The following is a 41,410-nucleotide window of genomic DNA, read 5'->3' as shown; positions in this document are numbered from 1 at the left end:
AATATTCTAAAAAAACAATCTTTTCCTCCCATGTGGCGACTTTCTTTCGGAAATCTAGGTACCATTGCTACAAAAGCGCCGGAAAGAAAAGCAGCCTTCACACAAGACATATATATATAAACCGGGAAAGAGGTTACGACCAACTCTCCCAGTGTCCTTCCGGATCAATAGACGCAAGCCGAATCCATCCGTTTTTCACTTTTTGATGAAAGGCATGATCGTGGTCCAGCATCCGTTTCACATAGCCCCTCGGTGCTTGGATGACCACCAGCAAACGCAGTGGCTCATGATATGCCTCTTCATCAGATTTCATAACAGACTGCCAGGGAAGTCCAGATAATAAGTCACTGGCGTTCCCCTGCATGACCCCGAGACCGGCTGTCACGGTTTGGGTTGTTTTATTCCCGCTGCCATAATAATGAGGGGCAACAGTAGATGCATAATATTGCAGGTTAATCCATTGAGCTACCGTTGCCGGCCCGGAAATAATGTTGGCGAGAATAGCACCGTTTTTATCTTTCTTCCAGTTATAATTGTTGAGGAAAACTCTTCCTCCCAGATTGCAGTCTTGGGTCAGCCGGCGTTCCCCAATGATAAACGCAGCGTTACGTGCCAAGCCCCATTCCGGACGGACCTCACTCCAATCTTCTGAAAGGCGCTGCGCCTCAGCCTTCGGATTCTTGAGATGGGTTCCGAGATTTGGCAATTGCGGAATCCGCTCTGCATTGGCTTCCTCACTCACCTTTGGCAACTCGGCTTGGACACGTTTAAATGCCTCCTTAGCTTCAACTGATAGTTCCGGAACATAAAGCCAACGTAATTCATCAAGTGTGGTAATATGCTCGGCGGCTGCAAAAACGGTATCTTTCGGAATGATAATTCCCTCTGTTTCGAGGCTCTTCCTTACGTTTGGAAGATTACACAAGGCTGCCAGCACCCGTGCATTGAATCCGCTTGATGCTCCTCCGCATGCACCGCAGTCGAGTGCGGAACGATATGGATTGTTCGTGCTGTGACTTCCATGTCCGCAAATAACCACTAGTGGTGCAAATTGATCGGTGAGTCCCATCATTTTTAGTGCTTGCCGTACATAGTGTACTTTTTCTTTCACAGAAAATCCAATTGGCAGATCTGTTTCCGATTTTTGCGTATAGTCAAGCGAGAGTTCCGTGGATGGTTTATGCAGCCATGTTTCGAGCAATTTACTTAATGTCCGGCCTGCACTCCGAGGCATAAAGCTGCGAGCCAGCGTTTGCAGGCTGAGCCAGGGACCGCTAATTTCCGGAAGCACCATGCTGGAAACCAAATTAAGTTTCATCGTTTTAAATGTATAACCGAGTGAACTGACTACCTGATGCCGTTGTTGAAAGGATTCAAACTCTGGTGAAAACTCTTTTACTTTGTATTGCGGTTTAAACATTACCGGCAAAGAGTTATGCGTGTGGTTACTGCCAAGCTCGCAGGTTTCAATCGGCAATCCGAAAAAGCCTGCTGTTCCAAAGGTCTCAAAATCTCCTGCTTTTTCAAGTTTGCGGCGAAAAGGCTCTGAACGCACATCAATACAAAATACAAATTGAGCGAGTGCCCGCTTTACATTTTCTGCGGCTACAGCAGGCTGTTGGGATGTAATCATCGTCTTCAATTGGTCTTCATATGTTTTTTCCCATGCTTCAAGCAAAAGCCGATTGCGTAGAATCTTATCAAAACGATACGCAAGGGCCAAACGTGCCTTTATTTCTGTAGAGGATAACTGTAACCAAGCATTGATTGGCAGGTTCCCCCATTCCGCCCAAGCTGCAATTATTGGTTCTAGATTTACTTTATCATTTCTTTTTTCAGGCAAGGGAAGACAGGGTTTAACTAAAGCCCATTCCATCGAAATTCGTACAGCTAAATAGTCAAGTAGCAGTGAAGTTTCTTCGGCTGATTGCTGTGAGCGCCAAAGCATCATTCCCCCCCAGCCCGGCAAAGCAAGGAAATGTGCTTCAAAATAGTCTTGGATTTCTGAAAAAGGAATTTCGAATTCGAGCAAAACTTCCATTAAGGCAGCGTCTGCTTCTACCGGCAGCTTACTTAGTTGTTTACGTACCTTACGGCTAAGTGCCGGGTCATGCTGGACTAGTTTCCGCCACGCATGATAGAAACCTTCTTCCCGATTAGGCATCGACCAGACAGCCTGGGACTTATCCAAAAACAATTTACACCACTTGATCATATGGCTGTTAAGTTCGTGTGCTGCATTCACCCTTCCCAGTTGTTCCAAGCGCTGACTATAGGTTTTGACCGAATGATTTTCTGTCATTTGGGATGTAAAACGGTTTAGTTTTCTTGCCATGCTTTTTAACTCAGGTGCTTCCAAAGTACTTGAATATGGTTGATTCTGTAAAAGTGCAGCCCGGCAAAACCGCTCTGCGACCTCACGCGGCAACTCCAAAGACTGTGAGTTTAGCCAATGTTGAAATCCCTTTTCTAAAAAATCCTGATGAATCTCTCCTCGATCCCGTGCAGACTGAAATACGGAATCATTGGGGTAGATATCTACATCACAAGTATCTTTGAGCCGGCGTGCCATTTTTTCAAACGGTTGTCCCTCCAAGCCTACCCAGGGGTTGCGTGCTGCAAATGTGTTAATAGGCCCGAGCGGTACAATGACGCTGCTGGCGGATTTCACCAAGTCATTAAGATCAAAATCGAGGGTATCATGCAGCTTTTCCCAATGTAATGTTTTTGCTAATGTTGTATTCATCGTAAATGACCTCCTCTAAAGAATGATTGTGTCAAATGCTTAGGATGACTTTCGACCAAATCATTTTGAGGCTCACCTAATCGTACAAGCCAAAGATAAATGAGAACATAGGCAGTTGATGAACGATGACGAGCCAGCCGTACACCTGCAGCACTTCCGGCCAATAAGGTAATCAGTAGCAAAATGGCTGCTGGTGCCGGTGGTTGAATTCCTTTCGGGATTGTATCTTGTAACACACCATAAAAAGCATCATGTACCAAACTGTATACAATTGCCGCTCCTGCAAACAAAGAAAATCCTGCTATACGCCCGATACGTCCGGATCCAAAAGCCACGAGCTGGGTCCAGGCAAATGAAACTGACCATCCTAAGGTAAGAGCGCTTATCAATTTATAACCCTCTCCAGGAGAAGACATCCAAAGACCAATTGCCACCAGGAGGCCTAAAATCCCGCCAGTAATTGTCCATAATAATGATGTTGGCTGGTTCGTCCCGGAGGTTGGCTCCTCGTGGTGATGAAGCGCAGAGCCAGCCTGTAAGAAAAGGGTTGATTTGAATAGACCATGTAAGACAGCGTGGATAATGGCTGCCAAATAAGCACCTAATGCACATTGGATTAACATGAACCCCATCTGTGCAATCGTAGACCCGACCAGCTGCCGTTTATAATCAACGTGGACCAGCATAATTCCCGTCCCTATCATGACTGAAACACTGGACAAAAGAAGCAAAACAATTTGGGCTATATCTCCGCTAAAAAGCGGTGAAAATCGAGTCAAGATAATTCCGCCTGCATTCACTAATCCCGCATGCATTACCGCGGAGACAGGCGTTGGAGCCACTACTGAATCTAACAGCCAGCGTTGGAAAGGCCATTGTGCTGCCGGAATCACGACAGCCAAGATTAGTAGCAGGTTAATACAAGTCCTTTCCCATGAATCAAGCTGTGCAAGACTGCTTTTGGTGAGGACGAGCGACAGCTGCCAATGCCCTGTGGTTTGGGTGATCCAGATGACAGCTCCCAACAGGATAAGCCAGCCTAGTGCAAACAGACGGCCGGATTGCTTAGCAGCGTTTCTAGCAACACTCCACTCTTTTTTTAATCTTATAAGCAAAGTCAGTCCTAGGAGTGTAACCCCCCAGCAAACCAGCAGCAGGCGAAGGTCATTACTTAGCCAGACAGCTGAATCAGCAGTAGTAGTAATCGTCAGTAGAGCAAAATATTTTCGATAGGAACGATCACCGAGTAAGTAACGAACAGAATAGCGCTGCACGATAAAACCGATGGTAAGGACAAACAAAGCCAGCAGCCATGATAAGGAATCAAGCCGCCAAGGGCCATAAATCATGGTCTCATTGTTCGTAACAAGGGCCAGCAGGGCAGCGATCGGGGGCAGCAATGTAACACCGACGTGAAGCCGAACAAAAGACAGCGGAACCCTTGGGTATAACAGGAATAGCGCGCTAAGCACCGATATGACAAGCAATCCAAAAAATATTTCTGGCAGAGAAATTAACATTTTACTTCCCCCCATCGATTTATGGAAGGAACCATCATTCCGAAAATATGACTTTGACCGATTTCCTTCATTACGCTACATTCCTTTCTGTTTTATTTTTAAAAACAAAAAAACCGACAATTTTTTTAAGCATAATGGTTAAATCCATTAAACTTTGAAAATTGTCGGTTTACTTTTAACGGGCCCAGCCAGGCCTTTTAATAGTCTACCTAATTATGTAATTTTCTTTCTTCCAATAAGGAAGTATAATTACAGTTGTCCTCTTTAATATATATTTACTTTTTCATATAGTCAATAGAAAGTTATTAACCTCATGCTAAAGTAATCTATTTATTTAGAGAATCAATTAAACAATTAATTTATGGTAGTAATGTTACTATTTATCAAACATTCTGTCAAGTTAAAATTTGGTCCAAACTTACTTATTGTGAATTTCAAGGAACGAGAACCTCATTTCCATTCAATGTGCCACTAACATTATGTGGAAATTTTGTACGATAAGCAGATTTTCAACCTTAAAAGCCGATTCTCTTAATATTTTAAGGAATCGACTTTTTTAATTTGTCTTGTTATACAATCACGCCCGATTCATTAAGAAGAGCGCATTTCTTGCTCTAGAAATGCTTCCGATTGCCCAAAATCAAGAATGCGATAGGACCGGAAAAATCGTTATTTTTTTAAGGACATATTTACCGCTTCACGTGCATGTATATAAGTTGTGTCAAATAGAGGAACATCGGAATCCTCCGATTTGATCAATAATCCAATTTCTGTACAGCCTAATATAATTCCTTCAGCTCCGGATTCGATTAAACCTTGGATAACTTTTTTATAATAATCCCTTGATGCCTGATGAACATTACCCAAACACAACTCATCATAAATAACCTTGTTCACAATCTCTCTCTCATTGTCATTTGGCACAAGCACGTTTATACCATTGGACTCTAAACGTGATTTGTAAAAGTCTTGTTCCATCGTGTACTTTGTGCCAAGTAATCCTATAGAACTAATTCCTTGTTCTTTAATTTGCGTTGTTGTTGCATCAGCTATATGCAAAAGGGGTATATTGATTTTTGATTGTATATCATCTATAACCTTGTGCATAGTATTGGTGCAAATGACAATAAAGTCAGCTCCCCCTTTTTCCAAGGAAAGTGCAACATCACCCAAGACTTCACCGGCTTTTTTCCAATCACCGTTTGACTGAAAACGTTCAATTTCTTCAAAATCAACACTGTATAAAAGACATTTTGCCGAGTGTAGCCCTCCTAATCTTCTTTTCACCTCTTCGTTAATAATCCGATAATATTCAACAGAAGATTCCCAGCTCATTCCACCAATAAGGCCAATGACTTTCATGTTTAATCCCCACCATTGCTTTTTTGTTATTTGTCCTTAAGATTAACTTCGACTTCTTATAAAAAATCCCTTTCTTTATTCCACAATCTGGCCCTTTAATGGAACAACACGACTAGATTTTTTTAAACAATATTATTGTCATTCAACATAAAAAGTACCTTTTCAATTTGAAAAATAACCATTATATGTTCGGAAATTCAAGGAGTTAAAATAGCTTGCCATATAACTTTTGCACTTGATCCTTTAATTGTTTGTTCTCTTCTTCCATTGCCTTTATACGCCCTTTTAAAGTCTTAACTAATGCATCCTCTGAACGCAACTTGCTCTTTTTAATTATTTCATTTTAATAGGAGTTACCACGGCAAATAAATTTTCAATTGGATCGGTTAGATTGATTTGGTATGATAAACCCTATAGATGTTAACCAAATTACAATTATAGTTTACTTTTAAAATCAAAAGGGAGTAAACAAACTGGGGGAGAATAATGTATAAGCTGCGAGGACATCATCTTTTTTGCCTTCTAGGCTATCGGGGAATGGGCTATTCCCAAGAATACGTGGAAAATATGACGCTTTTGCATCAAACCTTGAGAACCAACCCAAAAACGTTGATTCTGCTTGTAAAGGGACCAGATCAGTTGTGTGAAAAGTTCCCTAATTCAGGTGAATACCATTGCCTAGACGACCAGATAGATGAAAGAGATGCCGTTATTTTAGACAAAATGAACCTTAAAATCGGACAAATTCTTAGATGGGAGGATATTGAGTCCCGTATCCTAGAACATGTCATCCCCGCCGATATTCAAATTGTCTGTGAAACTTGTTCTTGGCGTTCTTACGGGGTTTGCGAGGAAGGTATTCGAGAGATTCATGATGGGAAGGGCTTAAGAAAAATTCAATAAACTTCATCTATTCAATGCCCACATGCCCACAGGGACGGTTCTTTTGGCCTTTTTTAATCTCTTTCCTTGTCCAAAAAAGCCAGTAGAACCGTCGTCCCCATGATCCCATGGTCCTTCATGGTCCCTGTCCTTACACTCCCCGCTTATTTCCCCAAAGAAGTGCATGCAATTGCGGTAATACTTTTACATCATTCAATTGAGGGTCAGCAACCACACAATTGACTAACCACTCATATTTCAACAGTAGTTTTTGAATCAATTCATTATTATTGAAATTCGTAATATCATCGTTCCCAACCTGGAGATAAAAAGGAATATCCGCATACCGGTTATGAACCATTTTCGCATACTCAAGATCGGCATCATCGAAGATGACTACTTTTAGACTCACTTGATGTTTAAAATCATTGTCGTTTAAATTTTGAAAAATAGAATCTAATATTTCAAAATTGGTTACCATGTTAGAGCTCGGCGGCTTTGGTGAAATGGTCAGTTCATTGACGTTTAAGAACCAGTCCTGCCATCTGCTGCCTTGTGTTTCGATGCCAATTTTGATGTCTTTTTCTTTTAATAAATCGATAAACACATCTAAGTTTTTCAACAGCGCCGGATTTCCCCCTGAGATCGTCACAAACGAGAAATTGTCCCCACCGACTCTTTTTAATTCATTCCAAATTTCTTCAGCGGTCATTTGCTGAATATCTTCTTTGGCACTGCCATCCCATGTAAAGGCAGAATCACACCAGCTGCATGAATAATCACAGCCGGCTGTCCGAACAAACATTGTCTTTTGACCAATGACCATGCCTTCTCCTTGAATGGTTGGGCCAAAAATTTCTAATACAGGAATCTTACTCATTCCTCCATCCACTCCCTTCTCGCTTCTGCGTAGCTTGTTGGAGTTTCAAACAGACGGACAAATTCCACTCTTGCACCATGATATTGGTCCCTACGATCTTCTGTTGCTAAGGCATCTTTCATTTTCTCATATATCCAGACAACCATGTTTTCAGCTGTTGTATTCATCGATGGAAGGGTTTCGTTTAGGTATTGATGATCAAGATAGATTTCGATTTCATTTTTCCAAATGTCTTTAATATCGCCAAAGTCGATCATTAAGCCGCGTTCATCAACAAAACCACTTAATTCAAAAATAACTCTGTACGTATGGCCGTGCAAATTCTTGCATTTCCCTTCATAGCAATGCAAGTGGTGTGAAGCATCAAAAGTAAACTCTTTGCTCACTAGTACACGCTTTGAATGATATTTTAATTGATGAGGTTGAATGTCCTCATTTATCTTTTGAAGTTTATCAACGATTCTGAAACCCATCGTTTAAAACCTCCCATTAAGAAAGTCATCAAGCCCTCTTTTTCTTAAGACGCAAGCTGGACACTCTCCACATCCATCCGAAATCACACCATTGTAGCAGGTTAATGTTTTTTCACGAACAAATTCAAACGCGCCTAAATCGTCTGCCATCGCCCATGTTTCTGCTTTGTTTAACCACATTAATGGCGTATGAATGACAAAATTATCGTCCATCGATAGATTTAAAGTGACATTCAGTGATTTGATAAAAATATCACGACAATCTGGGTACCCGCTGAAATCTGTTTCGCAAACACCGGTGACTAAATGCTTAGCACCGATCTGACGTGCTAAAACACCTGCGAAAGTCAGGAATAACAGGTTACGGCCTGGCACAAATGTAGACGGCAGTTCCCCTTCGCCGCCATCAGTCACCTCAATATTTGAACGTGTTAATGCATTAGGGGCTAGTTGATTTAATAAGGACATATCTAAAATATGGTGTTTCACACCAAGTTCATTGGCTATATTTTTGGCACATTCAATTTCTAAACTATGCCGTTGATTGTAATCAAACGTAACTACTTCTACTTCTTTAAATTGCTTTAATGCCCAAAATAAACAAGTGGTGCTGTCTTGTCCACCACTAAACACAACAATTGCCTTTTCATTTTTCAACATGTATATCAAATACTTCCTTTCAAATAGAAAAAAACAGCACTCCAAGATAGAAGTGCTGCTTCATCTTAGTTTTTTTAATGTGGGGGGCTAGAACCACTTTCGCAAAATGCGAACTATATAATTTTAAATGACTAAATGATTATAAACCATTTTATCAATTTTTTCACCTATTTGTCGACATTTTTCGAGTCTATTTGTTGTTCTTCTTAAATCATTACTTTTCTTTCTCCAATCTCCTTAAGGCCAGCACGGATAAGCAGGAAGACAACTACCCATGAAGCTAGCATTAGAAAAATCTGTCCAAAGGGGAACATTCCTGTTATAGGAGTGTCCCATAATGCATGCATCAAAACCACTAAGATAAAGACGCGTAAAAACCTAAAGCGGAATAGCATGTTAAGATTAAATGGATGGTCGCCTTGTACTCTACAGAATGCTGCACCAGTCAGTGCCGCCCAGGCAATATGCCCGCCGGGTGCAAAGATCCCTCTCCATAGGATCGTGTTGTAGAGAGTTGCACCATCCCCAGAAAGCAGTGCCCTTAGAGCATATCCAGCTGTTTCAAACGCGGCAAAACCGGCTCCAACTGCAGCACCAATGAGAAGGCCGTTTAGAATATATCTATATTTTCGGTATCGAACAAACGTAATGACTGTTATCGCTTTGGCAAGTTCCTCAGCAATTCCAATCGTTATCGGATTGATATTGTTTTTCAATATATCGAAAAATACGAGTGCGACTAACATGGAGAGAATCCCACCGATCATCACGACATATATCACTCGATAAAAGGCAATATTCTGCGGAGCATTCATCTCCCAGAAGAAGATTAATGTTGTAAACGGAACAGCAAAAGCACCAACAATAATGAGTCCTGGTATAAAATTCACATTTCTAAAATAGCTCACACCTAGGTAAAATCCTGCGAATGCAAGAAGCGAAATGATAAATACCCTTGCAAAAAGCCATGGTTTTGGCCAGGTGTCCTTCACTTCCGAAATTTTTGGTGTCGTAAGCGCAGTTCCTACGATAAACAGCCGGTCCGCTTCCAGTTCGCTATGATTATGGAAAACACGCGAAAATATGTTTTGAAATTTTGGTTCAATCGATCGTTGGAATCTTGGGACCATATCAACGTAATGGGCAAACTCATAAAAAAAGCTATTTTCATTCTCTTGTGTGTTATTTTTAATAAACTTTTCTCCGCAGCTTAAGCAGAATTTCACACCATCTGGATTGGTATAAACACATTGCGGGCATTTCAAAAAACTTCACCCCTCTTGGTTAGCAAAAACATCCTCAAATAGAGGATGCCCAATAATAGGTGAATTATTTGAATACACGTTCTATCCACGAAAATCCGCTGACCTGCCAAGGCAAGTCACCGGTTACCTGTGCAGTTAGAGAACATCCTTTTTCAACGAGCTTTTAATCAGCTTCATTTCACCTTTTTTAGGGATGAATTCACTGATGTTTTCATATTTTTCTTCCCTTTTTAAATGGTTTTGGTCCTGGGCCATATATTCCTTAAAGGAGCAGCAAAAGAGTTTACGGGCAACTCTTCCTTTATCACCAATGAGGTTGAACCAATTTTGCCCAACATAAAATGGATTCGTTACTTTTTTATCAATGAGATCATTAATACGATCCTTTTCTTCCCCTGGATTAAATTTTGTTTTGGAAGAAAGGGCCAAGATAAAATAGTTTTTATATTTATCAAATTCTAGTAATTGAAGATGGTACTTCTCACGCTCGATTTGATTGAAATCCCTCAGAACTATTTTGATACTTTTTTCAACATCAATTTCAAATTTACTTGCATCTTTCCAGGTCGATAAACGGGAATCAAAAATGGACAGTGTTAGTATATAATAGGCTTCAAAATTTTTGGGATCAAATACTTCATTTCCAACATGCTTTTCATCTACCGGTACAACAATATAGTTTTTATAATCAGCAAAGAAATTTTCAATCATATCGTATACCCTCTTTCATAACTTGATAGAATTGATGAATAATTCAAAATTATATATAGTATATTCCTTTATTAAAATCAAAAATCCTGCTAATTCTTCCAAAATTCCTCACCTTTCATGGTTTTTAATTATATAGTCCCATAATAGAATGAATAATTTGTCGTGTATTCGAAAATGCAGCCTCAATGATTTTGAATTTTACTTAGGATATTCGGCATAAAAAAATGGCTCAGTACAGTGAATACTAAGCCATTTTTTATTTTATTGTTTTAAAGCCTATACATTATGTATGGAGCTCTCATTCCCAGTTAGAGTAGTTACACTACATACTAGGCTAACACCTGACATATTTGCGTTTGAAACCAAGTTTCCCTCGATCTATTTCCTTTTGAATATTTTCGGAAGCAAGCAGAATACTGCTTTTTTTCTTGTCGCGCTTGATTTCTACTGGTCCTACAGCCTTTGCAGTTTCAACCGCCTTATCATGGAGCGGCAAATAGGAAATTCCGACTGTGTAGATAAAATTATTCATGGCGGATTTTGTTCGTTCAGGAGCATCGTGAATCATATTTTCCACCTGATCAAGCATACTGGCAATCTTGCTGGCGCTAAATTCACTATCCGGTCGATTACCCAAAAGCCAGCAGTAACAGCTCCAGCCTGCCGACATTCTAAGTTCTTCACCACTTGCGATCCATTTATCGGCAACATCTTGCGCAATATCAGTTTCAGCCAACGTTACAGCAACCACATAATCGGAAAGCATATAAAAATACGCCCCATCCATCCAACGCTCAAAATCAGCCTCAGTCATTACCATTGGGTCCGCAATGATGCCGGCAAAATACATGGCATCATAGTTCCCAGTGGCGTAAAGCTGATCGGCTAAAGGCTGATTTTTCTTAATTTTCTTTGCAAGCGGCTTCATTGAACCTGTAGCCACCCCAAAAACCGGCTCGTGTGCTCCATTGCTTATGTATATTTTTTTCATTCGTTCCTTGCCAAGCGCTTCCAGTTCCTGCATAACCATTTCGAAATCCATCGTTTTGCACTTCCTTCCTTTTCATCCATCAAAATGAACAATCCTACTTTTTATCCTTTTGATCATGGCATTCAACTACACCCATTTTTATAAATTTTACTATGAATTAAGCGAAGTGAATAGAGTAAGGCTACTATAATGTGTTTTTTTTAGATAAAAAAGGAAACCTGTATACTTCGCAAAAAATACCATAAAATAATTTTGGAATGAACGAAACAAAACTTGAGAGTAACAGGAGGGAATTTCTTTTGGGGATTTTCGGGAAAACAAAGAGAAACAAATTATCCGCTGCGGAGGTTTCTGCTCTTTGGCATCAGTATATGGGTGATAGTATGGCAATACTACAAAAGTGTATTTAACCATGCAACTCAAGCCGGTGCTCTTTGTTTCAAAATTTTGGTTAAATATAGATGGTTAGAAAAACAACCGGAGGCAGTTGACAGAAAATCCCTGTCGCAAGGTTAAAAAATGAGCAAAGACAGCCAGTTAGGTATACTGGCTGTCTTTGAAATAAAAATTGTGAATCATTCCAGTGTTGCCTTTTAAACAAGCAAGGCCGATTGGCCCTGCTTGTTATTTGACAATTACTTTTCCAGCCATACCTTCCTTGAAATGGTACCTACATATCAAGTCATATGTACCGGGATTTTTCGGTTTCACGGTAATGGTTTTTTCTTTTCCCGGCTGGACTTCGGTGTCAATACTGAGCTTTTCCACTGTGAAGGTGTGCTCTTTCTTACCTTGGTTTTTCAATATCAACTTTGTCGTTTTTCCATTCGGAATAGTGATGACTTTCGGATTAAAGTAATCATCGTTCAACTCGACCTCAATCGCTTTCACTGTCTCAACAGGCTGTGTTACGACGCTGGATTCAGCGAATACATCGAGTGAGCCTGGAGTTGTCATACCTACAATCATCGCAAGCATAACGACCAATCCAGTTAACCACTTTTTCACAGACATTCTCAATCCCTCCTTTCCTAAGCACTATTGTTTTCCAATTGATTCAATTTTATCACTTTAATTTGAGTTCCAACGTGCATCAAATAGTAACTCTTTTATCTGAAACAGCGACAAAGAAAAAAGAGCGACTCTAATGACGATCTTCAGGACTCCATTCTTCTTCAATTAATAGCAGGTTACTGAATACGGAAACCCCTTTATACATTAAATTACTGTGGAGTTTTTCTTTTTTACAGTTAATACATTGTTTCTATTCAATTTGATATTTAATTTTTCGGAACCCAAGAGCATTATTGCAATAAAACCAGCAATGACAAATGGGAAGATTCCTATTGTCGAGTGTGCTGCAATGAAACCAAGAAGAGGCGGCAGGAACGTACTTCCTGTATAAGCAACGGCCATTTGATACCCCATGATTGTTTGGGAATGTTCCTGCCCAAATCGTGTTGGCGTTTCATGCAACATACACGGAAATATCGGTGCCAATCCTAATCCAACCATAATAAAGCCGACAAGCGAGAAAGTGGACGGCAATGGTAGGAGTAGGAATGCAGCACCAGCTAATGCTATTATTTGCCCTACCCGAATAAGCATACGGTTACTTATTTTTAAGGTAATAAAGCCTGTAATAAATCTTCCGATTGTGATACCCGCGTAATACAAGGAAACCCACTTTGCCGCTGCATCTACGGATAATTCTTTAACATTTACCAGGAAACTACTTCCCCAAAGTCCCATCGTTGCCTCTGCACCACAATAAAACAAGAAAGATACCAAAGCTAGCTTAACTCCCCTAATTTGCAAAGGTTTTCGACTTTTAGCATCTGCTCTATATAATCCATCATCTGTATTTTCTGTCTCATTAGTTGAGATCACAATGCTGTTGCCTCTAACCTTATTCCATAAAGGCAAAGTGAAGAAAAGAATGACAACTAATACAAACTGCAGACCAGCGATGGCAAGATACCCGTTTCTCCAAGAATGTTGCCCTGAAATAAACTGAACCATAATAACGGGACCAAGCGTAGCCCCAACTCCCCAAAAACAATGAAGCCAACTCATGTGTTGTGCTTTGTAATGTGACGCTACATAATTGTTTAATCCCGAATCAACTGCACCAGCACCTAACCCAAGTGGTACAGCACAAATAAATAACCAAAAAAGCGAAGGAGCAAAATGAAATCCAAGCAGTGCTCCAGCAGTCATTAAACAACTTAAAAATGTGACAATGCCAGTTCCGAAGCGTTTAAGTAAAACTCCACTAGCAAAACTGGAAATGATCGTTCCCCCAGCGATTGTCATAAAAAGCAATCCGGCTGTCTCAAAGTTAGCTCCAAGTTCCGATTGCATCAAAGACCATGACACTCCCAACAATGAATCAGGTAAGCCTAAGCTGATAAAAGCCAAGTAGATAATTACTAAAAAGAATGTAGCCATTATAACCCCGCCTTTTAATTTTTTATAATAGGTATTGATTTGTCTTAGCTGTTTATTCCGGTGATCATGAGATCAAGACCTAGACTTTGTAATCCAAATAAATAATCTTGTTTCCAATCACTCATTATAAGTTTTGGAAGATGCTCTGCTGGAATATACTTTGCGCTTCGGTCTAAAATTTGGTCTAGGATAAATTGGTTGACTTCATCATCACAAAAAATAATTGTATAAGGATTAATGATAGCTACAAAGGAAGCTACTAACCTGCTAATGGCGTCGACCTCATAGTCCTCACATATAAATGCTTTCTTAGGCCTGTTTTCATTTTGCAAAGCCTGGCCAAAATTTTGGTCATCGTACTGTGGAACGAATGAAACCTCTCCTGAAAAATTAGTGCTACCTCGTACCACGACTCCATTTACCATAATTCCAGCACCTGGACCATTTTGACCTGAATATAAATAAACAAGAGATTTATTTTTCTTATTTCCCTTACTATCGTAATATCCAAGCACCGCCGCATTCATATCGTTCTCTATTACAACAGGTATTGAGAAACGACTTTCCAAGTATCCCTTCAAATCGAAGTTTTGAAGGTGTTCATACCCTGGTATATAAATAATTCGTCCATCCTCCACGGAACCAGGTACACCAATGGATACACAACTAATTTTTGGATATTTCTCTCTGATCTCTTCAACACAGTCGGTTAATAATCCTAAATCTACATCTACCAATAGACTTGAGGTTTTTCCAACATCCTTCACTTCACCTAAACAGTTAAAGACAATATAATTTGTCTCTGTCCTCTCTAAAAAGATTGCCAAACCTAACATATACTCTGGATTATATGTATATCTTTTTGCCCTTCTTCCACCACTCGAATCATCGAGACCGACTGGAATCAGTTCACCGTCCTTTTCCATCTGGGTTAAGAATTTACTTATGGTAGGGAAACTAATTTCTAATTTATCGCTAAGTTCAACTTTTGTTGCACTGCCAAGTTCTAAAAGAGATTTACGAATACCGCGAAGGATTTCCTTCCCCATCGATTTTGGAGTCGTGCTCATAAGGGTCACCGCCTATTAATATGGGCTTATTAAAGAACTTTAATAAGTATCAAAGAAAAAACTTATTAAATCTCTTTAATAAGTCATGTTGATAATATAGCATATCATTTTACCGGAAACAATGGAGATTATAAATGGAATAGTGCCCATAATAAGCACAAGAAGCGACTACCCTTGTTGAGCAATCGCACTCGTTAGTTAAACAAGCCAGTATCAAAAAAAAGATTCATTACAATAGCAAATATTCCAAACAATATGAGTAGTATTCCAAACAAAAATAACCCTGTTACATATTCAAATATGGTAAAGAAAAAGGCTACCTTGTTTATCTTACTTCGCTCTTCAAATATAAATTTTATACCATCTTTAACTTCATAAAAACTAAGTGAACTTAAACCAAATCCCACAATAATGCAACTAATTCCTACATATACATATAAACAAAGATAAATGGTGCACCATTCGAACGTTTTGTTGCTGATACTGTATATAACTGCTCGTTAATTGAACAAGCACCTTCTCTTCTATTCCATTTAATACTCGAAGTATTTATAACGAATAATTATTAAATGTTTAAAACAAACTATACCTAACATAAAGGGAGGAACTGTTATGCGTGATAATACCAACTTTGCTGCTTTTGTCTTTTTTTCAATTTTAAGCATTATTGCAACAACAATATTTAGCAGTATCATCATATCTCAAAATAACAACATAAAATCAAAACTTGAAAACAAAAAACAAACGTGATTCCTTTCAAGAATACCTTGATTGGAATTTTTTATATTTTATAATTTATTTCATCGAATGTGAGATTCATTTTAATGACTTTTGAGACAACCTGGTTCCTGCCTTTTGGCCCACTTTTTTTTAATTCTTGAAGATACTCTTCAAGAATTCACCGATACCCCCGGACTTTGCATCCTTATACTTTGTCTTATAGGATAGTCCAAAACCGTAACGATACTTGTCACCTGATTTTGCTTGGTATACATAGGAAGGGGCTTCATCAAAGCCTGGTACGTCCATCTTGTCGTTTGCTACGGCTTCCTGATTTGCTGGAATTGTTAGAGGCAGTTTTCCCGTCGGATTAAATTTCCCACGAATCACATCAATTAAAGCTTCCGTTTTCACTCCGAACGTTCCAATGACAGCGGCTGCATTTGGTTCAATTTCTTGAATCAGCCAAGGACTACTAAAGTTGATGGCAGTAATAATCGGTACAGTTTTCTGTATTTTGATAATCCAATTTTTTTTATGAATATGCGTATCCGGTCCTATGGAAATCAATGGTTGCTTTGAAAGAAGATCTTGTTTGGGTTTTATCCAAACAAGTGCATGTGTTGCTTCTTCCAAATGATCCGTCAAAGTGATGTCCGGATCATATTTCTGAATGGTTTTTTTTAATGCAATCGTATTTGCACTCTGTTCACCGCTGGGAACGACTCGACATAAAGTTTCATATCTTTTATTTTTTTATCATTTAGGGGCAAAAGATTCTGATCATTGCGTAATAACACGATAGACTTCCGATGGGCTAAATCTGCCTTTTCTTTTGATTCCGGATTATTTACCACTTGAAGTGCCCTTTTCGGTTCCACATAGGGGTTTTCAAATAAACCTAAATCCATCATTTCTGTGAGCAAATATGCCACGGATCGATTGATTTTCTCCTCACTTACCAAACCTTGGTCTACTGCATTTATTAATGGCTGTGTATCATTCTGTCCGGAAAAAATATTTGCTCCAGCTTCCATTGCTTTAGCAATTCTTTCTTCCTTCGACAATTGTTTAGCACCCCATGCCATATCAATTATTGCCCCCGTATCTGAGTTGACATATCCTTTAAAACCAAGTTTCTCACGCAATAAGTCGGTTATAAAAGCTTTGTTAAAAATAAAACCGACTTCTTCAAATTGCTGTTTTTCGTTATAGGGAGAAAGGCCTTGATCTGCACTTTTATTACTTGGATAAGCATAGTAAGGTAGTATTGAAGTTGTTCCAGCTTTAATGGCTGCTATAAACGGTGGCAGATGATACTTTTGCAAGCTACCTGTTGTTGGATAAATATTAAAATTTCCTTCCTCAAAATGCGGATCTTTCCCCAAATATCTTGATCCCCCACCAGGAAAGTGCTTTGTTGTCAAAGAAACGCTGGTTTTGTCAAGTTCTTCACCTTGAAAACCTTTGATTAACGTATAGTTTATATCTGAAACAAGTTTAGGACTTTCTCCAAATGTTTCTAAAATCCTTGGCCATAACGGTTGTGTTGCAACATCAGCATTGTAGCCATACATTTTACGAAGACCAGAAGATGTCCATTCTTTTCGTGAAATTTGAGCAAATTCTCTAACCAAATCAAGGTCACGGGTTGCAGCGAGTCCTAAGGAATCTGGCCATATGGTAAATTGACCAGAACCATCTTTTGCGGTTACATAGTAATCCTTTGCTTTTTTTAAATCTGTAATATCGGCGATCATAGTGAAATGGTTTCGGGGATTTGAAATAAGAACTGCCGGTATTCCTAATCTTGTTCCCTCAGTCCTTTCTTGTAGTATATTATTTGTATTGGCAATAACATCAGCACTAGGTGTCTTACGATAAACAAAATACCGTGCATGTTGATCAATCATATTATTTGGCTGTTCCATCTTTGACCCTTCAATTTCATGAAATTCAGGAATAATCATTAGGCCGGCTTTTTCCTCAAGTGTCATTTGGGATACAAGATCAGCGACTCGCTTTTCTACTGGTATCTCCCAGTTTTCATAATCATCAAGTTTTCCATTTGAATTTAAATCTTTAAATACTTTTCCATTGACAGTGAATGTTTCTTTTACTCGTGCCAAGACCTCTGGGTTAACATTTTGGGCATCCACCGAAGGTATGATAAATAGAAAGGATAAAACCATTGTAATTAAATAAGTGAGAGCCTTTCTTCGTTTCAAATTGATTAATTTCCCTCATTTCAATCTTTCATGTTGGTTGATGTTTTAGTCTCCATTTTCTACCTAATATTTTCCTTATTAGAAGAAATTATCCTCTCAACGCGAAGCAAAACGAAAGAATTGTGGAAAAATGTAGGCGAATTGCACCCTTTAGTGGAAAGAGCCCTTACCTTTTAGTGAAAACCGATCAAATCTTCTGGATATACCGAGTGTTTTTTTGTAAATAATAATATTGTTAAATAATAAAATGCGGAGGAATTCTATGCAACAGGAACAAGCTAAAGAAAATGTGGGTTCTATTATGAGACCAGAATTTGCCGGAACTGATGCACAAAAAGTAAAACAAGAAATTCAAAAAGATGTAAGCCAAGGACAAGGTGCAATGACTTCCCGAGAGGCAGGAGCAATGCGAGATTAAAAAAGCTGCCCCAATATAAAAATGGGACAGCCTTGTTTTCTATAATTAAATATCGAGTTTCCTTGTACCAATCCATTTCACCATTTCAGGATCTCTATGTGAAAAGAACAAGCTCTGTTTCGTGTCTAACGTAGAGATCTTCTCCATATCTTCTTGGCTTAACTCGAAGTCAAAGATATTGAAGTTTTCGATGATTCTTTCCTTGCGAACAGACTTTGGAATGACAACGATTCCTCTTTGTGTCAGCCAACGTAAAATCACCTGGGCAACAGATTGATTATGCTTTTCCGCAATTGAAACTAACACTTCATTCTGGAAGATATCATTTTTACCTTCAGCAAAAGGTCCCCAAGACTGTATTTGCACATGATTCTCTTTCATGAATTGTGCACTTTCTATTTGCTGGTTGAAAGGATGCGTTTCCACCTGGTTAACAGCAGGAATCACTTCATTATGAATGATTAAATCGATCAAGCGGTCTGGATGGAAGTTACTCACTCCGATAGACTTGATTTTACCTTCCCGATACAATTCCTCCATCGCACGCCAAGAACCGTATACATCACCAAATGGCTGATGTATTAAATACAAGTCTAAATAATCCAATTGCAATCTTTCCAGTGATTTTGCGACTGCTCCTTGGTTTATTATTGCCAATTTACATTTCCCACCATGATGATACAGGAATAGAGATCGATTCGACTAAAGGAACCCTTTTCACCTGCCCTTTTTTTTCAAATAATAAAGACTCCTCTTTATTTCCTTTTCTACTTTTTGAAAAAACGTCTCCAAACCCTTATTAGCTCCACCCTCTAACACCCGCTGACCTGCCAAAGCAAGGGCACCTGTTACCTGTGCTTCAGCTTTACAGTTTAGTCGGGTCGAAACTTGTTGATCATTAAAATAAAGTTCAGCTTTACCGGAAATTTCTCCGATATTACCACTTCCAATTACTTGTAATAGAATGATGGAGGATGGCTTCTTCTCATGGAGTCGAATCTCGAGGACAAAGTGATCTTGAATGGGACCCATTTTTATCTCCACTTCAGCTTTGTATATACCTCTGTCACTTCTGAAAAAGACTTACATCCAGGGAGAGAGCTCTGCAGCACCTTTTCATCCTTGATATATTTCCAAACAATGTTCCTTGGCAGCCCGAATGTGTATTCGTACTCGAGTTTCACTGTTTCCCCCTCCAATTGACCACAAAAATTACAATCAATTATATGTATTCAATTGGATTGTGAATGGTTAAAAGGAACTGAATATGCTGTTTAAGGAACAGATACCTGCTCTTTATTATCATTCCTTTTTTTATGATTGGCCGTCTAAGTGGTATGAAGGACAAATCTCGCAGCAAAAACAATAAATTTGTCTTTCACAACTATCATGATGAAGAATTCATCTCTGATTCTCCTATTTGTAGTAAAAAAAACCTACTTCCATTGGGAAATAGGGTCTTACTCTTTTCAGATATTTTATTGTGAGAGTAGCCGCTGAGCAACTATATAACCTGATCCGCCATTCACTCCATGTCCAGGCCAGGTTGCGGCACCAAGCATATACACATTTGGAATAGCCGTCTGATGACCCGGCTGCCCTGGTAATGGTCTAAGAAGATAGCTTTGCGCTAAATCGTGTGCCCCGCCGTATGGATCCCCCGGTCCCGAGTTCGGGTTAAACCTGGCAATCGTGTCCGGTGTGACGACATATTTTCCGATTACCGCACTTGGGATGTTTGGTATATGCTTGCTCACCAAATTTAGCACGCGTTCTGTGAACCGCTCGGTTAAATCATGCGTCCATGTACCATCTCCGACATCGATAAGGTTAGCCGCATCCCTACGTGGACGGATGGGCACTTCTAGCACTTGAATGCGCATGATTGCTTTTCCTTCCGGTGCTCTCGTTGGATCGAGATTGGTAGAACAATCGATCGTAAAGGTAGGGTTGGACGGAAGCAGATTGGCCGCCGCTTGGGCAATCGCTAGAGTAAATCCGTCCAGTCCATCTGTTAGATGCGGCTGCCCGACACGGTTAAACCGTTTATCTGGCCAGTTTGGCGGCTCACTTAGTGCTAGATGAATTTGGACGCAGCCTCTGCCGTAGCGATACTGTTTCGCTTGTGCCCGAAGTGGTGGTGAAATCTCCGAATCGGCCAAGAGCGAGAGATAGAGCTGATCAGGTGTGGTTGAGGCCACGACTGCCTGCTTAGCACGATACTTTTTCCCCATTGCGGTTCGGACGCCAATCGCTCGACCGTTCTCCACTAAGATTCGCTCGACATGAGTGTACGTAAGAATCTCGCCGCCCTGATCCTTTATCAGTTGAGATAATGCTTGAACCAGTTTCTCACTGCCGCCTTCAGGTATCGGCATCCCGCCGCCCATCAGTGCCATCACCGTCAGCGGTACCCAAATCCCGCTTCCGACTTCATCCGGCGTGCGGCCAAGGTGTGTGACCCAGGATGCCAACATCGCCCGCGTCACTGGTGACTTTAAAGAACTGACGGTATTACGGGCGGTTGAAACTAGCGAGGCAGCGAAAGGCGAATAGCCCGCCCCGCCCCCTTCGTGAAGCAAGCGCTTCAGGATCGGTGCGGCTTCAGGACTGGAGAGATCCATATTGAATAATCCAAATACATCGTTGACATAAGGATTTAGCTGTTCAAACATACCGGCCAGAGCTGCGCCGTCACCGGGAGCCAGCCGTTCCACCTCAGCGATGAGCTCTTCAAAGGAACTAGGCAGGACAGCCGTTCGTCCGTCTTCCATCGAAACACCGGTCGGCAGGTCCGTATTTATGTATCGGAGCCCGCGTGCTTCTAGATCCCCTCTTAGTTCAGCGTAGGCTGATCCGGTTGTAAAGAGAGGATGTGCAGCAGCAAACACATCATGTTTAAAACCTGGCAGCGTCAGCTCTTCGGTGCGCAGAAATCCGCCCGGGCGATCATTTTTTTCTAAAACTAGAACGCTGCGACCCGCCCGCGTTAAATAGGCAGCGGTAATTAAAGCATTATGGCCGCTTCCAATCATAATGACATCAAAGTTATCCATCATATCTCTCCTTTAATAGGATCAAGCCATATCTACGTAAAAAGATATTCTGGAGGATGGATACTAAGTACTAAATCTATTACATTTTTTAAAATTTTTTATGCGGTCTCTTCCTTTAGTTCCCTTTAATAGGCTAGTTTATATAAAAGTTCAGTAAATAGTTCAATTCCTGTTTCTAACTCTTCCAAACTCGTAAATTCTTTTGGAGAATGGCTGATTCCATTTTTACTCGGTACAAATAGTAAGGAAGTGGCGCAGACGGGACCAAATACTTGGGAATCATGTCCAGCACCTGAGATCATTTCTTGATAACGGTAGTTTTTCGCATCTGCAATTTCACGGGCCCACATACACATCTCCCCATCCATCTTAACCGGCTTTACATCCATCCACTGGGAGATGGTCACTTCCATATTTAAGTTTTCTGCGAATCGTTTAAACTCCGCGAAAATCACGTCATAATAATAGTCAATCACAGCTTCCTGATGATGTCGAATATCCAGGCTGAACTCTACCTCACCGGCGACAACATTCGGTACATTCGGTTTGACGTTTAATCTTCCAACCGTAGCGACTAATTGCGGGTCAACAACTTGCGCTTTTTCTGTTAAAAAAGAAATAAAATGGGCGGCTGTGCTAACTGCATCCTTCCGATATTGCATCGGAGTCGTCCCCGCGTGGTTACTTTCTCCCTTGATTTGAACCGAATAACGGCGTTGTCCGACAATATGGGTTACAATCCCGATTTGATTCTGACTTTTCTCGAGAATCATTCCTTGTTCAATATGAATCTCCACAAACCGTTCCACATCATCCCGAACTGGAGGTGTATACTTTTCCGGATCAAACCCCGCTTGTTTCATCGCTTCTAAAAATGGAATTCCCTCAGGGTCCTTCACCTCTTTCACTCGGTCAAGGTTGTAGGCACCACTAATATTTCTCGACCCCCAAAAGGCGAGTGGAAAACGACTCCCTTCTTCTTCACATAAAGAGACAACTTCTATCGTTTTCTTTGGGTAACCAAAGGTTTGAAATAGCCTTAATACAGCGATGAAACTGGCAATGATTCCATATGCACCATCGTATTTCCCACCATCGACTACCGTATCGATGTGAGAGCCGGTCAAGATGGTTTTCCTATTGGATTCTGTACCTGGTAATCTTCCAAATAAATTTCCGACACTGTCAAAATACGTTTCTAGTTTCGATTGGTCCATTTCACTTTTTAACGCCAGCTGCGCATCGAGCCAGGATGGAGAATACAAAAGTCTTGTCACACCCCCATTCTCCGTTTTTCCAAACGAAGCAAGCCATTCAATCATTACTCCCACATAACCTTTTTTCAAAAACTGTTTGTCTCCTTGAACGGCCATCTACTTCACTCCTCAAAAATAGTTATGTAATGTTATGTTATGTTTCCTTTACTAAAAAAAAAGCCTATTTCCTTAAAGAAAATAGACTCTAGAGTCGATTGTACCTCTTATAAAAATTAAAACAACTTATTTATGTCATTTTCAGTAACCAATACCACTTTCCCGCGTTCATCTTCTTTTTTAATTTCGTACAGACCATTTTTATAATCGTATATTATCGTATATACATCTCCAGCAAAAAGAACTTTGTCATTCGTGCTCATATCAAGCCCTCCCTAATATTTATATATAGATAATTTAATACAATTATCTTTGTGAGTCTCCATTTTTGTTACCTTATCTTACGTAATATTTGCAATGGAGTAATTACGGTATACAATTCTCGTCCTTATACCTGATTAATATCCCGCATAAATCCCTGCAGCCTTGGGTCTTTTACGTGTATGTTAATAAGAGCAATAAATATCCCAAATAACAGAACAAGCGGAAGTAAAAACCCACTAGAAATGGCCATGCTTTTGACCCCAGCAAGTATGATTATAAAACAGACAAAAATCAAGATACAATTAATCAAAGAAAAACATCAGAAATAAAAAAAGTTCAAGGCCTCATTAATTTTATTAATGGGACCTTGAACTTTTTTGTTTATATAATACGTGCGGTTACGATTCCACCGATTTGATCGATTTTTTCTTGCAAACTAGGAATGATATCGCCATTTACTTTATTGTCAATGTCAATCATCGTATAAGCATATTCCCCACGGCTTCTATTAATCATGTCTGCGATGTTTAAATTATAGCTTGAAATAGCTAGTGTAAGCTGTCCAACCATGTTTGGAACGTTTTTATGGAATACTGCCACACGTTTCTTTCCTGTATAAGGTATGGATGCGTTCGGAAAATTCACTGAGTTCTTGATATTTCCGGTTTCCAGAAAATTCTTCACCTGGCGAGCAGCCATAATTGCACAGTTTTCCTCTGATTCTTGCGTAGATGCACCTAGATGAGGGATTGGAATTGCATTTTTCATTTTCAATACATTTTCATTTGGGAAGTCTGTAATATACTTACCAACCTTGCCGCCTTCAAGCGCTGCTGCCATATCTGTTTCATTCACAAGCTCTCCGCGTGAGAAATTCAAAATGTGAACTCCAGGCTTCATAATGCTAAAGGTTGCTTGGTTAAACATTCCTCTTGTGTCATCGGTTAATGGAACGTGAACCGTAATATAATCAGAATTAGCAAACAACTGTTCAATCGTCATCGCGCGCTGAACATTTCTAGACAAATTCCAAGCTGTATCAACAGAAATAAACGGGTCAAAACCAATCACGTCCATGTCTAAATCAAGGGCATCATTCGCTACAAGTGCTCCGATGGCGCCTAAACCAATTACTCCCAGCGTTTTCCCCTTAATTTCTTTTCCAACGAATTGTTTCTTACCTGCTTCAACTAGCTTCGGTACTTGGTCACCTTGGCCTTCTAATGTCTTTGTCCATGCTATGCCGTCAAAAAGGTTTCGGGATGAAGCCATCAATGTAGTAAGAACCATTTCTTTTACAGCATTCGCATTCGCACCAGGGGTATTGAAAACCACAATTCCCTGTTCTGTACATTTTTCAACCGGAATGTTATTAACACCCGCTCCGGCACGTGCAATGGCCTTTACATTATGACCTAATTCTAGTGAATGCATATTAAAACTGCGCACAACAATCGCATCAGGATTTTCACTGTCATTGTCAATCGTAAAATGATCCTTATTGAATACATTTAGCCCGCTCTCAGCGATATTATTTAACGTTTTGATTGTTTTCATTTTGTCTAGTGTTGTTGTGCTCATCTCGTATCTCCTCTATTCTTATATGATAGTTTGAAATTCCCTAAATTCATTAAGCAAGCGGAAATGGTCAAATTTTATTAAAATCTGTATCTACTTGATTTTTAAAATATTAAAGTAATCTTGGCTCCTAGCCGGTTGAAATATCCCCTCCTATAAACAGAAAGAGGTAAGGAATAAATCCCTACCTCTGCCCAGGCGAACGGCTACGAGACATTATGTGCTCCCTCACGGTAATCCGTGTTTCGCCAGTTACACATCGTCTTTTTAATTTCTCTTACTATATCAAATTTTCTTATAATAATCAAGCTAGAAAAGGCATTATTTTTTGAGGTTTGTGTTCAAATTATTTCCACTTCTTACATTAATTTTTTCAAATCCTCAAGGAAAGCTGCTACCTCTTCCTCTTTTGTTGCCCAGGATGTTACAAGTCGAATCGCCGAGTAATCGGTATCGACCTTTTCCCAAATATGAAAGGCATAATGGTTCTCTAATTCCGAAATCAGCGCATTTGGTAAAATCGGAAAGATTTGATTCGATGGTGAATGGGTTAGAAACGGAATATTTGCTTTGCTGATTTCATCTCTAAGTATGGTAGCCATCTTATTAGCATGCGCGGCCAAATCAAAGAACAAATTGTCCCTGAATAGTTCAAGAAACTGGGTGCCCAAAAGTCTCCCTTTCGCGAGCAGTGCTCCCTTTTGCTTCATATGGTATCGGAAATCCTCCTTAAGAGAATCCTTGCAAATCACCAAAGCCTCACCAATAAGTGCCCCATTCTTTGTTCCCCCGATATAGAAGGCATCCACAAGTGTTGGCAGATCGCTTAACTGAAGATCATTTTCTGTTGAACAAAGCGCTGAGCCTAACCTTGCACCATCCATATATAATATGAGATGGTTCTTTTTACAAAAATCACTTAACTGCACGAGTTCACTCCGGTTATAAATTGAGCCAATTTCGGTGGAGTTGGATATGTATACAAGCTTAGGTTTGACCATATGCTCATCTGGATGACCGTCGAGTACCGCTTGCACATCAGATGGGGTAAGTTTCCCGTTCTCTGTTTCAATTGATAGTACTTTATGTCCTGTCGCTTCAATGGCTCCTGTTTCATGCCCCAAAATATGGCCAGTACTCGCTGCCATTGCTGCTTCGTGCGGTCTTAAGAAAGCAGAAATCGCAATTAGATTTGTTTGTGTCCCGCCTGATAAGAGGTGAATGTCAACGTCTGTCCGTCCCATTCTCTCCTTTAACAGTTCAACCGCTTTTTGGGAAAATTGATCCTCTCCATAGCCATCCACTTGGACAAGGTTGGATTCTATTAAAGCATTTAATATTCTAGGATGTGCGCCTTCACTGTAATCGTTCTTAAAGCTATACATCAGATTGCCCCCGTTTAATTATTTATAAGTGTAATTTCATGTCCATCCTAACATATTTTTTAAACAATGATGGGTAATTATAGGATAAAAAATAGTAATTATCTAGTTAGCCTTTGAACAAATTTCATGTTAATTACAAGAATTAAAAAGATGACCGGATATACTGCCGCAGAATACCAAAGCTTCCATCCACTATAATAAAAAAATTCAGTTTGCACGGTCAACCATTCAAAAATCACTGAGAATATGGACCAAAGGATAATATAAAGTGCTTTATAAGCTATCTTTCTTTTTGACGGATAATAATTAAGAAATAAAAAGCTAATGGAAGGAAAGTAGAGAAGGATCCCAAGAAGAGATTTCCATTGAAAACCCTTTTCAAAATATCCATAAAGGTGATAATGCAAATCGAGTACCATGTCAGTCGTCATTCCATATGCATAAGCAAAAAAACAAGTGGCATAAATCTCAATTCTGCCTATTCTTTTTGGAACAAAAAAGGAAATTATACTAAAGATAATAAATATGATAAAAATTAGGATCCACATCTTAAATTTCCCTCCTTATATCCGGCCTTACATACTACCCAAAGTATTCCAAAATTTGGTTTTGTCTATTCTATGAAAGAAGGTCATTAAAAAAGAGACCTCTGAGAGTCTCTTTTAACATTCTATATGCATTTTTATCTTTTTTTTAAATGAAAAGGATATTTATAAACACCCCTTTGATTTATTGAAACTACCATCACCGTAGATTGAAGAAATAGTAATACGTGATGAATTAAAATACCAATTGAACCAAAATCATGTATACAATCGTTCCTCCAGCTATAGACAGGAGCATGTTTTTCTTCCATAAGTGAAGCAACGCCACTACTACTACCCCAATCAATTCGGGTAAACCGTGACTTCCAGAAACTAAACTCACGTCCTTAAAACAATAAATGACCAAAAGCCCAATTACTGCTGCTGGCAGCACTTTACCGAGATATTGTACATACTGCGGTGTAGGCTTACCCGATGGGAAAACGATGAATGGAAGAAACCTTGTAAGCATTGTGCCCAAAACCACCATAGCAATCGTAATAAACTGTTGCGTTAAACTCATTGTCATATGGTGCTAACCTCAACTTTCTCCAATGGCTTTCTAATGAGGGTCAGTAACCCAAGAATTGCAAACATCGCAGGGATAATGAAGTGGTCTCCGCCAAAAATAAAGAGACTGACAGTTGAAAGCCCAACACCGATGAGAGCACTGTGGTGCTTTTTCTCTTTCATCCACTGTTCAATGAAAATGACTACAAAGAGAGCCGTCATAACAAAATCGAGCCCTTCTGTGTTGAACTTGACAAAAGATCCAAAAATACCGCCAATTGTTGAACCAATGACCCAATAAGAGTGATTGAGTAGTGTCACAAAGAACATAAACCAGCCCTTGTCTACATTCTTCGGAATATCAACGGTACAATTGATAGAAAAAGACTCATCGCAAAGCCCATAAATCATGTAAAACTTCTTTTTCCCAATTCCCTTATACTTATCCAGCATGGATATGCCGTAAAACAAATGTCGTGCATTCACCATTAAAGTTAGAAAAAGGGCGTTAATCGGATTGAACGCGACAAGCAATAAATTGGCTGCCACAAACTCCATTGATCCTGCAAATATGAATAGACTCATCAGAATCGGGTAAATTGCACTAAAACCTAATGAATTCATATAGATGCCATATGCGATTCCCAAGAATACAAATCCAGCAAAAATGGGGACTGTATATGGAAAAGCCGCACGAAATGCAATCCATATTTGATTTCTTTTTTTCAAATGATTCACATCCTCAATTGCTAAATTTATTTAAATTTAACATACAAAATCCATACAAAAAACTCAAAAATTGTATGGATTACAATTATCCCTACATAGAAAAAACCCCTTTTTATCAAAACGGGGGTACCGATCGATTTTTTCCCTATATAAAACAAACACGTTTCTTAACCTTTTCAAACGATCCGATTTCATTATAAGAATTCCATACAAAAATGATATGATTGTATGGAACACATTTATTAGAGGTGTACTATGCCAATCAATTCATTTGAAAATTATCCAATGTCTTGGAAACCTGATAAGAAAGCCTTAAATCGTCCTTTTTATAAATCTCTTGCGTTACTACTTGAACAGGATGTTATTAATGGCTTTTTGGCACCTGGGACAAAGTTGCCTCCGCAACGAGAATTAGCGGATTTTCTTGACTTAAACTTCACCACGATTACCCGTGCCTACAAAATATGTGAGGTAAAGGGATTAATTTATGCCGTTACGGGGAGTGGAACCTTTGTAGCTCCAAATGCCGCCCGTTCCATTACCATTTCCACGGATAAAACGGCAAACCTCATTGATCTTGGGTTAGTGGCATCTTTTGAGCAAACCAATGCTATTGTAAAAGACGTTATTCAAAAGGTTGTGGACAAGAGTTATTTGGCGCAGCTACTAAATTACAATGATCCGACTGGTATTCCACATCAAAAAACGGCCGCTCTAAACTGGATGGAATCCTTCGGAATCCATACGGATCAAGAACATATAGCAATTGTTTCTGGTGCTCAAAATGCGTTGGCTATTGCCTTGGCTGCTTTGTTTGAGCCTGGTAATAGAATTGCAACCGATTTATACACGTATTCAAATTTTATCGAGTTGGCAAAAATGTTCCATATTCAATTAGTCCCCATTCTCGGAGACCAGTTTGGGATGTTGCCAGATGAACTTGAAAAGCAGTGCAGCCAAATAAATATTCACGGCATTTTCCTAATGCCCTCTTGCTGTAATCCTACCACAGTGATGATTCCAGAGTTTCGAAAGCAAGAATTAGCTGCGGTCATCAGGAAGCATCGTTTAATTTTAATTGAGGATGATATTCATGCATTTCTGACGGCAGGTATGATTTCCAACTACCAGCAGCCAATGTTCAATTTACTTCCAGAACAGAGCATTTATATTTGTGGCACCTCCAAGTCCATATGTTCTGGCTTAAGAGTTGCCTATATGGTCTATGGGGATGCTTTACGGGAGAAAATTTCGCAGGCTATTTTTAACATCAATGTAAAAACCTCTTCTTTTGACGCAGAGGTGATCACAGAGCTTATTTTATCAGGGAAGGCTCATGAAATTGTCTCTCTAAAGAAACAGCTTGCACAAACTGCAAATGATATTTATTTTGAATATTTTCCTTTAAGGAAGAATGTTGGACACCCTTTTAGTTTTTATCGTTGGCTTCCAATTCAAGGATTTAACGATGCCTTTCAGTTAGAATCGGATTTGAAAAGACAAGGTATTAGAGTTTTTCATTCTGATCGTTTTTTAAGTGGGCAGACCACACCTGATAAGTATTTACGTATTGCACTAGCTTCCACAAACTCATTAGATGAGTTAAAAATAGGATTAAGTATATTAAGACAGTATCTCGATTAATTCGAACAAAATGAAAACGGATGAGAAAAATCATCCGTTTATTTTACAATCGAAGCATCATCTTCTTTAATTAACGCCCCCTAATCAACTGACTCGATGCGTTAGTTTTACAATTCATTAAACCATTCATCATCGACAGGTTCAAACCAATCCGTTTCTCCCGGTGTAATTGCTAAGTGGACAAATTGTAAATAGGCATCACCGATAAAGTTTGATTCAACTTTTTGTCCCAATGGAAAGATTGTGCTATTGCTTAATTGTTCATTTGCCATATTTTAATGCCTACTTTCTTTTGTTTATTATAGTTATTTTCACTTTGTCTAATAAGATATAATTAATCACGTTTTATTATATACTTCATCCAAAGCCCATCATCGTCCAGTAAGCATCAGATACTTACTCTGTAAGCACCTCTACTATATGATCACCGGTTCTATCACTACTCTCATCTGAAATGTAGTTTTTTGTCCATCCTAATTTTCCAGAAGGATCAACTGCGACAGCATACCTTTTAGCATCTTTGTTTGCTACATAATCTATTCTAGGGATCCCAACGATAGATTTGATAAAGATATACATAATCAGTTCCCAGTCTTTTAAGAGTTTTATCAATTTCACTCATAATATGCTTTGGGGATAGACCAGCACCGTTTGGACCTTCATTTACTGGGTAAAAAACCTTTGAGGTGATGTGACAATTTCATCCCGATTGGCATATTCCTTTAAAATTCATTATATAATCCACCAACTTCGTCTAATTCAAACCATAATTGCTTTTATTTATAACGGTTGCTAAACTGTTTTTATAACTCAATGAATAAAAGGAGCTTAACCATGATTAATAAAATTGGAAAAATCACTGTATATGTACAAGATCAAGAAGAGGCAAAAGATTTTTGGATCAATAAAGTCGGCTTTGTCTTAAAAGTGGAGCAACCTATGGGACCAGACGCATTTTGGATCGAAGTCGGACCTAGTGAAGACGAATTTACTACTTTAGTTCTTTATTCTAAGTCAGCAATGGAACAACATCAACCTTCTAAAGTTGCCCATCCCTCCATTCTTTTCAGCACCACTGACATTGAAGCAGCTTACGAAAAAATGAAACAAAATGGAGTAACAGTGGAGGAAATGTTAAGACTTCCATTTGGAAACATGTTCTCATTTAAAGATCAAGATGGTAATGATTATTTAATTAGAGAAGATAGATAGGTATTACATAGACAGATTTTACTCATTAAAGTAAGAAGAGTTATTTTGAATTTATGGCAAAATAACGCTTCTTTTTTGATAGGAAATATTAGAATCGCACAACAGATAGCCTTTTCTTTTTAAGGAAAAAATGTCTATTACTACGGTAATGGTTTTACTGGTCTTTCCTTACAAAAGGTACAACTATTATCGCCACAAACATTAGCTTTCCACTCATTGCATTGAGGACAAAATTCCGAATCATATAACTCATAAAGGATTAATCCATACCCACAAGACTTACAGTACTCTCGCACAAATGTGCCATCGATTTCCCCCCATCGATGATTACACTGTCAGTCTCGACAACAATTTTTCTTTTCAATTTAGTAGCCTGCCTTTCTTTCCACTGAAGTATTTTTTATTGTTATAAAAAACACTGATTGGAATTAAAAAGCCGCCCTCACTTTATGTGAGAACGGCCAGTTCATTAGAAGATTACACCATTATTTTGCAAATATCATTCGTAAATTCGACTGGGTCACTGATTGGTAATCCTTCAATCAATAGTGCTTGATTATATAATAACTTGGTATAGAGCTCTAATTTTGATTTATCGTTTTCAAATGCTTCTTTTAATGATTGGAAGACTTCGTGATTGTTATTGATTTCTAAGACCTTATCCGCTTTGATATTTTGGTTATTCGGCATCGCAGCAAGAATTTTTTCCATTTCAATCGATATTTCCCCTTCAGTTGCCAGGCAGACCGGGTGGGACTTTAACCTTTTTGAAATCCTTACATCCTTGACTTTATCAGCTAAAATGGTTTTCATATAGTCAAAGAGTTCTTTGTTTTCCGTCTCTGTTGATTCGGAATCGTCCTTGTTTTCTTCCCCTTCGATTCCCAAGTCACCACTTGAGATGGATTTGAATTCTTTTTCTTTGTAGGTCATTAACATTTTAATTGCGAATTCATCGATATCCTCAGTGAAATAAAGAATTTCATAGCCTTGTTCAGAAACGAATTCTGCCTGTGGTAATTTTTCAATTCGTTCAATTGATTCACCGGAAGCGTAATAAATATATTTTTGGTCTTCTGGCATTCTTGATACATATTCATCTAAGGTGACCAATTTCTTCTCTTTAGAAGAATTAAACATGATCAGGTCCTGTAATAATTCTTTGTTTGCACCAAAATCATTATAAACTCCGTACTTTAACTGACGACCGAAGGATTGATAAAATTCTTCATACTTTTCGCGTTCTTTCCTTTGAAGGCTTAATAATTCGCTTTTGATGTTTTTGTTAATGTTTTTAGCGATTAGCTTCAATTGTCGATCATGCTGCAGCATTTCTCTTGAAATGTTAAGAGATAAATCTTCGGAATCGACCATCCCTTTAACGAAACTGAAATGGTCTGGCAGTAAGTCAGCACATTTTTCCATGATCAGAACCCCATTGGAATAAAGTTCTAAGCCCTTTTCAAATTCTTTCGAATAGAAGTCGAATGGGGTTTTTTCAGGAATATATAAAATGGCATTATATCTAATGTTCCCTTCGACGCTGATATGGATATGTTTAATTGGCTTGTCAAATCCGTAGCGTTTTTCGTTATAAAAGTTCTCGTAATCTGCATCGGTAAGCTCGCTCTTATTTTTTTTCCAAATCGGAACCATGCTATTAATAATCTGTTCTTCTTGATAATCCTCGTATTCGGACTCACTGCCTTCCTTGAGTCTTCTGTTATTAACATCCATTTTGATCGGATAACGGATGAAATCAGAATATTTCTTGATAATCGCTTTTAAGCGATATTCCTCTAAATACTCATCATAGTTTTCATCTTCACTATTTTCTTTAATCTTTAAAATAATTTCTGTCCCAACTGGATCTTTATCTACCTGCTCAATCGTATATCCATCAGCACCTGTGGATTCCCATTTAAAAGCCTCATCGCTATCTAAATTTTTACTAATCACAGTAACTACGTCAGCAACCATAAAAGCAGCATAAAAACCTACTCCAAACTGACCGATAATGTCATAGCCATCTTTTAATTCGTTTTCCTTTTTAAATGCTAGGGAACCACTTTTGGCAATCGTCCCAAGATTTGTTTCCAGTTCTTCTTTGGTCATCCCGATCCCCGTATCGATAATCTTAAGTGTACGGTTTTCTTTGTCAGCTTCCAATTTAATATAATAATTGGATTGGTCAAAACTTAAAGCATCGTCAGTTAAGGCTTTGTAATAAATTTTATCAATGGCGTCACTGGCATTAGAAATTAACTCTCTTAAAAATACCTCTTTGTGAGTATAAATGGAGTTAATCATCATCTCTAGTAATCGTTTAGATTCTGCTTTAAACTGTATCTTCGACATATAAAAAGCCCCTTTCTGAAATAAACACCTAATTTTAAACTTCTTAGCACTCCACCTGTCCGAGTGCTAATTCAATATAATTTAAATACCATATCATATTTTTCGTGTCAATAAAGAAGTAACAAAAATAGTTTACTGCTATCAAACTTAAGAGAAAATAGTGGTTCTTTTTGAGACTATTTAATACTCTCCAGATCAATTCCTTCCACAAACTCAACAAAGGCTTTCACAATATTTAACTCTAAAGATTCTGCATAGTAGAACATCCAAGTCTTACGTATGATTTTATCCCCATCTTTTGTTCTAATCTCATATTTGTGGATATCATCCAGATCGTTTATCAACAAACTTGGCAAGATTGCGTAACCTAACCCGTTGGCAACCATCTTTTTGCATGTATCAGCTTTATTGACATCGATACTGACTGATGCCGGCTGCGAATAGTTTTCATTCCACCAATTATCCACTAAGGTTTTAAGTAATGGATCCGTGTGATAATCAATTCTCGGTAAAACAGGGAGGCGGCGGATATCAATTTCTTCTTTAGAAGCAATACAAATGGTTTCTTCAAAGAGCAGTTTCTTTTGATCCTTCCAGCTATAATCTCCTCTTACAAAGCCAATATGTACATCTTGATTGTACATCATATGGGTAATATGGCTGCTTAATCCTGTTGTTACCTTGAACTCAACATCAGGGCACTGATTTTTGAAGAGTTTTAAGAGCCCGGGAAGTTTATAATCGGTAAAGAAATTTGAAACACCTAATCTTAAGATACCGGATATTTTATCCTCCATATTCAGAACAGTTTCTTTTATCTTTTGGATCCGCCATAACATTTCATGAGCACTTTTTGCCAAATATTCGCCCTGCGAGGTAAATTGGACTCCGCGCCGGCCCCTAATAACAATTTGGACTCCAAATTGTTTTTCCATCACTTTCAATCGATTGGTCAAAGCTGGCTGAGAAATATACAATAGTTTAGCTGTGTTTGTTATATTTTTCTCTTGATAAAGGGTTTGTAAAACCATCCAGTCTCTTTCGTCCAACATTTTCACCCCCCTAATTACAAATAACCTTTGCTTATGGATAAACATATTCATTCGATATTTTATTTATTGCTATGATTATACTATATTTAGAATATGTTACCTCAAGTAAAGTGTATTATTTTAGATTCAATGAAAGAAGGCCGGTAGATATGAAAAGAAACAACATTTTTTTCCGCAGTGTTTGGTTTATCGCAATAAGCAGCTTAGGCGGATTTTTCCTCTCGTTGACGGGTCTCTCCATTGGATGGATGATTGGTACATTTCTAACAGCTGCCTTACTGTCATTTTTGAAACCATCACTATTAAGACGTGATGCCAATCAAAAGGGTGTTCCAAAATACTGGTTGTATATGGGACAGTGTATTTTGGGAATTGAATTGGGACAGAAAATAAACTTATCTTTTTTGCATATTTTTGAAGAATATTGGATGACCATTCTTCTCATGCTTCTTCTATCTGTCTTTTTTTCTCTACTTTCTGGCTTTGTACTTTGGAAATACAGTAAAACTGATATGCTTACCAGCTTTTTTGGAACGGCTCCCGGCGGATTGTCCGCCATGCCAGGGATTGCGGAAGAGGTCGGGGCGAATACTGCTGTCGTCAGCATTATTCAAACCATGCGCGTTTTTTTAGTTATCCTTATTATTCCTATTTTTGTTTCTTCATGGGCTAGTAATCCGGTAGATCATGTCCCCTTTCCTGCCAAGACTGATTCTCCCATAGCATTGGAAAATCTGCTCTGGACTGTAGTATTAGTTGGAATTGCATACGGGGGGTACCACTTGGGCAAGTATTTAAAATTCCCTGCTCCATGGTTGATTGGAAGTTTGGTGGGGGTTGCCATTGTCCAATCGCTCGGTTCTTTGTATATGGGTCATGATATGGTTTCATGGTGGCCGCATGTAGTGATCACTTTATCTCAAATTTTTATTGCGGCAAGTATTGGTTCCCGTTTTCATAAAAGCATGTTTATAGGATTAAAGCAGACGATGATTATCGCCTTTTTAAGTACGATTGGTCTTATTTTTTCCATGATTATGTGTGCCATTTTTGTTTCAAAAGTAACAGGGATTGCACTTATTACCGCGGTTCTGGCATTTGCTCCTGGCGGTATTGCTGAAATGACAACAACTTCTGTTGCGCTAAATGCAGATTCTACATTTGTCGTTGCAGTGCAAGTACTCCGAATCATAATTGTGTGTGTTATATTGCCGCCATTTTTCAGGTTGTTAAATCTTTGGGAGCATAAAAAGCACATATCTTCTCAAGCATCCGCTTAATTTGATATACATAAGATCTCTATTGTTCGTATAATAGTAAAAAGGGGAATCAAGATATGTCCAATTTACATGAAAAAGGAGCAGGTATATTCTGTGATCCGAACGATAAAAATACAGAAAGATTAGCATCCTTAATGAGGGGTATTATTAAATCTTCTGGAATTCAAAAAGAAGATATTATCTTTCTCTGCATTGGTTCAGACCGCTCTGTAGGAGATTCATTGGGTCCTTTAGTTGGGACAATGCTTAAAGAACATCAGGTACCTTATCGTGTTTACGGTACTTTGGAAAAGCCAGTTCATGCATTTAATTTAGAAGAAACATTAAAAGAAATTAATAGGCAATTTAAAAAACCGCTTATTATTAGTGTGGATGCTTGTTTAGGTGATCAAAATCAAGTGGGTTATGTTTTCTTGAAAGAGGGACCACTTGTTCCGGGGAAAGCCCTAAAGAAAGTATTGCCAGAAGTGGGGGACTATCATATTACCGGGATGGTAAATTATATCGATCCGTTACCAGCGATGCAATTTTTAAATGATACTCGTCTATACACCGTTATGAACCTTGCAAAAACAATCGTAAAAATCATTACTCAAGCGACCAATGAGAGTTCTGGAACTTTTTAAAAAAGTTAGGCTGTCCCAAAAGCCAATAAGAAATGGTTTTTGGAACAGCCCCGCTTCTATTAAGGTTTTATAATTAAAATAGAGTGATAGCCCCTGTCAAGATAGCAACAATGATAAGAATTACTGAACAAAAAAGAGCCCATTTAAATGCATACTTCTGTATTTCCCCGATGTCCTTATTGACCATTCCCACTAATAAAAGAGTCGAAGCCACAAGAGGACTTAAAAAATGAACAGGCTGTCCCAATACGGAAGCTCTGGCAATTTCTAAAGGACTCACTCCATAAGCTGTTCCTGCTTCAGCAAGAATCGGTAAAACGCCAAAGTAATAAGCGTCATTGGATAAAACGAAAGTAAATGGCATGCTAGTCAAGGCAACGACTACCGGAAAAAAAGAGCCTAAAGAATCAGGAATGATGGCCACTAATGAATTTGCGATGGCATCGACCATTTTCGTGCCGGAAAAAATCCCAGTGAAAATTCCTGCGGCAAATACTAATGTAACAACCGTTATAGCGTTAGCTGAATGTGCCACGATCCGCTCTCTTTGTTGCTTTAAATTTGGGTAATTAATAACGGAAGCAATTACAAATCCGATTAGAAACAAAACTGGTACCGGTATTAAACCCATTACAAGAACGACCATGATCGTAAGCGTTAAAAGAAGATTTACCCATATTAATTTAGGACGCTTTAAATCGGCTTGTATGGCGGAAGCAGCCGCAGCTTCACTAAGAGCTACACTCATTCCAGGAGCAGTATTGATTTGGACAACTCCAATCCTCTTACGCTCTTTTTTCCCAAGTACATAAGCGGTAAAAAGAATAGACGCTATTCCTGCAAGCAGTGTTGGAATAATTGGAACAAAGAATTCATTTGCATCAAGACCTAAAGATGCTACCGCTCTTGTAGCGGGTCCTCCCCAAGGGGTCATTCCACTCATAATGCTAACAGAAAGCATAGAAATGGTGGCAAGAATAAGAGGATTCATACCAAGTCGCAAGTAAAGCGGCAGCATGGCAGAGATGGTAATCATATGAGTTGTTGTACCATCACCATCTAAAGCAACAGTCATTGCAATCACAGCAGTTCCTATTGCTATTTTAACCGGGTCCCCTTTTACAATTTTCAACATAGATTTAATCAGTGGATCAAATAATCCTGCGTCGATTAGAACTCCAAAAAACAGGATAGCGAACAATAACAAAGCAGCTGAAGGTGCAACAACCTTTAATCCCTCATACATCATTTCCCCAAGTTTAGAACTAAATCCACCAATGATGGCAAAGACAATCGGTACAATCGTCAGGGCAGTAACCGGGGATAAGCGTTTGGACATAATTAAGTAAGTAAACACAACGACCATTGAAATTCCCAAAAAAGTAAGAATATTAATCTCCCTCCCATTAAAAAGAAATCGCTTACAAAAGAATAAGGTATAGTCTTTTTTCATTCCATGCTCCTTTTTCTCCTTTTTAGAATAATTTAAATATTAAAATAAGTAAAATAGAAGTTTTTTAACATTTTTATATAAAAAAACTTATAATCCCTTTTACCGAACAAAAGCACAATAAAATCGTCAAGATCTCATTGTGCTTCTTCATTAAAGATTGGGATGACTATTTAAAAAATCAATAAAGTTTTTTACAGAAGATAGTTTTAAAGACTCCTCGTTATACATTAACCATGTATTTCTTAATACAGGTTCTTCATTCTTATAGGATAAACCATATGTATGCAGGTTATCAGATGGCTGCATGCATATTTCTGGTAAGATGGAAACGCCAAGACCATTTTTAACCATTTCTTTGCACGTCTCCTGCCGATCCGTTTCCATTGTAACTAATGGAGGTTCAGAAAATCTATCATGCCACCAGCCATTCATTAATCCTTTCAATGAGCTGTCTGTTTTATAATTTATGAATGGAAGATTTGGCAGGTTCTCCAGATCCACCTCTGTTTTTGAAATTAAACATAGTCTTTCCTTGTGTAGCAGTGTTTTAATTCCATACCATTCGTAATTTCCCCGCAATATTCCTAATTGAACACTAGCAGAGTCAAGGAGATTCATGATTTCTGTACTCCACCCTGTATTGACATTAAATTGAACAAGAGGATATTTTATTGAAAACTTTTTAAGTATTTTAGGAAGTTTATATTGAGCGAAATTGCTAGAAACGCCCAAACGCAGCGTGCCTCTTACTTCATTTTGCATATTTAACATATAATCTTTCGTTTTTTGGAGTTTTTTAATCATTTCTTCCGCATAACCCGCTAAATGTATACCTTCAGAAGTAAACTCAATTCCTCCTTTTATTTTAAAAAATATACTCGTTCCGAATTCTTTTTCTAAATTCTTAAGGCGGTATGTTAACGCTGGTTGCGAAATGTATAATCGCTCTGCTGCCCGGCTTATATTTTTTTCCTCATACAATACCCTTAACGCGATCCAGTCTTTTTCGTCCAATTTATACTCCCCTTGTATTAGATTATAATTTTTTTTTTACTTTTTTTAAAAAAAATATGTATTTTACTTATGATTGAACCTATCATACTATATTTTCATAGGAACTGGTAGGGGTAAAACATTATATATAAAGGTGGTTAACGCAATGAAGGTACCCGTGGTTTTGATGCGTGGTGGAACAAGTAAAGGAGTTTTTCTCAATTTTGAACATTTGCCCTCAAATCGCTCGCATTGGGAAGACTTCTTACTCGACATAATGGGTAGTCCGGATCACAGACAGATTGATGGTCTAGGTGGGGCAAATTCCTTGACAAGTAAGGCAGCAATTATTAAAAAATCGGATTCGCAAGAATTTGATGTGGAGTATACATTTGCCCAAATAAGCATTAATAATCAAATGGTTGATTTTAAAGGGAATTGCGGTAATATATCATCCGCGGTAGGACCCTACGCAATTGAGCAAGGTTTAGTTCCGGTAAAGGAGCCAGTCACAATGGTAAGAATTTTTAACACGAATACACAAAAATTAATAATAGCAGAGGTAGAAATTGAAAATGGCCAAGTGAAAAAGGAAGGAAGTTGTTCCATCCCAGGCGTGCCTGGTACAGGATCACCTATCTATCTTACTTTTAACCGTGCTGAAGGAGCTGTTACGGGAAAACTCTTTCCAACTGGTAATCCAATTGACATGATCAAAACAAGTGATCGACTTTTTCCTGTTTCTATTATTGATGTCGCCAATCCACTTGTTTTTGTTAGGGCCCAAGATATCGGTCTGACCGGGAGTGAATTACCTGCTGACTATACACAGGAAAAGTTAAATGAACTCGAAGAAATCCGTTCGATTGCAGCTGAAATGTGTGGTTTTGCCGATAGGAAATCTGCAACGCTTCTATCTCCTGCTGTACCGAAAATGGCCATTATTTCACCGCCAATGGATTACATTGATATGACCAGAACAGAAAGAAAAGCGGAAGAAATGGATTTGATGATTAGAATGATGTCGATGCAAAAGCCTCATCAGGCTCTTGCAATCACAGGGGCCATCTGTGCAACTGCAGGAGCCTTCTTACACGAAACAACTCTATCAGATATGGTGAACATTAAACAGGAGGTTTTTCGATTAGCTCACCCAGCAGGAATTATGGAAACGAAAGTGGACTTCCTAGCAGGCCACATACGTGCCATTAAAGTGGTCCGTACTGCGAGAACTATATTAGAGGGCTACGTGTATACGAAAAGAAATTACGAGATTTCCTATCAATTTGCTTGATTAAAACTTATCTGAATTTCACAACATCAAATCATATTTTAATTGGAGGCTTTCAAATGTGGGTCATAACTCTCTATTTAAAAGGAAATATTAAAATGTTTGAATTTGACAAAAAAGAGGAAGCTATCGAAGCTTTCAAAAATTTTCAAGGCGCCAAAGTTCTTTCTGAAATTGTATACTTTAATGACCCCTGTTTTGTATAAATGGATTTTAAACTATTATGATGCCTGAATGGGGACACTATAAGAATACGAAAAATTAGTAGAAAACAAAAAAATTGGATTCTGCGTTTCTGTAATAAACAGAAACGCTTTTTTTAAGTGCGCGAAAAAAAGCAATATATAAAGCGCGCTTTACCAAACTGCAATCTCGTTATTGACCCGGAGCATTGCTGCCTCATGTCCACTACGATCTTCTTTTTTTAATGAAACCTCTAACCTATCATCATTATCGAATGTTAAAACAATATTTTGATCACTTATAATTTTCGACTTCTTTACTTGATGGTTAATAAGAGAACATAAAGAATCTCGATATCCTAACGAGGCGCTTTCAAAATATCGGCCATTCACGACAGAAACTGGCAATGAATATGTAGTCAAGGTTCCATTAATCTGTTCACCTTCAAAATAAAACTGCAAATAATCTCTAATAAAAATGACTGAGCTAACTTCTGTATTTTCCAAGGTTTTAATAAACATGGTTAACCTCCGAACTTCGGCATATTAATCCTTTTCTTCCAAATGGGAATATGAAAAAAGGCTGCAAACCCAACACTCATTTAAATTCACACCCACCATTTTGGGAACTATTTTTGTATAACATATCATATTACTTGGCTTTTTAAATGTGCAATTTATGAAAATATTATGTCAATTTTACATTTAGACTTAAACTGAGTTGTATTGATTCATTCTTCTTCCTTATTTCTAAAATCATTTCACTTCTACACATTTCTTTTGTAATTATATTTTTTACACAATTGACATATCCGCAACAATATTGACATATATTTTATCAATCGCATCGGAAGGAGGGTAAACTAAATGGATAATCGAATTTTTTTATTTCTTGCTACAATTTTATCTGGTTTCGCACTTATTAGAGTTCCTTTAGCTGATTCATTTCTTGAAAGCGTTTCCCCAATCACTGATATCATTGGTATACTAACTGTTCTAATCTTCTCACTCGTCTTAATTTATAAAGGAGTTAGAAGTTTGTTCAGTAAGTAAATATGATTATGGAAAGCACTCTATATAGGGTGCTTTTCACTTTCAATTAAATGTTATCCACCTACTAAAATAAATTAAACGTTTTTGCAAACAATAAAATAGTGTTATTTATTACTCAAACCGATTTAAAGGAGAATATAAAATGAAAAAAGATACATATCCAAAAGGAGAACCAACTATTGCAGAAGGTATGGATACAGAGGATGTACTAAATAGAGATGCCACTCAAGCAGAAATTGAAAATGGGGATTCAACAAGTGTCACTGTTTTATCTTTGGATGAAAACGATCCAAGCTAATTTAGTCTAAGAGTAGACCATGTAGATAGCAGACTACAGCTTTGGAATCACCCAAATAATTGTAAATATTTAAAAAAGGCCAAACCATTTTGAACTGTAACCCATAATATGG

The 41,410-nt window shown here is 38.4% G+C and carries 42 protein-coding genes, 2 pseudogenes and 1 riboswitch; of the genes and pseudogenes, 10 read left to right on the top strand and 34 right to left on the bottom strand.

All coding sequences use genetic code 11. From position 1 onward, the window contains the following. Window positions 1–133 precede the first annotated feature (133 nt). The 3 genes from J7E63_RS15470 to J7E63_RS15460 form a co-directional block, all read right to left on the bottom strand. Complete coding sequence (locus J7E63_RS15470) at window positions 134–2,746, bottom strand: DUF2309 domain-containing protein (RefSeq protein WP_215013879.1); 2,613 nt, start codon at window positions 2,744–2,746, stop codon at window positions 134–136. After that, a complete protein-coding gene (locus tag J7E63_RS15465) occupies window positions 2,743–4,281 on the bottom strand; it encodes an NADH dehydrogenase subunit 5 (protein ID WP_215013877.1) in 1,539 nt (512 codons plus the stop codon). The genes J7E63_RS15470 and J7E63_RS15465 overlap by 4 nt, the downstream gene beginning before the upstream one ends. A 654-nt stretch (window positions 4,282–4,935) precedes the next feature. Then, the gene (locus J7E63_RS15460; RefSeq protein ID WP_215013875.1) at window positions 4,936–5,628 is read right to left on the bottom strand and encodes an aspartate/glutamate racemase family protein; all 693 of its coding nucleotides are present in this window, start codon (window positions 5,626–5,628) and stop codon (window positions 4,936–4,938) included. A 486-nt stretch (window positions 5,629–6,114) separates the two neighbouring features. On the opposite strand from J7E63_RS15460, the gene J7E63_RS15455 reads away from it, so the two are divergent. Beyond that, complete coding sequence (locus J7E63_RS15455) at window positions 6,115–6,531, top strand: DUF1284 domain-containing protein (RefSeq protein ID WP_215013873.1); 417 nt, start codon at window positions 6,115–6,117, stop codon at window positions 6,529–6,531. A 130-nt stretch (window positions 6,532–6,661) separates the two neighbouring features. On the opposite strand, the gene queE is transcribed toward J7E63_RS15455, so the two are convergent. From queE to J7E63_RS15410, 9 genes are all read right to left on the bottom strand, one after another. Further along, window positions 6,662–7,390 (bottom strand): 7-carboxy-7-deazaguanine synthase QueE, encoded by a 729-nt coding sequence (gene queE, locus J7E63_RS15450; protein ID WP_215013871.1) that lies wholly within the window; start codon window positions 7,388–7,390, stop codon window positions 6,662–6,664. Further along, window positions 7,387–7,863 carry a 6-carboxytetrahydropterin synthase QueD gene (queD, locus tag J7E63_RS15445; protein ID WP_215013863.1) on the bottom strand — a complete coding sequence of 159 codons (477 nt, stop codon included), beginning with the start codon at window positions 7,861–7,863 and terminating at the stop codon, window positions 7,387–7,389. Before queD ends, queE begins: the two co-directional genes overlap by 4 nt. A gap of 3 nt (window positions 7,864–7,866) precedes the next feature. Then, complete coding sequence (queC, locus tag J7E63_RS15440) at window positions 7,867–8,520, bottom strand: 7-cyano-7-deazaguanine synthase QueC (protein WP_215013898.1); 654 nt, start codon at window positions 8,518–8,520, stop codon at window positions 7,867–7,869. A gap of 209 nt (window positions 8,521–8,729) precedes the next feature. Continuing rightward, window positions 8,730–9,788, bottom strand: coding sequence for a PrsW family intramembrane metalloprotease (locus tag J7E63_RS15435; RefSeq protein ID WP_215013854.1), 1,059 nt, complete (start codon window positions 9,786–9,788; stop codon window positions 8,730–8,732). Window positions 9,789–9,923: 135 nt separating this feature from the next. Continuing rightward, entirely contained in the window at window positions 9,924–10,499 is a 576-nt protein-coding gene (locus tag J7E63_RS15430) for a hypothetical protein (RefSeq protein ID WP_215013852.1), read from the bottom strand. Between the two features lie 334 nt (window positions 10,500–10,833). Next, on the bottom strand, window positions 10,834–11,541 hold the full coding sequence (locus tag J7E63_RS15425; RefSeq protein WP_215013850.1) for a DNA alkylation repair protein: 708 nt from the start codon (window positions 11,539–11,541) through the stop codon (window positions 10,834–10,836). 573 nt (window positions 11,542–12,114) lie between these two features. After that, entirely contained in the window at window positions 12,115–12,504 is a 390-nt protein-coding gene (locus J7E63_RS15420) for a cupredoxin domain-containing protein (RefSeq protein WP_215013848.1), read from the bottom strand. A 204-nt stretch (window positions 12,505–12,708) separates the two neighbouring features. Further along, complete coding sequence (locus J7E63_RS15415) at window positions 12,709–13,941, bottom strand: MFS transporter (RefSeq protein ID WP_215013846.1); 1,233 nt, start codon at window positions 13,939–13,941, stop codon at window positions 12,709–12,711. A gap of 44 nt (window positions 13,942–13,985) precedes the next feature. Further along, window positions 13,986–15,020 carry an ROK family transcriptional regulator gene (locus J7E63_RS15410; protein ID WP_374193741.1) on the bottom strand — a complete coding sequence of 345 codons (1,035 nt, stop codon included), beginning with the start codon at window positions 15,018–15,020 and terminating at the stop codon, window positions 13,986–13,988. A 603-nt stretch (window positions 15,021–15,623) separates the two neighbouring features. Here J7E63_RS15410 and J7E63_RS15405 point away from each other — a divergent pair. Continuing rightward, window positions 15,624–15,761 carry a hypothetical protein gene (locus tag J7E63_RS15405; protein ID WP_215013842.1) on the top strand — a complete coding sequence of 46 codons (138 nt, stop codon included), beginning with the start codon at window positions 15,624–15,626 and terminating at the stop codon, window positions 15,759–15,761. 120 nt (window positions 15,762–15,881) lie between these two features. Here the strand turns inward: J7E63_RS15405 and J7E63_RS15400 are convergent, their stop codons facing one another. Both J7E63_RS15400 and J7E63_RS15395 read right to left on the bottom strand, forming a co-directional pair. Next, window positions 15,882–16,379 carry a glycoside hydrolase family 3 C-terminal domain-containing protein gene (locus J7E63_RS15400; protein ID WP_215013840.1) on the bottom strand — a complete coding sequence of 166 codons (498 nt, stop codon included), beginning with the start codon at window positions 16,377–16,379 and terminating at the stop codon, window positions 15,882–15,884. 35 nt (window positions 16,380–16,414) lie between these two features. Further along, window positions 16,415–17,959 carry a glycoside hydrolase family 3 protein gene (locus tag J7E63_RS15395; protein ID WP_215013838.1) on the bottom strand — a complete coding sequence of 515 codons (1,545 nt, stop codon included), beginning with the start codon at window positions 17,957–17,959 and terminating at the stop codon, window positions 16,415–16,417. Window positions 17,960–18,221: 262 nt separating this feature from the next. Between J7E63_RS15395 and J7E63_RS15390 the strand changes: the two genes are divergently transcribed. Further along, on the top strand, window positions 18,222–18,377 hold the full coding sequence (locus J7E63_RS15390) for a hypothetical protein (RefSeq protein WP_215013836.1): 156 nt from the start codon (window positions 18,222–18,224) through the stop codon (window positions 18,375–18,377). Window positions 18,378–18,422: 45 nt separating this feature from the next. Here J7E63_RS15390 and J7E63_RS15385 read toward each other — a convergent pair. The 12 genes and pseudogenes from J7E63_RS15385 to azlC all read right to left on the bottom strand — a co-directional run. After that, a pseudogene (locus J7E63_RS15385) lies at window positions 18,423–19,013 on the bottom strand (aldo/keto reductase); the annotation flags it as partial. Window positions 19,014–19,094: 81 nt separating this feature from the next. After that, entirely contained in the window at window positions 19,095–19,409 is a 315-nt protein-coding gene (locus tag J7E63_RS15380; protein WP_215013834.1) for an SRPBCC domain-containing protein, read from the bottom strand. Between the two features lie 2 nt (window positions 19,410–19,411). After that, window positions 19,412–19,561, bottom strand: coding sequence for an SRPBCC family protein (locus J7E63_RS15375; RefSeq protein WP_215013832.1), 150 nt, complete (start codon window positions 19,559–19,561; stop codon window positions 19,412–19,414). Between the two features lie 294 nt (window positions 19,562–19,855). Beyond that, the gene (locus tag J7E63_RS15370; protein WP_251033558.1) at window positions 19,856–21,412 is read right to left on the bottom strand and encodes a phytoene desaturase family protein; all 1,557 of its coding nucleotides are present in this window, start codon (window positions 21,410–21,412) and stop codon (window positions 19,856–19,858) included. 146 nt (window positions 21,413–21,558) lie between these two features. Then, window positions 21,559–22,806 (bottom strand): allantoate deiminase, encoded by a 1,248-nt coding sequence (gene allC, locus J7E63_RS15365; RefSeq protein WP_215013828.1) that lies wholly within the window; start codon window positions 22,804–22,806, stop codon window positions 21,559–21,561. Between the two features lie 116 nt (window positions 22,807–22,922). Further along, complete coding sequence (locus tag J7E63_RS15360; RefSeq protein WP_215013820.1) at window positions 22,923–23,069, bottom strand: hypothetical protein; 147 nt, start codon at window positions 23,067–23,069, stop codon at window positions 22,923–22,925. Window positions 23,070–23,194: 125 nt separating this feature from the next. Beyond that, window positions 23,195–23,320: a hypothetical protein gene (locus J7E63_RS30170; RefSeq protein ID WP_285289942.1), complete on the bottom strand. Its 126-nt coding sequence runs from the start codon at window positions 23,318–23,320 to the stop codon at window positions 23,195–23,197. A 131-nt stretch (window positions 23,321–23,451) separates the two neighbouring features. Further along, window positions 23,452–24,651 (bottom strand): phosphoglycerate dehydrogenase, encoded by a 1,200-nt coding sequence (locus tag J7E63_RS15355; RefSeq protein ID WP_214716760.1) that lies wholly within the window; start codon window positions 24,649–24,651, stop codon window positions 23,452–23,454. Between the two features lie 182 nt (window positions 24,652–24,833). Further along, window positions 24,834–24,914, bottom strand: a riboswitch (ZMP/ZTP riboswitch). A gap of 93 nt (window positions 24,915–25,007) precedes the next feature. Beyond that, window positions 25,008–26,033, bottom strand: coding sequence for a threonine aldolase family protein (locus J7E63_RS15350; protein WP_215013818.1), 1,026 nt, complete (start codon window positions 26,031–26,033; stop codon window positions 25,008–25,010). A 98-nt stretch (window positions 26,034–26,131) separates the two neighbouring features. Further along, window positions 26,132–26,581 (bottom strand): CBO0543 family protein, encoded by a 450-nt coding sequence (locus J7E63_RS15345; protein WP_215013810.1) that lies wholly within the window; start codon window positions 26,579–26,581, stop codon window positions 26,132–26,134. A 232-nt stretch (window positions 26,582–26,813) separates the two neighbouring features. Then, window positions 26,814–27,146, bottom strand: a complete 333-nt coding sequence (locus J7E63_RS15340) for a branched-chain amino acid transporter permease (protein ID WP_215013808.1) — start codon at window positions 27,144–27,146, stop codon at window positions 26,814–26,816. Further along, window positions 27,143–27,886, bottom strand: a complete 744-nt coding sequence (gene azlC, locus J7E63_RS15335) for an azaleucine resistance protein AzlC (RefSeq protein ID WP_215013890.1) — start codon at window positions 27,884–27,886, stop codon at window positions 27,143–27,145. The genes J7E63_RS15340 and azlC overlap by 4 nt, the downstream gene beginning before the upstream one ends. Before the next feature lie 225 nt (window positions 27,887–28,111). Here azlC and J7E63_RS15330 point away from each other — a divergent pair, with 225 nt between their 5' ends. Then, entirely contained in the window at window positions 28,112–29,500 is a 1,389-nt protein-coding gene (locus J7E63_RS15330; protein WP_215013806.1) for an aminotransferase-like domain-containing protein, read from the top strand. Window positions 29,501–29,607: 107 nt separating this feature from the next. On the opposite strand, the gene J7E63_RS15325 is transcribed toward J7E63_RS15330, so the two are convergent. From J7E63_RS15325 to J7E63_RS15315, 3 genes and pseudogenes are all read right to left on the bottom strand, one after another. Further along, window positions 29,608–29,772 (bottom strand): hypothetical protein, encoded by a 165-nt coding sequence (locus tag J7E63_RS15325; protein ID WP_215013804.1) that lies wholly within the window; start codon window positions 29,770–29,772, stop codon window positions 29,608–29,610. 124 nt (window positions 29,773–29,896) lie between these two features. Further along, complete coding sequence (locus J7E63_RS15320; protein WP_215013801.1) at window positions 29,897–30,112, bottom strand: hypothetical protein; 216 nt, start codon at window positions 30,110–30,112, stop codon at window positions 29,897–29,899. Beyond that, window positions 30,048–30,226 (bottom strand): annotated as a pseudogene (locus tag J7E63_RS15315) (aldo/keto reductase); the annotation flags it as partial. The pseudogene J7E63_RS15315 and the gene J7E63_RS15320, both read right to left, overlap by 65 nt. A 108-nt stretch (window positions 30,227–30,334) precedes the next feature. Between J7E63_RS15315 and J7E63_RS15310 the strand changes: the two are divergent. Next, window positions 30,335–30,712, top strand: coding sequence for a VOC family protein (locus J7E63_RS15310; RefSeq protein WP_215013799.1), 378 nt, complete (start codon window positions 30,335–30,337; stop codon window positions 30,710–30,712). A gap of 477 nt (window positions 30,713–31,189) precedes the next feature. On the opposite strand, the gene htpG is transcribed toward J7E63_RS15310, so the two are convergent. Both htpG and J7E63_RS15300 read right to left on the bottom strand, forming a co-directional pair. Next, entirely contained in the window at window positions 31,190–33,070 is a 1,881-nt protein-coding gene (gene htpG / locus J7E63_RS15305) for a molecular chaperone HtpG (RefSeq protein ID WP_215013797.1), read from the bottom strand. Window positions 33,071–33,246: 176 nt separating this feature from the next. Further along, a complete protein-coding gene (locus tag J7E63_RS15300) occupies window positions 33,247–34,119 on the bottom strand; it encodes a LysR family transcriptional regulator (RefSeq protein ID WP_215013883.1) in 873 nt (290 codons plus the stop codon). A 152-nt stretch (window positions 34,120–34,271) separates the two neighbouring features. Between J7E63_RS15300 and J7E63_RS15295 the strand changes: the two genes are divergently transcribed. Both J7E63_RS15295 and yyaC read left to right on the top strand, forming a co-directional pair. Then, window positions 34,272–35,402 (top strand): AbrB family transcriptional regulator, encoded by a 1,131-nt coding sequence (locus J7E63_RS15295; protein WP_215013795.1) that lies wholly within the window; start codon window positions 34,272–34,274, stop codon window positions 35,400–35,402. A 56-nt stretch (window positions 35,403–35,458) separates the two neighbouring features. After that, a complete protein-coding gene (gene yyaC / locus J7E63_RS15290) occupies window positions 35,459–36,028 on the top strand; it encodes a spore protease YyaC (RefSeq protein ID WP_215013793.1) in 570 nt (189 codons plus the stop codon). Window positions 36,029–36,101: 73 nt separating this feature from the next. Here the strand turns inward: yyaC and J7E63_RS15285 are convergent, their stop codons facing one another. After that, window positions 36,102–37,418, bottom strand: coding sequence for a CitMHS family transporter (locus J7E63_RS15285; RefSeq protein ID WP_215013881.1), 1,317 nt, complete (start codon window positions 37,416–37,418; stop codon window positions 36,102–36,104). A gap of 213 nt (window positions 37,419–37,631) precedes the next feature. Further along, window positions 37,632–38,495, bottom strand: coding sequence for a LysR family transcriptional regulator (locus J7E63_RS15280; RefSeq protein ID WP_215013784.1), 864 nt, complete (start codon window positions 38,493–38,495; stop codon window positions 37,632–37,634). A gap of 145 nt (window positions 38,496–38,640) precedes the next feature. On the opposite strand from J7E63_RS15280, the gene J7E63_RS15275 reads away from it, so the two are divergent. After that, the gene (locus J7E63_RS15275; protein ID WP_215013782.1) at window positions 38,641–39,768 is read left to right on the top strand and encodes a 2-methylaconitate cis-trans isomerase PrpF family protein; all 1,128 of its coding nucleotides are present in this window, start codon (window positions 38,641–38,643) and stop codon (window positions 39,766–39,768) included. Window positions 39,769–40,121: 353 nt separating this feature from the next. Here J7E63_RS15275 and J7E63_RS15270 read toward each other — a convergent pair whose 3' ends face one another. Further along, window positions 40,122–40,469, bottom strand: coding sequence for a hypothetical protein (locus J7E63_RS15270; RefSeq protein ID WP_214716771.1), 348 nt, complete (start codon window positions 40,467–40,469; stop codon window positions 40,122–40,124). Window positions 40,470–40,814: 345 nt separating this feature from the next. On the opposite strand from J7E63_RS15270, the gene J7E63_RS15265 reads away from it, so the two are divergent. Beyond that, window positions 40,815–41,000: a hypothetical protein gene (locus J7E63_RS15265; protein ID WP_214716772.1), complete on the top strand. Its 186-nt coding sequence runs from the start codon at window positions 40,815–40,817 to the stop codon at window positions 40,998–41,000. 142 nt (window positions 41,001–41,142) lie between these two features. Then, window positions 41,143–41,298, top strand: a complete 156-nt coding sequence (locus tag J7E63_RS15260; RefSeq protein ID WP_215013780.1) for a hypothetical protein — start codon at window positions 41,143–41,145, stop codon at window positions 41,296–41,298. Window positions 41,299–41,410: the final 112 nt, after the last annotated feature.

Source organism: Bacillus sp. ISL-75 (genome assembly GCF_018613095.1).
This window is presented reverse-complemented; position numbering and strand designations above follow the sequence as displayed.

What these genes read in the sequence shown, in the direction of transcription:
- J7E63_RS15330 (WP_215013806.1), top strand. Translation starts at nt 28,112, where the DNA reads ATGCCAATCAATTCATTTGAAAATTATCCAATGTCTTGGAAACCTGAT.
- J7E63_RS15430 (WP_215013852.1), bottom strand. Translation starts at nt 10,499, where the DNA reads ATGATTGAAAATTTCTTTGCTGATTATAAAAACTATATTGTTGTACCG.
- J7E63_RS15325 (WP_215013804.1), bottom strand. Translation starts at nt 29,772, where the DNA reads ATGGCAAATGAACAATTAAGCAATAGCACAATCTTTCCATTGGGACAA.
- queE (WP_215013871.1), bottom strand. Translation starts at nt 7,390, where the DNA reads ATGAGTAAGATTCCTGTATTAGAAATTTTTGGCCCAACCATTCAAGGA.
- queD (WP_215013863.1), bottom strand. Translation starts at nt 7,863, where the DNA reads ATGGGTTTCAGAATCGTTGATAAACTTCAAAAGATAAATGAGGACATT.
- J7E63_RS15380 (WP_215013834.1), bottom strand. Translation starts at nt 19,409, where the DNA reads ATGGGTCCCATTCAAGATCACTTTGTCCTCGAGATTCGACTCCATGAG.
- J7E63_RS15425 (WP_215013850.1), bottom strand. Translation starts at nt 11,541, where the DNA reads ATGGATTTCGAAATGGTTATGCAGGAACTGGAAGCGCTTGGCAAGGAA.
- J7E63_RS15340 (WP_215013808.1), bottom strand. Translation starts at nt 27,146, where the DNA reads ATGACAATGAGTTTAACGCAACAGTTTATTACGATTGCTATGGTGGTT.
- J7E63_RS15295 (WP_215013795.1), top strand. Translation starts at nt 34,272, where the DNA reads ATGAAAAGAAACAACATTTTTTTCCGCAGTGTTTGGTTTATCGCAATA.
- J7E63_RS15310 (WP_215013799.1), top strand. Translation starts at nt 30,335, where the DNA reads ATGATTAATAAAATTGGAAAAATCACTGTATATGTACAAGATCAAGAA.
- htpG (WP_215013797.1), bottom strand. Translation starts at nt 33,070, where the DNA reads ATGTCGAAGATACAGTTTAAAGCAGAATCTAAACGATTACTAGAGATG.
- J7E63_RS15275 (WP_215013782.1), top strand. Translation starts at nt 38,641, where the DNA reads ATGAAGGTACCCGTGGTTTTGATGCGTGGTGGAACAAGTAAAGGAGTT.
- J7E63_RS15355 (WP_214716760.1), bottom strand. Translation starts at nt 24,651, where the DNA reads ATGAGCACAACAACACTAGACAAAATGAAAACAATCAAAACGTTAAAT.
- J7E63_RS15270 (WP_214716771.1), bottom strand. Translation starts at nt 40,469, where the DNA reads ATGTTTATTAAAACCTTGGAAAATACAGAAGTTAGCTCAGTCATTTTT.
- yyaC (WP_215013793.1), top strand. Translation starts at nt 35,459, where the DNA reads ATGTCCAATTTACATGAAAAAGGAGCAGGTATATTCTGTGATCCGAAC.
- J7E63_RS15260 (WP_215013780.1), top strand. Translation starts at nt 41,143, where the DNA reads ATGAAAAAAGATACATATCCAAAAGGAGAACCAACTATTGCAGAAGGT.
- J7E63_RS30170 (WP_285289942.1), bottom strand. Translation starts at nt 23,320, where the DNA reads ATGGCCATTTCTAGTGGGTTTTTACTTCCGCTTGTTCTGTTATTTGGG.
- allC (WP_215013828.1), bottom strand. Translation starts at nt 22,806, where the DNA reads ATGGCCGTTCAAGGAGACAAACAGTTTTTGAAAAAAGGTTATGTGGGA.
- J7E63_RS15405 (WP_215013842.1), top strand. Translation starts at nt 15,624, where the DNA reads ATGCGTGATAATACCAACTTTGCTGCTTTTGTCTTTTTTTCAATTTTA.
- J7E63_RS15420 (WP_215013848.1), bottom strand. Translation starts at nt 12,504, where the DNA reads ATGTCTGTGAAAAAGTGGTTAACTGGATTGGTCGTTATGCTTGCGATG.
- J7E63_RS15345 (WP_215013810.1), bottom strand. Translation starts at nt 26,581, where the DNA reads ATGTGGATCCTAATTTTTATCATATTTATTATCTTTAGTATAATTTCC.
- J7E63_RS15415 (WP_215013846.1), bottom strand. Translation starts at nt 13,941, where the DNA reads ATGGCTACATTCTTTTTAGTAATTATCTACTTGGCTTTTATCAGCTTA.
- J7E63_RS15470 (WP_215013879.1), bottom strand. Translation starts at nt 2,746, where the DNA reads ATGAATACAACATTAGCAAAAACATTACATTGGGAAAAGCTGCATGAT.
- J7E63_RS15460 (WP_215013875.1), bottom strand. Translation starts at nt 5,628, where the DNA reads ATGAAAGTCATTGGCCTTATTGGTGGAATGAGCTGGGAATCTTCTGTT.
- J7E63_RS15360 (WP_215013820.1), bottom strand. Translation starts at nt 23,069, where the DNA reads ATGAGCACGAATGACAAAGTTCTTTTTGCTGGAGATGTATATACGATA.
- J7E63_RS15265 (WP_214716772.1), top strand. Translation starts at nt 40,815, where the DNA reads ATGGATAATCGAATTTTTTTATTTCTTGCTACAATTTTATCTGGTTTC.
- J7E63_RS15390 (WP_215013836.1), top strand. Translation starts at nt 18,222, where the DNA reads ATGCAACAGGAACAAGCTAAAGAAAATGTGGGTTCTATTATGAGACCA.
- J7E63_RS15465 (WP_215013877.1), bottom strand. Translation starts at nt 4,281, where the DNA reads ATGGGGGGAAGTAAAATGTTAATTTCTCTGCCAGAAATATTTTTTGGA.
- J7E63_RS15370 (WP_251033558.1), bottom strand. Translation starts at nt 21,412, where the DNA reads ATGATTGGAAGCGGCCATAATGCTTTAATTACCGCTGCCTATTTAACG.
- J7E63_RS15455 (WP_215013873.1), top strand. Translation starts at nt 6,115, where the DNA reads ATGTATAAGCTGCGAGGACATCATCTTTTTTGCCTTCTAGGCTATCGG.
- J7E63_RS15350 (WP_215013818.1), bottom strand. Translation starts at nt 26,033, where the DNA reads ATGTATAGCTTTAAGAACGATTACAGTGAAGGCGCACATCCTAGAATA.